General features: G+C 57.9%; 38 protein-coding genes (2 of these 38 running past the window's edge). 22 read left to right on the forward strand and 16 right to left on the reverse strand.

All coding sequences use genetic code 11. From position 1 onward, the window contains the following. Positions 1-720: the 3' end of a DUF3857 and transglutaminase domain-containing protein gene (locus tag LAO21_00925; GenBank protein ID MBZ5551251.1), read on the forward strand. It extends 1,257 nt beyond the left edge of the window; 720 of the gene's 1,977 nt are visible here — the last part of the coding sequence; the start codon falls outside the window, past its left edge; it ends in the stop codon at positions 718-720. Continuing rightward, positions 674-2,677, forward strand: a complete 2,004-nt coding sequence (locus LAO21_00930) for a DUF3857 and transglutaminase domain-containing protein (GenBank protein ID MBZ5551252.1) — start codon at positions 674-676, stop codon at positions 2,675-2,677. Before LAO21_00925 ends, LAO21_00930 begins: the two co-directional genes overlap by 47 nt. A gap of 87 nt (positions 2,678-2,764) precedes the next feature. Here the strand turns inward: LAO21_00930 and LAO21_00935 are convergent, their stop codons facing one another. Continuing rightward, entirely contained in the window at positions 2,765-3,304 is a 540-nt protein-coding gene (locus LAO21_00935; protein MBZ5551253.1) for a hypothetical protein, read from the reverse strand. Positions 3,305-3,678: 374 nt separating this feature from the next. On the opposite strand from LAO21_00935, the gene LAO21_00940 reads away from it, so the two are divergent. After that, complete coding sequence (locus tag LAO21_00940) at positions 3,679-6,105, forward strand: ABC transporter permease (GenBank protein MBZ5551254.1); 2,427 nt, start codon at positions 3,679-3,681, stop codon at positions 6,103-6,105. Positions 6,106-6,273: 168 nt separating this feature from the next. Here the strand turns inward: LAO21_00940 and LAO21_00945 are convergent, their stop codons facing one another. Together LAO21_00945 and pip are read right to left on the reverse strand one after the other, a co-directional pair. Continuing rightward, a complete protein-coding gene (locus LAO21_00945) occupies positions 6,274-6,735 on the reverse strand; it encodes a GNAT family N-acetyltransferase (GenBank protein ID MBZ5551255.1) in 462 nt (153 codons plus the stop codon). A 118-nt stretch (positions 6,736-6,853) separates the two neighbouring features. Further along, positions 6,854-7,876, reverse strand: a complete 1,023-nt coding sequence (gene pip / locus LAO21_00950; GenBank protein MBZ5551256.1) for a prolyl aminopeptidase — start codon at positions 7,874-7,876, stop codon at positions 6,854-6,856. A gap of 195 nt (positions 7,877-8,071) precedes the next feature. On the opposite strand from pip, the gene LAO21_00955 reads away from it, so the two are divergent. From LAO21_00955 to LAO21_01010, 12 genes are all read left to right on the forward strand, one after another. Then, a complete protein-coding gene (locus tag LAO21_00955) occupies positions 8,072-10,432 on the forward strand; it encodes a protein kinase (protein MBZ5551257.1) in 2,361 nt (786 codons plus the stop codon). Then, a complete protein-coding gene (locus LAO21_00960; GenBank protein MBZ5551258.1) occupies positions 10,422-11,369 on the forward strand; it encodes a chromate resistance protein in 948 nt (315 codons plus the stop codon). Before LAO21_00955 ends, LAO21_00960 begins: the two co-directional genes overlap by 11 nt. Positions 11,370-11,545: 176 nt before the next feature. Further along, positions 11,546-12,274 (forward strand): dipeptidase PepE, encoded by a 729-nt coding sequence (gene pepE, locus LAO21_00965; protein ID MBZ5551259.1) that lies wholly within the window; start codon positions 11,546-11,548, stop codon positions 12,272-12,274. After that, complete coding sequence (locus LAO21_00970; GenBank protein MBZ5551260.1) at positions 12,271-13,269, forward strand: ornithine cyclodeaminase family protein; 999 nt, start codon at positions 12,271-12,273, stop codon at positions 13,267-13,269. Before pepE ends, LAO21_00970 begins: the two co-directional genes overlap by 4 nt. 31 nt (positions 13,270-13,300) lie before the next feature. Next, positions 13,301-14,464, forward strand: coding sequence for a chromate transporter (locus LAO21_00975; GenBank protein MBZ5551261.1), 1,164 nt, complete (start codon positions 13,301-13,303; stop codon positions 14,462-14,464). A 494-nt stretch (positions 14,465-14,958) separates the two neighbouring features. Next, positions 14,959-16,371 carry an insulinase family protein gene (locus LAO21_00980; GenBank protein MBZ5551262.1) on the forward strand — a complete coding sequence of 471 codons (1,413 nt, stop codon included), beginning with the start codon at positions 14,959-14,961 and terminating at the stop codon, positions 16,369-16,371. A gap of 19 nt (positions 16,372-16,390) precedes the next feature. Beyond that, on the forward strand, positions 16,391-17,878 hold the full coding sequence (locus tag LAO21_00985) for an insulinase family protein (protein MBZ5551263.1): 1,488 nt from the start codon (positions 16,391-16,393) through the stop codon (positions 17,876-17,878). A 343-nt stretch (positions 17,879-18,221) separates the two neighbouring features. Then, the gene (locus LAO21_00990) at positions 18,222-18,842 is read left to right on the forward strand and encodes a porin family protein (GenBank protein MBZ5551264.1); all 621 of its coding nucleotides are present in this window, start codon (positions 18,222-18,224) and stop codon (positions 18,840-18,842) included. Between the two features lie 149 nt (positions 18,843-18,991). Next, on the forward strand, positions 18,992-19,876 hold the full coding sequence (locus LAO21_00995; GenBank protein MBZ5551265.1) for a pseudouridine synthase: 885 nt from the start codon (positions 18,992-18,994) through the stop codon (positions 19,874-19,876). Positions 19,877-20,342: 466 nt separating this feature from the next. Beyond that, positions 20,343-20,810 carry a sigma-70 family RNA polymerase sigma factor gene (locus tag LAO21_01000; protein ID MBZ5551266.1) on the forward strand — a complete coding sequence of 156 codons (468 nt, stop codon included), beginning with the start codon at positions 20,343-20,345 and terminating at the stop codon, positions 20,808-20,810. Further along, the gene (locus LAO21_01005) at positions 20,807-21,736 is read left to right on the forward strand and encodes a hypothetical protein (protein MBZ5551267.1); all 930 of its coding nucleotides are present in this window, start codon (positions 20,807-20,809) and stop codon (positions 21,734-21,736) included. The genes LAO21_01000 and LAO21_01005 overlap by 4 nt, the downstream gene beginning before the upstream one ends. A 35-nt stretch (positions 21,737-21,771) precedes the next feature. Further along, entirely contained in the window at positions 21,772-24,600 is a 2,829-nt protein-coding gene (locus LAO21_01010; protein ID MBZ5551268.1) for a CHAT domain-containing protein, read from the forward strand. 144 nt (positions 24,601-24,744) lie between these two features. Here the strand turns inward: LAO21_01010 and LAO21_01015 are convergent, their stop codons facing one another. The 8 genes from LAO21_01015 to LAO21_01050 all read right to left on the reverse strand — a co-directional run bounded on the left by LAO21_01015 (position 24,745) and on the right by LAO21_01050 (position 39,606). Beyond that, on the reverse strand, positions 24,745-30,012 hold the full coding sequence (locus LAO21_01015) for a DUF11 domain-containing protein (GenBank protein MBZ5551269.1): 5,268 nt from the start codon (positions 30,010-30,012) through the stop codon (positions 24,745-24,747). A gap of 157 nt (positions 30,013-30,169) precedes the next feature. Further along, positions 30,170-30,388: a hypothetical protein gene (locus LAO21_01020; protein ID MBZ5551270.1), complete on the reverse strand. Its 219-nt coding sequence runs from the start codon at positions 30,386-30,388 to the stop codon at positions 30,170-30,172. Between the two features lie 611 nt (positions 30,389-30,999). After that, positions 31,000-31,515 (reverse strand): hypothetical protein, encoded by a 516-nt coding sequence (locus tag LAO21_01025; protein ID MBZ5551271.1) that lies wholly within the window; start codon positions 31,513-31,515, stop codon positions 31,000-31,002. A gap of 23 nt (positions 31,516-31,538) precedes the next feature. Further along, positions 31,539-32,264, reverse strand: coding sequence for a hypothetical protein (locus tag LAO21_01030; protein ID MBZ5551272.1), 726 nt, complete (start codon positions 32,262-32,264; stop codon positions 31,539-31,541). An 86-nt stretch (positions 32,265-32,350) separates the two neighbouring features. Next, entirely contained in the window at positions 32,351-36,220 is a 3,870-nt protein-coding gene (locus tag LAO21_01035; protein MBZ5551273.1) for an ADOP family duplicated permease, read from the reverse strand. Between the two features lie 179 nt (positions 36,221-36,399). Further along, entirely contained in the window at positions 36,400-37,122 is a 723-nt protein-coding gene (locus LAO21_01040; GenBank protein MBZ5551274.1) for a hypothetical protein, read from the reverse strand. Positions 37,123-37,402: 280 nt separating this feature from the next. Continuing rightward, positions 37,403-38,539, reverse strand: coding sequence for a HAMP domain-containing histidine kinase (locus LAO21_01045; protein MBZ5551275.1), 1,137 nt, complete (start codon positions 38,537-38,539; stop codon positions 37,403-37,405). A gap of 434 nt (positions 38,540-38,973) precedes the next feature. Next, positions 38,974-39,606 carry a peroxiredoxin gene (locus LAO21_01050; GenBank protein ID MBZ5551276.1) on the reverse strand — a complete coding sequence of 211 codons (633 nt, stop codon included), beginning with the start codon at positions 39,604-39,606 and terminating at the stop codon, positions 38,974-38,976. 593 nt (positions 39,607-40,199) lie between these two features. Between LAO21_01050 and LAO21_01055 the strand changes: the two genes are divergently transcribed. After that, positions 40,200-41,477 (forward strand): MFS transporter, encoded by a 1,278-nt coding sequence (locus LAO21_01055; GenBank protein ID MBZ5551277.1) that lies wholly within the window; start codon positions 40,200-40,202, stop codon positions 41,475-41,477. Positions 41,478-41,666: 189 nt separating this feature from the next. On the opposite strand, the gene LAO21_01060 is transcribed toward LAO21_01055, so the two are convergent. Then, positions 41,667-43,751 carry a S9 family peptidase gene (locus tag LAO21_01060; protein MBZ5551278.1) on the reverse strand — a complete coding sequence of 695 codons (2,085 nt, stop codon included), beginning with the start codon at positions 43,749-43,751 and terminating at the stop codon, positions 41,667-41,669. Between the two features lie 263 nt (positions 43,752-44,014). Between LAO21_01060 and LAO21_01065 the strand changes: the two genes are divergently transcribed. Together LAO21_01065 and LAO21_01070 are read left to right on the forward strand one after the other, a co-directional pair. Beyond that, positions 44,015-45,574 (forward strand): peptidase S10, encoded by a 1,560-nt coding sequence (locus tag LAO21_01065; protein ID MBZ5551279.1) that lies wholly within the window; start codon positions 44,015-44,017, stop codon positions 45,572-45,574. Between the two features lie 336 nt (positions 45,575-45,910). Then, complete coding sequence (locus tag LAO21_01070; protein ID MBZ5551280.1) at positions 45,911-48,106, forward strand: patatin-like phospholipase family protein; 2,196 nt, start codon at positions 45,911-45,913, stop codon at positions 48,104-48,106. Here the strand turns inward: LAO21_01070 and LAO21_01075 are convergent. Further along, entirely contained in the window at positions 48,067-48,711 is a 645-nt protein-coding gene (locus LAO21_01075) for a hypothetical protein (protein ID MBZ5551281.1), read from the reverse strand. The genes LAO21_01070 and LAO21_01075 overlap by 40 nt on opposite strands. A 575-nt stretch (positions 48,712-49,286) precedes the next feature. Here LAO21_01075 and LAO21_01080 point away from each other — a divergent pair. The 4 genes from LAO21_01080 to LAO21_01095 all read left to right on the forward strand — a co-directional run bounded on the left by LAO21_01080 (position 49,287) and on the right by LAO21_01095 (position 53,756). Continuing rightward, positions 49,287-50,069 (forward strand): ABC transporter ATP-binding protein, encoded by a 783-nt coding sequence (locus LAO21_01080; GenBank protein ID MBZ5551282.1) that lies wholly within the window; start codon positions 49,287-49,289, stop codon positions 50,067-50,069. A 130-nt stretch (positions 50,070-50,199) separates the two neighbouring features. Beyond that, positions 50,200-51,969, forward strand: coding sequence for a hypothetical protein (locus tag LAO21_01085; protein MBZ5551283.1), 1,770 nt, complete (start codon positions 50,200-50,202; stop codon positions 51,967-51,969). Between the two features lie 72 nt (positions 51,970-52,041). Then, positions 52,042-52,815, forward strand: a complete 774-nt coding sequence (locus LAO21_01090; protein ID MBZ5551284.1) for a class I SAM-dependent methyltransferase — start codon at positions 52,042-52,044, stop codon at positions 52,813-52,815. Between the two features lie 356 nt (positions 52,816-53,171). Beyond that, positions 53,172-53,756, forward strand: a complete 585-nt coding sequence (locus LAO21_01095; GenBank protein MBZ5551285.1) for a hypothetical protein — start codon at positions 53,172-53,174, stop codon at positions 53,754-53,756. Between the two features lie 396 nt (positions 53,757-54,152). On the opposite strand, the gene LAO21_01100 is transcribed toward LAO21_01095, so the two are convergent. The 3 genes from LAO21_01100 to LAO21_01110 form a co-directional block, all read right to left on the reverse strand. Beyond that, complete coding sequence (locus LAO21_01100) at positions 54,153-55,559, reverse strand: phosphoglucomutase/phosphomannomutase family protein (GenBank protein ID MBZ5551286.1); 1,407 nt, start codon at positions 55,557-55,559, stop codon at positions 54,153-54,155. A 7-nt stretch (positions 55,560-55,566) separates the two neighbouring features. After that, positions 55,567-56,643, reverse strand: a complete 1,077-nt coding sequence (locus LAO21_01105) for a mannose-1-phosphate guanylyltransferase (GenBank protein MBZ5551287.1) — start codon at positions 56,641-56,643, stop codon at positions 55,567-55,569. 79 nt (positions 56,644-56,722) lie between these two features. Then, a protein-coding gene (locus LAO21_01110) for a pyridoxal phosphate-dependent aminotransferase (GenBank protein MBZ5551288.1) crosses the window boundary here: on the reverse strand, positions 56,723-57,671 show its 3' portion. 245 nt of this gene lie beyond the right edge of the window; 949 of the gene's 1,194 nt are visible here — the last part of the coding sequence; its start codon lies beyond the right edge, outside the window; its stop codon occupies positions 56,723-56,725.

Below are 57,671 nucleotides of genomic sequence, written 5' to 3' on the forward strand. Positions count from 1 at the left end.
GGCGTTCGCATCAACAAACAGGGAGGGGAGTTTGTCAACACAACCACGCCGAAAAGCTCGGATGCCCTGGTGGAACGCAAGCTGGATGTTCGCCTGGGGGCCGACGGGAAGCTGGAGGGAAAATGGACCGTGAACTTCCGCGGCCAATATGCCTTGGAACATCGTGAGGATGGTCGCACCCAGGACGAGACCGGTCGGCGCAAGGATCTCAGCGAGGAAATCAGGAAGTGGTTCCCCGCCAATGCCCTTCTCGAGATTACCAGCATGACAGGTTGGGAAGGGTCGGCTGAACCCCTCCATGTCGAAGGCACCTTGACCCTGCCCGAGTTTGGCATGTCCACCGGGCGGCGGCTGCTCCTGCCTCTCAGTATCATGGCCCCGAGTCATCCCGGACGATTCCAAACGACACAGCGGAAGCATCCCGTGTATTTCCGCTACCCCTTTCAAACCGTGGATGAGGTCACGGTGCAGATGCCGGAAGGATTCAAAGTCGAATCCCTGCCGAAGTCCGAATCCACCCCTGCCGCCAGCGCGGCCATTTTCCAGGTGTCGTGCAAGCAGGAGGGCAACCAGTTGCGCATCACGCGGCGCGAGGGCTTGGAGGGATTTTACTTCCCCCTGCAATACTACGAGGCGATTCGAAACTTCTTCGACATGATGAAGGGCAAAGATGATGAAAAAATTGTTTTGCAGTCGACTCCGTCGGCCCAGGGCCACTAGCCTTATTTTGTGGGGGCTGGTCCTCGCCTGGATCGGCACGGCGGGACCGGCCCGTGCCGCAGCACCGGAATGGCTTCGCACCGCGGCGCACGAGGCCCTGCCCGACTATCCCAAGGAAACAATTGCAGTCCTCCTGCTCTCGGAACAAATGACCATTGTTCGAGACAACGGCGAGATCGAAACGCAGTATCGACGCGCGTATAAGATCCTGCGGCCGGAGGGCCGGGAGAGGTACGGGACTTTTGCGGTGGATTTTGACAAAGACACGCGCCTGAGCAACCTGAAAGCATGGTGTCTTCCGGCCAGCGGAAATGAGTACGAGGTGAAAGAGAAGGACGCGGTGGAAACCGGTTTTTCCGAGGAACTTTACAACGACACCCACCACAAGGTGCTGACCATCCCCGCCGCCCTTCCTGGGAATGTGATCGGATACGAATACGTCCAGCGAAAACGCCCCTACATCCTTCAGGATGAGTGGTGGTTCCAACGGAACATCCCGGTGCGGCGCGCCCGTTTCTGGCTCAAGCTGCCCGCCGGCTGGGAGTTTGATTCATTCTGGGCTAACTACAAGGGCCCGGATCCGCGAGCGAACGGAGAGAACCAGTATGTGTGGGAGCTGGAAAACATTCCGGCCATTGAGAATGAACCGGAGATGCCGGCATGGCTTGCACTGGCGGGACGCCTGGCAGTGAAGTACCTGCCTCGGGACCCGTCGCTGCGGGAACAAAATCGAGCCTCATGGGAATCTGTTGGAAAATGGTATGCAGGACTCACCGCCTCGCGCCGCGACTCCACCCCGGAGATCAAACAAAAGGTCGCTGAACTGATTGCGGGCAAGACCCAAACCCTCGACAAGATGCGAGCGATCGCCTCGTTCCTCCAGCGCCAAATCCGCTACGTGGCCATCGAAATCGGCATCGGGGGTTACCAGCCTCACATGGCTGGAGAGGTTTTCACGCACCGATACGGCGACTGTAAGGACAAGGTGACCTTGCTCAGCACCATGCTGAAGGAGATTGGCATCGAATCGTACTATGTCCTCGTGGATACCGACCGGGGCATTGTGCTGCCAGGATTTCCTTCGGCCTTGAGCTTCGACCATGTGATCCTGGCGATTCGGCTTCCAGAGGAGGTGACCGGGGAGGGCTTGTTTGCCAAGCAGGACCATCCCAAGTTGGGGCGGTTGGCCTTTTTTGATCCGACCGACCCGTATACCCCGCTGGGGTATCTGCCTTCTTCCCTTCAGAAGAATTACGGCTTGTTGATCGGCCCGGCGGGCGGAGAACTGGTGGAGTTGCCGTTGCTTCCGCCGGCCAGCAATCGACTCCTGCGCACTGCAAAAATGACGTTAAATCTGGACGGAACCGTTTCCGGGGAGGTCGAAGAAATCCGATGGGGTGCTCCGGCCGCCGATCAGCGCGCCCTGTTCCTCAGGACGGCCCCGGCGGAGCGGGCCAAAGTCCTGGAGCGCTTGCTGGGCGCCTCGCTGGCAGGTTTCGCATTGACCAAGGCTTCGATCGTCGGCCTCGAAGAGTATGACCAGAACCTGGTCGTGCGCTACCAGTTTGTGGCACAAAGCTATGCCAAGACAGCCGGCAGCCTGTTGCTCATCCGGCCGCGCGTGCTGGGGAACAAGGGTTCCAGCGTCATGGAAAAACAGGAACGAAAGTATCCCGTGGAATTCTCCGAAGCCACCCTCCATTCGGACCTCTTTGAGTTCACGCTTCCGCCCGGCTTCGTCATCGACGAGCTGCCTGGACCTTTAAAAACCGAATTTGATTTTGGAAAGTACAGCAGCAAGGTCGAAGGCCACGGGAATACGCTCCGTTACGAGCGCCTGTATGAGATCAGGGACGTGATGGTTTCCAAGGAAAACTTCAGCCAGTTGAGGAAGTTCTTCCAGCAAATTGCCTCCGACGAGCGCTCCAATGCGATCCTGCGCCGGGAAATCCCTTAGCTACTGCTCCGCTCCCGGGCGGGCCAGGGTCCGCAGCCGGCGTCGCCCTATCGCCTTGGAGTCCTGTGTGAAGGCGGTCCGCCTCATTCAGGGCTGTTTCTCTTTAACATCAACCCGCTGTGCCTCCCACTCGAGGTATTTCGCAAATGTCTCTGGCTTCCCCGCAGGAGCGATTTCGAATTTTCCATGCAGCTTTCCGTCCGGCCGCCGATCGTAGGATAGCCGGTATCGTGGCGTGCCCGGTATTGCCTCGCTTACAAACGTCACCTTGGCATCAGGGCCCGTCTGAACCGTATAGTGAATGACGTGGTCTTCGACATCAAAGTAGATGGCATGGAAGACGGACGGCACACCCTCGCGATAAATGATCATGAGATCCTCATGCGTGGACGCCGGGCGGCCATTCGCTGCCGGGTATTCCGCGTGGTTCCGACGCACCAGGATGTTCTTTTGAAGATCGAATGAAAACGTAAATCGGCCCTTCGCTTCCCCCGGTTTTGCCACCGCTTCCCAGTCCCCCGCTAGAAACTGCAGGGAACCCCACACCTCTTGTTTTTCTGCCGAGATTACAGGCTGGGCCAGAAACATGAAGGCGTACAGGCACACCCAATAGCTGAAACGTTTCATATGGCACCTCGGGTTTGTAATCGCGGTCTGACCGCGTATTTCAGTTCCTGCGGCATGGTGCAAGAGCAGATTCTACCCCACAAACGGGGCTCAAACGAAGGTCTTGAGTCGGTGTGGTCGCCATCAACGTCCTCCCGCCGTCAGGTGAAATGTTCGGGGGTGAAACCCGACGCCGCCCTCAGCGTATAAGAGCAGTAGCTAAGCCTGGGTAAGCAAAGAAGCGGTGCTTGGCCGACTCGAATCGTCATCTGACCTCAAGAATCCCCGCTCCCCCATGACCTTGCCCATGGAGTTCGGAGCGGGGTCATGTTAACTTAGGCATCTGTCCACTCGGATCCAGCCAGATGGGCCTTGAGGCTCGACGGAGGAAAAACATGGAGAGTATATGGGGCGATCTTCGTTACGCATTCCGAATGCTGTGGAGGAGCCCGGGGTTCACCATGGTTGCGGTGTTGACATTGGCGCTCGGGATTGGTGCCAACTCCGCGATCTTCAGTGTCATCAATGCCGTGCTGTTGCGGCCGCTTTCATTCCGTGATCCGTCGAGGCTCGTTCTCATCACCGAGCACAGCAAGTTTCCCATCCTCACCACCTCCTATCAGAACTATGTGGACTGGCGTGACCAGAGCCATTCTTTTGACGGCATGGAAGCCACGCGCGCCACGAATCTGACCTTGACCGGCGGCGGCGAGCCGGAGCGTCTGACCGCCCGCATGGCGACGGCGGGTCTGTTTCCCTTGCTCGGCGTGGACGCGACGGTCGGCCGGACCTTTTTGAAGGAAGAAGACCGGGCGGGCGGGGCTCCGGTTGCTTTGGTCAGTTATGGTCTGTGGCAGCGCCGTTTCGGAGGGTCCCGTGATCTGATCGGCAAGACGATTGATCTCAATGCGCAACCCTATACCGTGGTCGGTATCCTCCCCTCGGGATTCCAGATCCTGCAGCCGGCCGACGTTTATGTTCCCTTTGAGCCGTGGGCCAAGACGCTGCCGGATGACCGTTCCTGGCATCCAGGGATCATGCCGGTCGCTCGATTGAAGCGGGGCGTCACCATGCTGCAAGCCCGCACCGAGATGCAAACCATCGCCAAGCGGCTGGAGCAGCAGTATCCCGTTTATGATACGGGGGTCAGCTCCGATGTGGTCGGGGTGCAGGAGCAAATGGTGCAGAACGCCCGCCCGGCCCTGCTGGTCCTTCTGGGCGCCGTGGGTTTTGTCCTGCTGATTTCTTGTGTGAACGTGGCCAATCTGCTGCTGGCCCGCGCCACATCGCGCGGCAAAGAAGTTGCGATCCGAACGGCACTGGGAGCCAGTCTCGGACGGGTCGTCCGACAACTGCTGACGGAGAGCGTCGTGCTGGCGCTTGCCGGCGGCGGATTGGGACTGCTCCTTGCCTCGGCCAGTATCGGGCCGTTGCTGAAGCTCTCAGCCGGAAGCGTTCCCAACATGGGTCCTGTCGGGATTGACCGGTGGGTCCTGGCGTTCACCATGGGGATTTCGGTCTTGACGGGAATCCTCTTCGGCCTAGTCCCGGCGCTTCGCACCGCAAAGTTGAATCTGAGGGAATCACTCAGCGAAGGTTGGCGCAGCTCGTCAGCGGGAGCTCGACATCATCGTCTCCGGGCGGCCCTGGTCGTTTCTGAGATCACCCTGGCCATGCTGCTGCTTGTCGGCGCGGGTCTGCTCCTGCGGAGTTTTCAGCGCTTGCAGGAGGTGCCGCCGGGCTTTCAGCCGGATCATCTCCTGGTGGCGGATCTTCCGATTTCGCCGACGACCTATGCCAAACCCGACCAGAGATTCCAGTTCTTCGACCGGCTCGTGGATCGTGCCAGAGGGCTCCCCGGAGTTCGCTCGGCGGGTGCTGCCTCGTTTTTGCCGGTGAGCGGGGGAGGCTCGATCATTCATTTCAACATTCATGGCCGCGCGCCGAAGAGCGCGCATGATTTTGTGGCTGCCGGCTACCGCACGATCACGCCGAACTATCTGGAGACCCTGGGCATCCCCCTGTTGCAGGGGCGGAGATTCACAGACGCGGATAATGACAAGGCGCCGGCCGTCGTCGTCATCAACGCCACCATGGCGCGAACCTTCTTCCCCGGAGAAAACCCTCTCGGCAAGCGCATGCAACTCGGGGCGCTGCCGGAGGAACAGGTCCCCTGGATGGAGATCGTGGGGGTGGTAGGCGATGTGCGGCCGGGATTGGGCCTGGATCCCCAGGCCGAAATGTACTTGCCGTATCGCCAGGCCGATGCCGTCCTGCCGGTCTTTCAGCTTTCCGTTGTTTTACGCACCTCGATGGATCCGATGACCGAGTCTTCATCGCTCCGGGCCGCACTCGCTGAAATTGACAGCAACCAGCCGCTGGTGAATGTCCGCACCATGGAAGAAAACATCTCCGGCTCGGTGGCGCAACCCCGGTTCCGAACCTGGCTGTTGGGGATCTTTGCGGTCGTCGCGCTCATCCTGGCCGCGGTCGGGATCTACGGGGTGATGTCGTACTCCGTCAATCAGCGGACGGGTGAAATCGGCGTCCGGATGGCGCTCGGCGCCGAAGCCATGGATGTCTTTCGACTCATCGTCGGCCAGGGGCTGTGGCTGGCGCTCATCGGGGTGTCGATCGGATTGCTTTTCGCTGCGGGGTTGACGCGTATCCTGCGCACTTTTCTGTTTGGTGTGAGCGCGCTCGATCCTGTCACGTTTCTGGGCGTGGCGTTGGCGCTTACGGCGGTCGGCCTCGCGGCTTCGTACCTTCCCGCGCGCAGGGCAACGAAGGTCGACCCGATGGTGGCTCTGAGAGAAGAATAAGGCTAAGCGAAAGATTTGATGCACGCTTTGCGAAAATGACAAGAGGGATCCTTGTTGAACGCAGCCTGGGGGTCTGTCTCTAAGCTGCCCCTCTGGTCAACCGGCGGGTAAAGGATCCGGAGCCGGACTCGCAGCCCTTTCATTGACGCACATCCGAGTCCCCTTCTCTTATCGGTCCGAAGACGCAGTCTCGCCACTGACAGGAGAAGGGTTGCGAAGATCCCGCGACATCATCCAAAGATCGTTGCGCTCAAACCACCCGATGCCCTTCCAAAAAGCCTTCGCCTGCGGATTTTCTCTTTCTATGAATAAGTGGCATCTCTCGATGCCGCAGGCCCGCAGTTTATCGAGGCATCGAAGCACCAGCGCGGAACCAATTCCACTCCGCCTTTCACGCCGCGCCACTGCCACATGGTGGAGGTAGCCGCGCCGTCCGTCATGCCCGCCCAAGGCCGCACCCACGAGGCGGTCTCCGTCATAGGCGACGAAGCTCATCCCGGGATTTCGGTCCAGAAAATGATTTATGCTTTCTGGCGAGTCAGATTCGCGTAATGCGATCCCTTCCGATTCCCTCCACAAAGCATGGGCCGCGGGATAATCCTGCATCGTAAATTCGCGGATTTCAACCATGGTGAACGATCGATGATTCTCCTGTTGGGGACACTCGTCGAGTTGGGCGCGCCGTGTGGGTCGCACAGTAGCTCTCACCTCGCCGGGCGCAGATCCTGAGGAGAGAGTCCCTCCGGATCTATTTTCCTTTGACCCTCTTTTTCACGGACGATGGGCGTGGACTGGGCCCCGGGGCGGCCGCAATTCCCTTCTCCTCCAAATTCCGGTATTTGTCGGTGGCTTCGACCAGTCCCGCGGCAATGCCCGGCTCCTTGGAGTTGTGCCCGGCATCGGGGACGATGATGAGTTCCGCCTCAGGCCACCGCCGGTGAAGATCCCAAGCGCTCCGGATGGGGCAGACCAGATCATATCGTCCCTGCACGATGGTCGCCGGAATGTGCCGAATGCGCTCGACATCCTCGAGGAGTTGATTCTCATTGCGGAACCAGGCGCCGTTCACGAAATAGTGACATTCGATCCGGGCGAAGGCCTCCGCAAACTCATCAGCCCCGTAGGAAGCGATAAAGTCGGCATCGGGAAGCAGCTTGCTGGTGGCCCCTTCCCAGATGCTCCACGCCTTGGCAGCAGCCTTTCGAATCCCGGTGTCGTCTGAGGTCAGACGCCGATGGTAAGCCGACATCATGTCGCCGCGTTCCACTTCGGGAATCGGCTTGAGATATTCCTCCCAAACATCCGGATAGATGTCCGACGCTCCCTGCTGATAAAACCAGAGCAGCTCCGAGCGCCGCAACAGGAAGATGCCACGCAAGACCATCGCGGTGACGCACTGGGGATGTGCCTCGGCGTATGCCAGGGCCAGGGTGCTGCCCCAGGAGCCGCCGAACACCATCCAGCGGTCAATGCCGAGATGTGTCCGCAGCTTCTCCATGTCATCCACAAGATGCCAGGTGGTGTTCTCTTGCAGGCTGGCGTAGGGCGTGCTCTTGCCCGATCCGCGCTGATCGAACATGATGATTCGCCAGGCGGCCGGGTCAAAAAACCGCCGATCCGGAGGGGTGAAACCCCCTCCCGGTCCCCCATGAACAAAAACCGCGGGCTTTCCTTGAGGATTGCCGCACTCTTCGTAATAAAGCGTATGGATCGGGGAGACCTTCAACGTTCCGGTTTTATAAGGTTCGATTTCCGGATACAGGGTTCGCATCATCTTCTCCTTCATAAATGGAATGAACACACAAAGCATTTTGGAGGCCGGAGCTTCGCTAGGAAGCACACAGGATGGGCAATTCGAAAAAGAAATTCAAGAGAAATCGACCACATTGGCGCTCCCTCCCTCACCCACCATGTACCGGACCTTGATTTCGCCGCCACCCAGCGCAATTAAAAATCAGGCTGTACGGTGTCGAGGGCCGAACGCGTGCTTGTCCTCGCCGTCCATAATCCCGGATTGGGGCGAGGTCTCCCCCCGTCCCCTCGGACGAAGCCCCGATTGACCCCCGTGGATTCCTGTGAGAGAATTTTCACAAAGCCTGTCGGACTGACCGAATGGTGGGGGGGACTGGGCGCCGACCACACCCTGCTCTTCGAGGAGGCTCACGTGGTCAGCACAATGCTGTCGCATTTCCAGGTTCTTTCCAAAATCGGAGAGGGTGGCATGGGAGAGGTCTACCGTGCGCTCGATACCAAGCTCGGGCGGGAGGTGGCCATCAAGATCCTTCCGCGAACCTTGCTCTCGGACCCTGAACGGCGGGATCGATTTGAAAAAGAGGCCCGAGCTGCGGCCGCACTCACTCACCCTAACATTGTCACGATCTACTCTATCGAAGAGGCCGAGGATCTTCGTTTTATTACCATGGAGCTGGTGCACGGCATCCTCCTCTCCAAATTAATCCCGGAACAGGGTCTCCCCCTGCGAGGGTTCTTCCGGCTGGCCATCCCGATGGCCGATGCGGTCAGCGCGGCCCACGAACGCAGCATCATTCATTGTGATCTGAAACCTGACAATATCATCGTCACGCATGAGGGCCGCGTGAAGATCCTGGACTTTGGGCTGGCCAGAACCACCTTGCGGGGACCCTTCCTGGAAGAAGGAGAGCTTCCGACACGACCGCTCGCCAATGGAATGGGGGTCTGGGGCACGCTGTCCTATATGTCCCCCGAGCAGATCGAGGGGAAGGAACTGGATCACCGCACCGACATTTTTTCACTTGGAGTCATTCTTTTCGAAATGGTCACCGGGAGGCGTCCCTTCCGGGCAAAGACCACCGCCGAGATGATTGCATCCATCCTCAAGGATACGCCTCCGTTGGTCAACGACATTAAGCCCGGACTCCCCCGGCAGCTGGGACGCATCATCCGGCATTGTCTGGAGAGGGATATCCGCAAGAGGCTGCAGATGGCGCTCGACCTGCGGAATGAACTCGAAGCCCTCGAAGCAGAAGTGGGTGCGGACAGCGAAGAGCTTCCCTCCATTGCCGTGGTCCCATTCACCGACATGAGCCAGGAGAAAGACCAGGATTACTTCTGCAAGGGCATTGCCGAAGAGATCATCAGCACCCTGAGCAAGATCAAAGATCTAAATGTCGTTTCCCGGATGTCCTCGTTCCAGTTCGATGCGAGCAGGGTGGATAGCCGCGAGATCGGCCGGCAGTTGGGCGTCAATACCCTGCTGGAGGGAAGCGTTCGCAAGGCAGGTGATCAGATCCGGATCACCGTCCAGCTAATTAATGTGTCCGACGGATACAACCTCTGGTCGGAGCGATTTGACCGTGAGTTTAAGGATATATTCGCCATCCAGGATGAGATTGCTTCCAGCATTGCACGGGTGCTGAAAATTACCCTGAGCCCGAAGGAGCGGCACATCCTGCGAAAGATACCCACGACCTGCCCCATGGCCTATGATTACTATCTCCGGGGAAGACATTTCTACTACGACTATAACAAGCGGACGGTTGAAACGGCCGTGCGGATGTTCTCCCGGGCAATCGAGATTGATCCCCAGTATGCCAACGCCTACGCCGGCCTCGCGGACTGCTGTGCGTACCTTTACATGTACGGGGGCCGGAAGGAAACCCACCGCACGGAAGCGGATGCCGCCAGTGAAAAGGCCCTGCAGTTGGATCCCGAGTCAGCCGAAGCCAACGCCTCCCGCGCGATCGCCCGCGCCCTGCTCGAGCAATACGAAGAAGCGGAAACGCTGTTTGAAAATGCCATCCGGCTGGACCCCCGGCTCTTTGAGGCGTACTACTTCTATGCCCGCACTTGCTTTGCCGAGGGAAAGGCGGAGAAGTCCCTGGGACTGTACGAAAAAGCCATGGAGGTTCGCCCGGAAGATTACCAGACGCCGCTCCTGGTGGCCCAGATCTATGATGATTTAGGCCGGCGGGGCGATGCCGAGCGAGCACGACGACGCGGGGTGGAGCTGGTGGAAAACAGACTGGGCCGGAATCCCGAAGACGTTCGCGCGCTTTACATGGGGGCCAACGGGCTCGTTGCTCTCGGCGAGAACGAAAAGGGCCTGGAATGGGCCCGCCAGGCCCTGGCGATGGATCCCAACGAACCGATGGTGCTTTATAACGTCGCGTGCATCCAGTCGCTCGCCGGAAAGATTGAGGAAGCGATCGACTCCATCGAGCGGTCAGTCGAAAACGGGTTGACTCAAAAGAGCTGGCTCGAACATGACAGCAACCTCGATCCTCTCCGCAACCATCCCCGCTTCCAGGCCGTGGTCGCGCTCCTGGGCAAGGGTTATGTCGTTTAAGGTGAGAAACAAACCGGAACCGCTCCCGCCAACCCCCTGGCTGCTGCTCATGTTCAGCCTGCCGGCGAAACAGGCGAGTCAGCGGGTCGAGATCTGGCGCAAACTGAAGCGCTTTGGCGCCGTCGCCCTGCGCAGTTCAGGACACCTTCTCCCCTCCACGCCCGAAAATCTCGAACACTTTGAATGGCTGGCCGCTGCGATACGAAAGTATCGAGGGCAGGCGTCCGTGGTCCTGGTCCATTCCATCGATGACCTCCCCTCTGAACAGCTGGCCCAATTCTTCATCGAAGCTCGATCGCGCGACTACGAAGGGTTGTGCCGCGACCTCAGGAAATCCGCCGCCGAGGGCAACCCTTCGCCCGCTCGCCGGGCCCGGCTCCGCCGACGCTTCCAGGAGATCCTGTCCATCGATTTCTTTCACAGTCCACTCCGCCACCGTGCGGAACGCCTTCTGGCACGCTTTGACCAGGAGGCCCCTTGGGCTCCTGTGCCTCCGCGGAAGGGCTTCCACGCGAAGAAAGGTTTTCAGGGCCGGACGTGGTTGACGCGCCCACGGCCCGGGATCGATCGCGCGGCGTCGGCCTGGCTGATCCGTCGATTCATCGATCCCCGGGCCCGCTTCAGGTTTGCAGGCAATGCTTCCTCCGTGAAGGAGGCCGTCCCGTTTGACATGTTCGGCGATTCTGGATTCGGACATCGTGGGGACGACTGCACCTTTGAGACCTTGTGCAAGGAGTTCGGAATCCGGGATCCGCGCGTCCGCTCGATCGCCCAGATTATTCATGATGCCGATCTTGAGGACGACAAGTTTGGTCGCCGCGAAGGTTGGGGAATCGATCGCATCCTGGCCGGCTGGGCGCGAACAACGATCTCCGACGAGGCACTCCTGCGGCGCGGGATGGACCTGATCGACGGGCTCTACCGATCCCTTTCCTGAGAGCCGGTCGCCCCCAGGACGCCGGGCGCGCGGGAGCCGCTTGCCCTGGATGGCCACGCCCCTCCGCCCGAAGCTGCCTTCCAACCCGCCATTTCCCTCTTTCCAATAATATGATATACATATAACAAGTAATGTGATATAGGTATAACTCATCTCCATGACTCCAGGAGCCGGCGATGTCACAAACAGCCAGGCGGTTGTTGCTGATTTCCAATTCGACGACCTATGGGCGGGATTTTCTGGACCATGTGGAGCCGGACCTCAAGGAGATGTTCGGGACCACCCGGCGCATCCTTTTCATCCCGTATGCCCTCTATGATCGCGCGGCCTATACGGCCAAAGCGAGAGCGCGTCTTGCGGCGATGGGATATCCTCTGGATTCCATTCATGAAGCCCCCTGTCCCGCCCGTGCCGTGGAAGGGGCTGAGGCCCTTTTCGTGGGCGGCGGCAACACGTTTCGACTCCTGAAGGCCCTCTATGAGGCCGAGGTGCTCGATCCCATCCGGCGACGCGTCGCACAGGGGATTCCCTTTGTCGGATCGAGCGCGGGTTCCATTGTGGCGGGCCCCAGCTTGAAAACGACCAAAGACATGCCGATCGTCCAACCTCCCTCCTTCGAAGCGCTCGGCCTGGTCCGGTTCCAGATCAGTCCTCACTACCTCGATCCCGACCCGCATTCGACGCACATGGGCGAGACTCAGGAGGAGAGAATTCTCCAGTTCCTCGAAGAGAACGATGCCCCGGTGGTGGGCTTGCGGGAGGGTTCATGGCTCGTCGTCGAGGAAAATTCGACGCGATTGAAAGGAAGGACGGGCGCGCGCGTTTTTCGCCGGGGATTCGATCCTGTGGAAGTCCAACCCGGAGCGACGCTCGACCCGTACATCCATTTGACGGGGCTTTCATGAGGACCCGGACCACAGTGCTGCTCAGCCGGCAGGAGACGGCCGATCTTCTCTCTTTGGAGGAGTGCATTGCCGCCGTCGAGCGGGCCTTCAAATGGCACGGCGAGGGGCGGGCCCGGCCTCCGGGAATTCTGAGCGTTCCTTCCGGGGAAGGCGCCTTCCATATCAAGGCCGGGCTGCTCGAGATTTCGGGGAAGAAGTATTTCGCGGCTAAAACGAATGGGAACTTCTTTCGAAATAGCCAACGCTTTGACTTGCCCAATATCGTTGGAACGATCGTCCTCTGCGACGGTGAAAACGGCCACCCGCTGGCGATCATGGATTCCATCGAAATCACCATTCAACGAACCGGGGCAGCCACGGCCGTCGCCGCAAAACATCTTTCCCGCCACCCATCCAGGGTCGCCGTCATTTGCGGTTGCGGAAATCAGGGACGGGTTCAACTTCGCGCCATCTCCAAGGTGCGGTCAATCGAAAGGGCTTTTGCCTATGATTCGGACAAAGCTACGGCAGACCGGTTTTGCACGGACATGTCCCGGGAGCTGGGGTTTGACGTCATGCCGACCCGAGATCTGGCAGAAGCCGTTCCCCAGAGCGATATCTGTGTCACCTGCACGCCGTCAACAGAGTACTTCTTGAAAAAGGAATATGTGTCGCCGGGCACTTTTGTCGCCGCCGTGGGCGCTGACAGCGAACACAAACAGGAACTTGATCCGGCGCTCATGAGCTCCGCAAAAATCGTGGCCGATGTTTTGGAACAGTCTGCCACGATTGGGGACCTCCATCATGCCATCGAAGGCGGATGGGTCACCCGGGCGAGCGTCCATGCGGAGTTGGGGGAGATTGTCGCCGGGAAGAAGCCAGGCCGCACTGCCGACGACGAGATCATCATTTTTGACAGCACGGGAATGGCGCTGCAGGATGTTGCGGCGGCCGCCGCAATTTATGATAAAGCTGTTGCCCGGGGCCGAGGAACGCGGTTCGACTTCTCGACCTAGAGGGGCTTCCCCTCCCTCTTCCCTCGATCCAATGACCGAATTGATCAATCCCAAGAATCGTGAGGCCTCCCAAGAAGCCCCGCTCCATTCCTTCCTGTTTTATTTTCTTCGCCTGGGCGCCCTGGGATTCGGCGGGCCCATTGCGCTGGTCGGCTACATGCAACGCGACCTGGTCGAAGGGCGGCGATGGATTTCCAGGGACGACTTTCTCGAAGGATTGGCCCTTGCCCAGCTGGCGCCCGGCCCTTTGGCCGCCCAGCTCGCAATCTATCTGGGATACCTCCGCGCCGGATTCTGGGGCGCGACGCTGGTTGGATTTGCGTTCATTCTGCCTTCATTCCTGATGGTGCTCGGGCTGTCGGCGGCCTACGTCCGCTATGGCGGTCTGCCCTGGATGCAGGCCTTGTTTTACGGGATCGGCGCCGCGGTGATTGGGATTATCACCCGGTCAGCAGCAAAGCTGATCAAGTCCAGCCTGGGAAGTGACCCGCTGTTGTGGATCATCTTCAGTGTCCTTGCGGTCTCGACGGCCGTCACGGGAAAGGAAATCATCTGGCTGTTCCTGTTGGGGGGATTGATTCCCCTGTTTATCCGAATATTCAGGGAACGCACCGCAGGACGGTCTCTTCCCAGACTCACCCTGGTGCTGACCGTTGGCGCGTTACCACTCACCAACCGGTTCTTCGAGATCTTTTTGTACTTTTCAAAAGCCGGGCTCTTTGTGTTTGGGAGCGGACTGGCAATTGTCCCGTTTCTTTATGGGGGGGTGGTTCAACAGCACCACTGGCTTAATGATCGACAATTTATTGATGCCGTGGCCGTGGCCATGATCACCCCTGGACCGGTTGTCATTACGGTCGCCTTTATCGGCTACCTGGTCGGCGGTCTGGCAGGCGCCACCGCGGCGGCGCTAGGCGTCTTCCTGCCAGTTTATCTCGTGGTGGTGATCCTGGGACCCTACTACAAGGCCATCTCCAAAGACCCCCGCGTCTCTGCCTTCGCAAAGGGGGTTACGGCCGCCGCGGTCGGGGCGATTGCCGGGGCGGTCGTTGTTCTCGCCCGCCGTTCCCTCCATGACCTCCCTACCGTCGCCATCGGTGTCGGGACCCTGATTCTTTTACTGCGTTGGAAAATCCCGGAACCGTTGATCATCCTCGCCGCTGCTCTGCTGGGCCTCGCACTTTATCGGGGATAAGAGCCGGCACTCGGGGCAAATTTTCCAATGCGGCCCTCCTCTTCTCTCTTCTTGTTGCAATATCGGCGAGAAGACTATAGACTTCGAACCGTTCTGTTCCATGTCAAGGGGGCAGGAACGCGTTCAGGAGAAAGGCGAGTCTCGCAAATTCTTCCTCTCAGCACTTATTCGAGCAGAGCGCTCATTTCACGCGCCGATGAACCCGGTCCATAATTCTCCGGAAACCCTAGCCCCCTTCCCCTCGTAGAGAGACTAGCCAAGGAGTCGCTGCGGTCGGGCCGGCCAGCATGAAATCCACCGGGAATCCATAAGCAAGGGAAGCTCGCTATTCCAACCACGCCACTTGATACAGACTCAATGAACTTTCAAGGGAGAAGACCGCTCCTGCTCTCAAGCCCTCCAGGACTCCCTTATGGAACACACCATTACCTTCCCGTCTCCGGGCTCTCGATTTGCCGTTCTTTCGGCTTAATTCATCTGAAAGGAGTAATTTCATGAGAAAAGCAGTCCGCTCCTTGTTCGTGCTGCTCACCCTGGCGCTGGTTGCGTCGAGCATTCCGTCACTGGCTCAAGCTCCGACAAAACCTCCAGCCAAGGCCGCACCCACGAGCAAAGGAGTCAAGGTTGATTTCAAAGACTTGAAACTCACTAATGGCTTGCGCGTCTTGATCGCGGAGGACCATACCGCCCCGGTCATTTCGTTGGCGGTGACCTACAACACGGGTTCGCGCAACGAGCGCCAGGGCCGCACCGGCTTTGCGCATCTTTTTGAGCACATGATGTTCAAAGGGTCCGAGAATGTCGGAACCGGCGAGCACATGCTTCTCGTGTTCAACAACGGCGGCAATCTGAACGGTTCCACCAATGAGGATCGCACCAATTATTTTGAGGAACTGCCGGCCAACCAGCTCGACCTGGCGCTCTTCCTCGAGGCCGACCGGATGCGTTCGCTCCCCACGGCCATCACCAAGGACAACCTCGACAACCAGCGCAATGCCGTGCAGGAAGAGCGCCGGCTGGGGGTCGACAACCAGCCCTACGGCAAGACCGAGGAAAAATTCCAGGAGACCATGTACGACAACTTCGCCTACAAGCACTCCGTCATCGGCTCCATGGAAGACCTCAACGCCGCGAGCGTGGATGATGTCATCGACTTCTTCCATGTCTATTATGCCCCCAATAACGCCGTCCTGGCGCTGGTGGGAGACTTCAAGACCGACGAGGCCCTGGCCAAGATCAAGAAGTATTTTGAAACCATCCCCTCCCATGCCGCTCCGCCCCCGGTCGATTCCACGGAGCCGGAACAGACGGCGGAACGCCGTTTCTCCATGGAGGATCAGCTGGCACGACTCCCGCAGCTCTCCATCGGCTACAAAGGGTTCGTCGGCAACACCCCGGATTTTTATGCTATGCAGGTGCTGAACCAGGCCCTCGCCAGTGGCCAGAGCTCACGGCTTTATCAAATTCTCGTCAAGGACAAAGAACTGGTCGCGAACATCTTCGGATTTGTGCGAGAGATGCGCGGACCCGGTTACTACCAACTCACCGCGACCCTGAAGCCCACCACGAAGTTCGAGGATGTGGAAGCCGTCATCAATGAACAGATCGTGAAGTTACAGCAGGAACCCATCGCGGATTGGGAGCTCCAGAAAGCCAAGAACTCGGCGCGTCGTTTCTCCGTCCAGGCGCTTCAAAGTACGCTCGGCGTCGCCATCCGTCTCAGCCAGTACGGGGTCTATTACAACGATCCGGGCCTGATCAATTCCCAGTTTGAAAAAGTCGATGCGGTGACCAAAGCGGACGTGCAGCGAGTGGCCAACAAGTATTTGAAGGTAACCAATCGAACCGTCGCCCAAACCGTACCCAAACCCAAAGCCGCCGGCTCGCCGGCCGGCATGGGACGCTAAGAGAGGAGATCATAAAATCATGAACCGAATCATCTCAATACTGCGTCGGGCAATGTGGGCGGCAGGCGTCGGAACAATGGCCTGCTCACTCGCTTTGGCTCAGCAGTCGATGCCCCCCCAATCGGTCAAGGGCGCCGTCGTCAAAGGCAAGGCACCGGTCAGCAGTGAAGTCTTAAAAGTCAAGCTCCCTAAGCCCATGGAGAAGAAGCTGAGCAATGGGCTTCAAGTGATTGTGCTTGAAAATCACAAGCTGCCGACCTTCAACATGCAGATGGTCATTTTGTCGGGCGGGTTCTCAGACCCCTCGGGCAAGCCCGGACTTGCGCAGGGCACCGCCACTATGCTGCGTGAAGGGACTAAAACCCGGACGAGCAAACAAATTGCCGAGCAGATCGACTCCCTGGGTGCAACTCTCACGGCCAACGCCAGTTTGTCTTCGATCACGAGCACGGTTTCAGCATCGGGCTTGACCGACAATCTGGACGGGGTGATGGAACTGTTTGCAGACGTCATTCTGAATCCCAATTTTCCGGCCGATGAATTCACCAAATTGAAGACCCGCATGATGGCCCAGCTCCGGCAGGCTCGTTCTCAGCCAGGCTTCCTGGCCGCCGAAATGTTCTCGAAAGCGATGTACGGCGAACATCCGGCCGGACGCATCTTCCCAACCCCGGAGGTCATTCAGAGCCTGACGCCCGAGATGCTGGCCCAGTTCCACGCCGCCTATTACCGGCCCAACAATGCGATTTTCGCGATTGTGGGCGATGTCAAGCCGGACGAGGTGGTTGCCAAGCTTGAAAAGGCTTTTGCTGCTTGGAAGCCTGCCGACGTGCCGAAGACTGTGATTCCCAAGGCCGGCGAACCCGGCGCGGCGAAGATCCGCCTGGTTGACCGGCCGGGCTCGGTCCAAACGAATCTTCTCGTCGGGGATCTGACCATCGAGCGAACCGATCCTGATTTCTGCCCCCTCGAAGTGATGAACCGGGTGATCGGCGGTGGACCCAGTGGTCGGCTGTTTATGAATCTGCGTGAGGACAAGGGGTATACCTACGGGGCGTACAGCAATGTCAGTGCGTTCAAGTATCGCGGAGTCTTCCAGGCCAACACCGAGGTCCGCACCAACGTGACCGACGGAGCCATGAAGGAGCTGATGTATGAAATCAAGCGCCTCCGTGATGAAAAGGTGCCGGCCACGGAGTTCGAAAATGCCAAGCGCGCCATCATCGGCGGTTTCGCGCTCGAACTGGAATCTCCTCAAAGGGTGCTTCAGAACATCATTACGCAGAAACTCTACAACCTCCCGGCCGATTACTGGGACACCTTCCCCCAGAAGATCGCGGCGGTGAGTGTGGAGGATGTCCAGCGCGTTGCCAAGAAGTACCTCGACTTCGATCATCAACAAGTAGTGGCCGTCGGCGACGCCAAGCAGATTGAAGAGCCGTTGAAGAAATACGGCGCCATCGAAGTTTACGACACTGAAGGCAAGCTGAAACCTGCAGGACAGTAACCCTTCCCAACTCCGCAGGGTCAGGGACAGACACCTAACTGTTCGTGTTCTCCGAAATTGTACAGCGAGCAGGTGTCTGTCCCTTTCCCCTTTTGCATTGGTAGCCCCCGGTCCGCCGCGGCGGATTTTTCTCGCCGGGGGCTTTTGCGTTCAGATATTTTCCAAGAGCCGCCCACCCTCCCTTCAACGTGATGTCTCATCGAATGTCTCTCAATTTTCCTTGAATTCGCTCTGGCCCGGTTCTACACTCAATTTCGGCCAGTTGTCCCCCTGCCGGCTTCTCATTTCAATCCAGCGTCCGGCGACTATGAAGAATCCCTAATTGTGAATCAAGGAGCATCCGATGCGAAGAATAACATGGTTCTTTTTTCTATTATCATTCGTACCCGCAACTCTAGCGGCTCAAGAGGTGCCCAAGGTTGAAATTTTCGGAGGCTATTCAAACTTTCGGATACCGACCGGAATTAACCTGTCCCGAATCGAGGATCTGCCCGGTGTGATTACCATTACTACCGACAAGGCAAGCTTGAATGGATGGAATTTGTCGGTCACGGGGAATATCAACCGATGGCTTGGGGTGGAAGGTGATTTCGGCGGATATCGCGGCACCGTCGAAACACAGACGGGGATTATCCATCTCCCTCCCAGCATTTCGAATGGCACACGGAGGGTCAGAATTCACTCTTACATGCTAGGTCCCCGCTTGTCGTATCGTGGTGATAAGAGGATTACTCCATTCGCCCACGCCTTATTTGGCATTGTGGGCATGGTCCTCGTCGAGACGCCACCCTTGGTTGGGGGCTCCCGATACCCCTTTGGTCTGGCGCTTGGCGGAGGTTTTGATATCAACGTCGCCAGGCACATGGCCATTCGCGCCATTCAAGCCGACTACGTGAGGAGTCGTTTCGGTTTCACAGCCGAAAACAATCTCCGGCTGTCGTTTGGGGCTGTCATTCGTTTCTGAAATGGCCTGTGGGCTCGGTACCTGAAATCAGGCAGGGATGGTTGTGTCCCGACCCCCTTTGTTTATATTCTTAGATTCCAGCGCGGGAGTTTCGGGAACATTGTGTAGATTGCAGAATTGACGAGGGCCCTTTGAAGGCGCCGCTTCCGATGATCGACGGGGTTAGCCCATGTTGCCAATGGCTTCCGCCAGGTCCCTGGAAAACTATTCTGGGTTTTCTGGAGGAACGGCACTGTCGCGTGGAAATCTCAACCTGGCTATCCCGGATGGCAAGGGGGCAGGTAGTGGATGAATCCGGGCATCCCCTGAATTCAGAAAGTCCTTATCGTGTTGGATCCTGTATTTATTACTACCGCGAGATTCAGTCGGAAAAAAGCATCCCCTTTCCTGAGACCATCCTTTATCAGGATGATCACCTTCTGGTCGTCGATAAACCCCATTTTGTGCCCGTGGTCCCCTCCGGACGATTTCTTCATGAGACGTTGCTCGTCCGCTTGAGGAAGAAAGGGGGGCTGGAATCCCTCGTTCCCATGCATCGCATCGACCGGGAGGCGGCCGGGGTTGTCCTTTTTTCTCTCAATCCAGCAACAAGAGGACAGTACGCGTCACTTTTTCAAACTCGGAACGTCAAGAAGGTGTACGAGGCTCTGGCGGGTACCCTTCCGTCGCTCAGCTTTCCTATGACGCGTCGCAGTCGAATCGCGGCGGGGGAACCATTCTTTCGCATGAAGGAAGTCGAGGGCGAACCAAACTCCGAGACTTACATTGAGGTGCTTGAGAAAATGAATGACGTGACTCGATATCAGATGACTCCCGTCACCGGCAGAAAACACCAGATCCGCCTGCATCTCTCGGGGTTAGGGATTCCGATCGTGAATGACAAACTCTATCCTGTCATGAAGCCCGCTGAGGATGATGATTTTTCCAGCCCACTTCAACTCTTGGCAAAATCGATTTCCTTTCACGATCCTTTGACCGGGCAAGAACGCTGCTATGAAAGCATGCGAGCACTTCATTGCGGCGAAGTGACATAACGGCGGAGGCAGATCTCAGCAGTCACCAGGTTTCGAACTTGCCTCATGGAGAATTTTGTTGAGCCTCGCGTCCTTTTCATCCCAGTCATGAAATCGACGGACCGGCAAACCTGGCTTCGCATAGTCCATACACCGACCAGGCCCCTCCTATCCATTGGGTTTCAAACCCAATGGTCACGCGCCAACGCCAGAACCGTCATACGACCTCAATCCTCAAGATGAACCCAAAAAGTGGATGAGGGAGATGCGATTCAATCACGTTTCCTTCATTTAAACCGCATGGACTGTGAGGGTCCGCGTTGACCCGGGTTTAACCCTTGGGATATGATTGGCCTCAACATAGACGAACGTCCCCCATGCGGGTGGGCGGTATTCGACCCTGGCACAAGAGATCATCGCGCATTGAACGAATTACACTCCTAACATTTAGGGATTGTTCCGAAACACGATCCCCAACGTATTCAGTATGGACAGGTTCGAGGAATTATATCGCCGGCATGTCCAAGCGGTATTCCGCTTCGCGCTCAGTTATGTGAGCCGGCGGGAAATTGCGGAAGAGATCACGAGCGAGGCGTTCCTCGCGCTCCTGCGTCACCTCGATGGGATTGACCCGGCGCAGCTCCCGGGATGGTTAATAACCGTCGCTCGTAACCGGGCGCTCGACTACTGGAGGCGCAGGGCAACCGAGCAGAAGTACGTTGACGGGTGGGAGGATCCTCCGCCCATTGAAGTGAGTTGGACAGACGCATTCATAATAGACAATCCGGATTTGAAACCGATTCATCGGCTGTGCCTCACCTTGCGTTACGTGGAAGGCATGAGCCGGGCAGAGATAGCCCAATCCCTCGGGCTCTCGGAAACGCAGGTCAAGGGCCATTTGCAGTACGGGCTTCAATTGCTTCGGAAGACGATGGCAGAAAAGGAAAGAAAATGAACAAGCTCCCTAACGACCTCGACGCCTTTGAGGCGGAGGGAATCAAGGAATCAGGCGATTTTTTGGAATCGCTCCGGAGGCAAAGATCCGCCTGCCCGCCCGTGCCGATGCTCCGTGCGGCCCACGCCGGAGTGCTTACAGAGGAACTGCAATCCGCGGTCACGGCCCATATCGGCAGCTGCCGGTTGTGCCGAGTTCTGCAAGCGGACTTTTCGGCTTTGGATTCGACCGAGGCCTCCCCGCAAGAGGTGGAGCAGATCCTGGTCCGGGTGCGTCATCAAGCCGGCAAATCGGATGGCTCCTCGTTTTGGAGATTCAATAACTTTTCATGGCGGACGGCGTTTGCAGCGGTCGCTTTGGCCCTCGGCGTTGTCCTCCTCGTGTGGGAGTTCAAGGCTCCGCAACAGCCAGGTCCGGTCTCCTCACCGGTGGCGGAAGTGAAGCCGGCCCCCCCCCCTCAGACCCCCGAAGCATTCCGGCTGGAAAAGCCGGCCGTGAAGATGACACTCGGCGCCCTCACCTGGAGAAGCAACAAGAACGGTCGTAACCAGTTCCTCAAAGACATTTCACCAGCGCTCGAAGCCTATCGCAATAATAACTTTAACGCCTCCGCCGACTCCCTCCAGAGGCTGTCGGCAAAATACAACAAATCGGTCGAGGTCTTCTTTTACCTCGGAGTCAGCCGTCTTTTCCTCGCAGAGTACCCAGCCGCCATCAAGGCGCTCGAACAGGCCGCACGCCTCGCAGATGATTCATTTTCCTCCGACGTTTTGTGGTATCTTTCTATCAGTTGCCAGCGCTCCGGGCAAACCGAAAGGGCCCGGGGTTATTTGCAGCAACTCTGCGGAGGATCGAGCGGGTATGCCGCGCGTGCCTGCGCGGCACTGAAAGAACTTAAAAGCTCTGCGAACGCCCCGCTTCGCTAGTCTTCCTCCTACCGACCAGCAGCACGATCACATCTATGAAGAAGTTTTTGAGGACAGCTCGTCTCCTGGGGGGCGTCGCGGTTGCCCTATCTTATCTCTCTGCGTTGACGCCACAAATTTTTGCCGTCGGCCGTTCAATAGAAAATCTCCAAGACGTCAAGGCACCGAGTACCCTCGAAGAAGAATTGAACGCCGCTGACCGGCTGGTCGCCGAGGGAAAGGGCGAAGCAGCGCGCAAGCTTTATGAAGCGGCAGCCGCGCGCGCCCACAACGAGAAGAACGGCGTCCTTGAATCGCGTGCCCTGGCTTCCATCGGACGGCTGCTTTCCCGTGCAACCAAATACGTTGAAGCCCAGAAGTATCTCATCCAAGCCCTGCCGCTGGCCGAGGATGCCGGCGACCCTGCCGCCGTCGCGCGCGTGTGCAATTCGCTCGGGATCGCGGCCCGATACATGGGTAAAGCCGACGAGGCCCGGACCTGGTACAAGAAAGCAGCGGAAGCCGCCGGACGAGCCGGGGACCTCCGACTCCAAACCGACAGTCTGATCAACCTCGCTGGCTTGATGGATTGGTCTGACCCGGACGCCGAGAGAATGATCCGCGATGCCATAGGAGTCGCAGACAAAATAGGCGCCAGGGATCTCGAGGCGCGGGCCTTTCATCGATGGGGAGACTTTCTTTTCACAGGCGGCGATTTTGCTGCGGCGATGGAAAAACTGGAGCGCGCTGCTGTACTCTTAGGGGAATTCCGGGATGACGAAGAGCTGGCCAGGGTCTACACCAGTATGGGCCGATTGAACCGCGCGCACGGCCGGCCGGCCGAAGCGATCCCGCTCTATGAAAAAGCCCTCCATCTTCAACAAGAGGTGAGCGACAAGGTCGGCGTGATCCAGAGCTTGAACGCCATAGGAGTGGCTTACCAAAGTCAAGACGATCACAAACGGGCCCGTGAATACTTCGAAAGGGCTTACGAGCTGGCCCTCAAGACCGATTCTCCCCGCATCATCGATTTCATGCGCGCCAATCTGGCCGGAAATCTTATCGATCTCCAGGAATACGCGCGAGCTGCACCCCTCCTGGAGGAAGTGCTGCGCCGCGGTGCAGACTCTAATCTGGCGTACCGCCACGCTCAGCTGTCGGCAGCATACGAAGGGATGGGACACCTTACCACCGCACGTGTGGAAGCTGACAAAGCGGTGGAATTGGCGTCCGCCAGAGTGGATTACCTGCCGGCGGCCATATCTCAAAGGGCTGAGGTTCGAGAACTGCAGGGTGATCTCCCTGGCGCGATGGAGGATGCGCTGGAAGTCATCCGCGTGACCGAGGGGATCCGGGAGAGGCTTGTTCCTCTGGATTTCATGAAACAGGGGTTCAGTTCATATTACCAATTGGGCTACTCCTTCCTGGTAGGGCTATACCACCGCCTTGGAAAACCGGAGAAAGCGCTCGAGGTGGCTGAACTGGCCCGAGCGCGGGCCTTCCTGGATTTACTCGCCACCAAGGAAGTCCGCTTGAAGGCAACTGACGAATCCAAGGTCGCCGCCCTTCGCCTTGTCCAAAAGGAACTCAAGGCGCAAGGCATCGATCCGGTGGAAGCCTCCAGCGATTTAACTAACAAGTCCAACCCGGCGAAGCGGGCCGGCGAAGCAGATTCCCTGCTCCAACAATGGAAATCGGCGAGTCCGGAACTACAGAGCTTCGTTGCGGGAACCCCGCAGACAGCCGCTGAGATCATCGCCACGGCGGCCCATCTGCAGTCTACGATCATCAGTTATTGGGCGGGAAAGGATGCGCTTTACATCTGGGTGGTCAAGCCTGACGGCCATGTGTCGTCACGGCGGGTGGAGGTAACCGAGAGACGTCTGACCGAACTCGTCAATGCGGCCTCAGCGGTCGGATCTTCGAACCGGCAGGGTTCAAGCCCAATTGTGCGAAGATCTGCTCAGATAGTATCCGCTGTTGCTTCGAAGGAGGATTGGCGGGAGCTATATAATCTGCTCATTTTGCCCTTGAGACAGTGGCTCCCGTCCCGGGGACATCGCCTGACCATCATCCCGCACGGTCCTTTGATGCGACTCTCGTTCGCGGCTCTGACAGACGAGAAAGGCCGATATCTGTTGGAGGAATACCCGTTGCACTATGCCCCGGCCGCAGCGCTCTTGGAATTTTTGGCGGCGAGAAGGCACGAAAAGGACGGTGTCCCCCATTTCCTGCTGGTGGCCGATCCGGCGTTCCCTCCCGCCTTGAAGAGCGAAGACCGGCTGTCACCGTTGCCGGGCGCGCGCGCGGAGGTTCGGGGAATTGCCCACCTTTTGCCGGCGGAGGCGGTCACCATGCTCCTAGGCCCGCAAGCCAACAAACAGGCGGTCACAGATTGGATGAGCCGCTCCTCGGTGATACATTTCGCGACCCATGGCGTGGGACAGGATTACCAACCGCTGGACTCCTATCTCGCCTTGAGCGGTGGCAACGAGGTGGCCGATGCCCGCCTGTCGGCCAGGGAAGTCTATGCCCTTGACCTGCATGCCGACCTCGTGGTTCTCAGTTCCTGTCGATCCGGCGGTGGCAAGTTGACGGGAGAAGGTATCGCTGCTCTTGCGCGGGCTTTTTTTTATGCGGGGGCTCCCTCACTCATCGTTTCGCTGTGGGATGTGCCCGACCAGCCGGCCAACCGCCTACTCCCGGGATTCTATGCCTCCTGGCTGCATGGGAGGGACAAGATCGATGCCCTGCGCGCGGCGCAGCTTCACCTGCTCGGTGACCTGCGCGCCGGCCGCGTGAAAGTCAGGACGCCGGCCGGCGAATTTGTCCTCTCCGAGCATCCGTCCCTGTGGGCCGGTTTCGTCCTTCTGGGCGAACCGTGAGCCTTTGCGGTGAACCTCGATCGCCCGGGATCGGAATTTCCAGTCGCCTCCAACCTGAAACCCTAAGTTCAGACTACTTGTCGTTCACTTGGCTGCCATTTGAAAGTATTACGCCGAGGGACCACTCGTCGTCCACTGTGCTTGTCAATCTCGTCCGAGCCCCGGGCGCCACAACACCTGTTTCCAGGCATGGAGGTAGTGATCCATGGCATCATCGTAGTTGCCCTTCGCCAGCGCTTTGTCTCCTTTCAGCACCTCCTCATTCGCTTTATTAAGACTCGCGGGATCAGCCTCCTGCTGCTGCTGAGCATCTGCAATCACCACCAAGGCCAGGAGCCGATTTGCGTTGATCAACCGGTTGATGAAGACCTGAAGAACGGCATCAGGGATGTTGCTTTTCTTATCTCTGATGAGTTCACCCAGTTTGTCGATGCTCTCCTTATCTTCATTGAAGACCCTCTCCCCAAGTTTCGTCTTCAGGTGGGTTGGATCATTCCAATAGCCACCATCGAGTGACTTCGTCAAGCGTCGGATGACTTCGTCGAGCTTCTGTCTGTCTTCTTTATCGGCGACCGTAGCGCGGAGCGCCGAGATGGCACTGAGGACACTTTGCTTGATACCGAGAGGCCCCAGCACGATGATAGATACCTCGGCGCTCGCTACTCCACCGTGTCCGTCATTCACGGTAAGCGTCATGTTGTTCACGCCAAGGGGACAGGTGAGCGTTGCCACTCCGTTGGATGCTGACCCGCACGATCCGTTCCAGGAGAATGCGAGCGTGCCTCCGTCAGGAGCGCTGCCGGAGCCGCTGAAATTGACGCTTGCGCCTGGGGGTGCCGTGGCATCGATTATTTGATTCGCCCCTGCAATGACTGTAGGTGGCAAGTTCTGGATTCCCGGTGCACCTGGATCAACGATCTCTCCATTGGCGATGCGGTCGGCATCGAACGGAGCGAAGCCGTCCGTCAGAGTCAGGATCACATTGTTTCCGGAGAACACCGCATTTTGGACCCTCATAAACTGCCCGGACGGGCCTAAGATCTTCCAATAACTATTGGCGGGGCCGGGCAGAGAGATCGTGACCGTAATCGTTCCGCCGGGTGACACTCCAGCTACTGAGAAGGCAATCATTCCATAGGGGAACTGTACCCCGGGCGGAAGTTGTCCCAAGGCGGGTGAGACGCTTACGGCATGCAGTGAAGTCCCGGGCGGAGACGTGATAGTGATGGGCCCGGCCGGACCAATGACGGTGGCGATATTTCGCGCTGAGACCGTGAGACTGGCGGTGGCGGTGTGCGTCGAAGACGCCGACGTGCCGGTCACTGTGATGGTGGCTGTTCCACCCGTGGTCAACGTGCTAACGACGAGGGTGAGAGTGGAGCTACCGCCCGCCGTGACCGAGGCGGGGCTGAACGAACCCGTCACGCCGGGGGGAAAACCTGAGACGGCAAGGCTAACATTCTCCGCAACGCCACTCGTGAGAGCGGTAGTGATCGTGAAGGTGGTCGTCGCGCCCTGAGTCAGCGATGCGACGAGCGGGCTCATGGCGATCGAGAAGTTATTCGCCGCTGTGACCGTGATGGTGGCGGTGGTCGTGTTGTCGGATAGATTGGGCTCCGCGAAGGCGACGCACCGCGGGTTCGGGGGGCAGGCGGTCACGGTAGCGGTGTTGGTCAGGGGAGCCGATGCCTGGCCGGCAGGCAGAGCGGCCGCATCGATGACGGCATCGTATTCAACGGTCCACTTTCCACCCGGGAGCAACATTTGCTGTAGAGTTGAAGCGGTGATCCAGGTGCACGTGAGTACCTGCGGTGTGCCACTCACCGTACAAGTGGGCAGGGGCTCTCCCGCAATGAGAGGAGTCCTCGGGTTCCCCGGGGTCGCGGAATTGATTGTCAGCCCCGCTGGCAACGTGTCCGTCAAAGTGAACACTCCGGACGCGGTGCCGCTCGTGGGTCCGTTGCTCACTTCAATAGTGTAGTGCACCGTTTCCCCAACGCCTGCCGTGGCCTTATCGGACAGCTTTCGCACGGCCAGGTCCGGAGCGCTCACGGTGATGGTGGCGGTGGCCGTGTTGTCGGCTAGATTGGGCTCCGCGAGGGCGGTGCAGGGGCTGGAGGTCGGGGTGCAGGCGGTCACAGTGGCGGTGTTGGTCAGTGTAGCTGATGACTGTCCGGTGGGCAGAACCGACGTGTCAACGACGGCATCGTATTCGAGGGTCCACGTTCCGCCAGGAGGCAGTTGATTCTGGACAGAACTGTAAGCCCATGTGCAAGTGAGTACCTGCGGAGAGACCGACACCGTGCAGAATGGCATGAGCTCTCCTGGCAGGAGTGGGACTCTCAGGTTCCCCAGGGTCGTGGAATCAATCGTCAGCCCCACCGGCAACGTGTCCGTCATCATGATTTCCCCATATGTGGCGTCGGCATTGGTTCCGTTGCTCACTTCAATGGTGTAGTGCACCGTTTCCCCGACGCCTGCCGTGGTCTTACCGGACAGTTTCCGCACGGACAAGTCCGGACCGGGTAGAGGGGCCGCCACAAACATGAAGGCATGGCCTTGCCCGTTGATTCTGCCATTCCCTGCGATCTGTCCATTGTCATTGACAGTCACTGCCGAATCCAAACTCTGCCAGGCCGGGGACGTGCTCGAAATAGCCTTCATCACACCGTTTCTATAGATGAATGCACGCTGTCCGTTCGCTGTCGTTGACGCACCCACCGTCGTGCCCGAGCCATTGACAGCGATCGCCCAGCTCCGTGCCCCCCCCAGCGTTCCGAGGTCAATCATCGCGCCTTGATTGTACAAAAAGGCATGATAGCCCCCGGTTCCCTTATCGACACGACCCACCACTTGGCCAGAACTGTTCATGGCAACAGCAAAACTCGACAGTCCCCCGGCGCCGATGTCATTCATCACTCCGCGGTCATAAAAAAAGGCATGCTGGGGGTTGGATGCCGCTGTCGACTGTCCCATCACCTGCCCCAGGTCATTGATGGCGTGGGCTTCGCTATGGCCAAAGAGCCCCCCTCCGAGTGTACCGAGATCCGTCATCCCGCTGGTGCCATAGAGGAAGGCATGAAATCCACCGGTACTTTTATTTGCCGCTCCCACCACCTGGCCGGAGTTGTTGATGGCGTAAGCCGTGCTATCCGGTCCACCAAGTGTGCCGAGGTCCGTCATTCCGACGCTGCTGCTATAGAGGAACGCATGCGTGCTTCCATCGGCAGTAAATGACCATCCGGTCACCTGGCCGGAGTTGTTGATGGCGGTGGCAAAGCTGTCTCTTCCACCGAACGTGCCAAGGTCGGCCATCACCCCGTTGCTGTAAAGGAAGGCGTGCGCGACGCCCGCGGCCGTCATGGAATACCCAACCACCTGGCCGGAATCGTTGATGGCGGAAGGTATGATGTATGTCCCTCCTGGAAGCGTGCCAAGATCGGTCATCACCCCGTTGCTGTAAATAAAGGCGTGTGTCGCGCCAGTGGCGGTGTAGGAGTAGCCGACTACCTGGCCCGAACCGTTCATGGCCGTGACAGCACTCGCTTGCCCACCGAGCGTACCGAGATCAATGATGTTGAATGCCTGCTCCGGCGGCGGCGTTATAAACGCATTAATGGTGATCAAAATGCTCGTTATGGCTGTCAGTCCGTTCGCGTCGGTGACGAATACGGTGAAGGTATAAATGCCTTCCAGCGGGGAGGGGTTGGATAAAATCCCGGTTGCCGCGTCAATCCTAAACCCGACAAGAAATCCTGGCGCGCTCCAGGTATACGGCCCTGTGCCACCGGAGGCCGACAACGCAAGGCCGTACGGGGCACCCTCCGCCCCCTCTGCAACTGCAGGGGTAATAATGGAAAAGTCGATGACGGTGGGTCCTGCGAGTTCTCCCGTTGCAGGAAGTCTCCCCCCGATGGCTCCGTCCGATGCTTCGAAGTGGTAGGTGTGCGACCCGACTGCGAGAGTTGTAGTGAACGTGTACTGCTCGCCATCCGTGAAATTGCCATTGCGTAACACGGGGTCCGTGGCCGCGGTGTCCTGCGACATCGCTGAACAGGCGCCGTCGATGCAGACGTTGACCGAGGTGGGCGTCAGATTCCCCGTGTGTGAATAGACGGTCTTGAAAGTAAACACGGTAGACGCGGTGCCGGTGTCGGGATTGACGCCATCGGTCCCATACCCGGTCTCACCAGAATAAGAAAGCATTGGGGCCGGAGGAGGAGGGGGGGTGTTTATCATGGCGATGGCATGGTTATATCCTGAAGCGACTGCCGCAACGTTTGCCAGTCCACTTACTTGAACGGGGAGATCGTTTTCAACGGTCGGCTGGTTGTCGGCCGGGTTTCCGGCCAGGTAAGTTCCCCACGCCCAGACCGTCCCGTCGCCCATGAGGGCCAGCGTGTGGTTCATCCCTGCCGTGACCGCGATGACGTTGTTCAATGCATTCACCTGAGCGGCGGGAGTATGGCTCCGGGAATTAGTCCGGCCGATGGGATCGTTGGTCCCGTTGCCGAGCTGACCGAACTGGTTATTGCCCCACGTCCAGACGGTGCCGTCGCTCTTGAGGGCCACGGTATGACTGCCGTGACTGGCCACGGCGGTCACACCACTCAGTCCGGCCACCTGAGAGGGAGTCGGGCCGGGGGAATAGACGCTCCCCACTAACACGGAATCTCCCCAGGCCCAGACCGTCCCGTCGTTTTTGACGGCAACGGAATGCCCTTCGCCTGCGGCTATGGCGACGGCGCCAGTGAACGCGACTACAGGCAGAGGTTCTATTCCGGCCGGTTCGAAAGCGAGTTGCAGGGAGGCATTGGATCCCCAAGCCAGGACCGTACCGTCGCCCTTGAGGGCGAGGGTATGAGCGGATCCTGCGGCCACTGCGGTTACACCAGTAAGCCCATTCACCTGGACGGGAGTAAAACTATCAGAGTTTGACCCGTCACCGAGTTGGCCATCGGTGTTACTGCCCCAGGCCCAGACGGTTCCATCGCCTTTGATGGCCACGGCATGCGATAAACCCGCAGCCACTGCGATCACCCCGCTAAGGCCCTGCACCTGAACGGGTGCTAAGCTATCAGTGGCTGTACCGTCGCCCAACTGACCTCGCTGGTTAGAGCCCCACGCCCAAACCGTGCCATCGCTCTTGAGCACATAAGTGGAGCCCCCGCCTGCGGCCACGGACAAAACATTGGTAAGAGGCTGGCCCAAACCGTCGATCACCACATCCACACCAGAAAATTTATCGGCGTTCGTTCCGTCGCCGAGCTGGCCGTAAAAGTTATTGCCCCAAGTGAAAACGTCCCCGCTCGTTATCCTAATGGCCGGACGGGATCTGGCCTCGTTGAAGGTGGGGTGGGTGCTGGCGCACAGCGTGAGGGCAGAGAGAGCAATGATATTCAGCAACTTCATGAGTAAGCCTCCTCCAAATGGAAATTGAAACGGCTTGACCCCCGTTCCAATTACAAAAACAAAAATATCAATGTGAAACCCAGGGAGCCGTTCCAATCAACGACTGAAAGGGATTTGGCCTCGGTTAGGCCAGCCACCCAAATAATCCGAACTGCATTTATGCCGTTCTGTTTTCAGGAACGCCTCTTTGGGTTTCTCGAAAAAAAGTAGATCCGTTTACGGCCGCGCGCCTCGAAGGCGTCATTGTTGCGCTCAATCCTTCAGCATTGAGCGTCTCCTGCCGTGCCTCCAAGGACGGTGATGTGGCTTCCGAAGACTCAGTGCCAAAGGCCGCAAATATGACGACGGAAATCATCATGAAGACAAGCTTTTTCATGTAGGATCGCCCCCTGGAGCGCTTGGGTTGCGCTGCTATCTGTTGGGAATACGCGCGGGGCGTGGAAACGGAACAAATCAATCTTTAGGAAAATCTACTGGCGTGACCCGTTGAATCGGGTGATCCCAATGGCTCCTCCGCCGAGGCAGGGCGGCCAGTGGCGCAGCCTCACCATCCCGTGGGTGCGATCATGGCCGCAGTCTGCGCATTGTCAGGGTCGTGCGCCAGCATCCGGAGGCCTGCGAGGAGTGGACGTTGGGTATCCGACAAGGGAACAGGTGAGTATTTAGTTGATATGACCCGGTAAGAAAATGACGCGAAGGTGAGAGGGGCGGTAAGAGATGACTCCAATCGGACGGATTGGAAAAGAGTGGAGACACCGCGGAAAAGAATCCGTCGCTACCAGATAGTGGCGGGGGCCTTTTTCGAATGAAAGAAGTTGAGGGGGACTCAAACTCAGGGATCTATTCGGATAGAGCTTTAATTTGTGACCTCCTTTTTCTGAACTTACCTCTGCTTCGTCCGTTTGCTGTCGGACGTTTTACATACTCTGACATTTTCCGCGCGTCCCGGACAAGTGGAGCCAGGAAAACCGTGGAGCACGGGATTACCTACTTGAAAAGCTTGCGGAGCGGATGCGGACCAACTGCGTCCGTAGAACCGCTTGACCCCCAACCACCAACATCCACGAGCGGTTTGCCATCCACGGAAATCTCATGAAATCCACGTAGCCCGCTGGAGGAATTGCCCCAAGCTTCGAACTCGACCACAACGACTCTCTTGCCAGAGCTCTTGAGCTGGTCGCAGAGACCTCGCCCCGAGGCGACCTCCTCATAATGCGGATCCTCGACATATCTGAATCGAACCGGCTGGGCTTCGGGGTTTTCAGGCATGTATTTGTCTGGCGCACATTCCCATGTCATCTCTTTCTTGACACGGACATACTGGTCACGACTGGGCGCAACGATGACTACACTCAAAACAGCAACCAATGCGGTGCAGATGCCAACCACAATACGCGCATTTCGCCTGACGCCTTGCGGAAACAACCACGAGGCGGCTGAGGACTTTCTAAAAGCGGCCGCCAAAGCGTAAGCCGTGACCAGCAATAGTAGTGGTACTGCCATGACTGTTATCATCGTTATTGCTCTCATCTTTTGAGTCCGGTCGTGTCTCGTTTGGGCTGGAAGTCGATTTCATACCCTTGTCTTGCACCGCTCGCCAGTTCAACCTTTAACATGCTTTGCCTCGGGTCCTCCCATATCGGTTCTAAGCGGATGGTTCTCTTGAGTGTTGCGGCGTTGAGAGGATACCTCTTCCATTCCTGTCCGTATTGGACATAAATGATGTTTGTTGCGTTTGGTTCAGGCAAATCAACTGGGTGTGGAACCGGGTGTGACATTATGATGATCGCCCGACTGCTCTTCCCCTTGCCAAAGAACGAGTACTGACAATTTTCAACACTTCCCCCAATACCGATTCCCTTCAGTTGCGCGATTTCGGCGTTAGAGAGGCGCGCACCGGAAATTCCTAGGATTTTGTCCAGCGAATCTGAGATCACAAGCGGTTCGTCGGAGGGGGACCATTTCATGATTCGGATGGTCAGTCGTTGGTCACTCAGCTTCGCGGCTGTCAGCCCGATGATCCCAGGCAGATAGAATGACCAAACCATAATGGCCCCCACCAACGCGAGCCGCGCCGCTGCATGTGCCCGCACCAAACTCACATAAGCGGAGAACACGAGAACAAGCGAACCGAGGAGCGATACGTACTTCCATGTACTAATTGGTGCTCCCCAAACAGCCCACCCGAGGGCATAGAGAACAGGGACTCCCGTGACCACACCCGCGGTGAGATATAGGAGGAATGGCAGCATGGTTAAGGGCCTCCCCTGGAGGATAGCCTCCCTGAGATGCTTTCGGGATCAAATCCTGGCTATGAGGCCTCAACTGGCATTGAGATTCACTGCACCTTTACAACGAGCAATGTCAGATCGTCTCCGAGCGGGGCATCGGCGGTGAACTGCGCGATGGTTTCCTTGACCTTATCGACCAGTTCTCGAGCCCCGAGATGTCTTTCCCGCAACAGCAAATCGATTAACCGCTCCGTGCCGAACTCCTCGCCCTTGCTATCGGAGGCTTCTGTGACTCCGTCGGTATAGGCCACGAGTAAGTCCCCTTTAAGGAGACTGATGGTCGACTGTTCATAATCCAGGTTGGAGAACATGCCGACAACCGGCCCTCCCGCGCTCAAGTATTCCACTTGAAATTCCGCACCCTGCCCCGACGCTGATGAAAAGGAGGTGTCAGGACCGGCCTGTTGACCCAGCTCTCCGGCCAAGGCTGAGCCGTTTCCGGCCTGCCCCGCGCGGATCAGGATGGGCGGGTTGTGGCCCGCGTTCACAAAAGTAAATCCGAGGTCCTTGAGGTCGAGTTGTCCGTAGAAAAGAGTCGCATAACTGGAAGGGCCCGTGGAAAGGACAAGGAGATGATTGATTGCGGCCACCACACCGGCCGGCGGGGGCGCTCCACGACTGGCCAGAGTCCTCATGGACGCTTGTATGGACGACATCAGAAGTGCCGCCGCCATTCCTTTCCCCGCGACGTCAGCCAGGACAATCCCCAGATGATCCGCATCCAGAATGACGTAGTCGAAATAGTCTCCAGCCACGCCGCGGGCCGGGGTGCAGGCGCCGGCGATCTCAACCATTTCGGTGGTCGGCGACACTTGCGGAAGCAGACGTCGCTGAACCTCAGAGGCCATCTGTAGTTCGCGCACCAGCCGCTCTTGCTCTGCGACGCGGCCTGCCAATTTGGAATTGGCCACAATAAATGCCAGATGGGTGGCCATGTCCCCCACGAATTCACGCTCCTTCAAGTCATAGCCCGATCCGTCTTCCCGCGGACCAAGAATGAGCAGGCCCACGGTTTCCCCTTTCAACCTCATCGGCGCCACCAGACCTGCTTGTGCGGCCCGGAGCGCAGAAATCTCTTCTCGCCGCTCTTCAATCCCCCTCTCCCGCAAATTAGGCGGCTCAGCTTGCTCCCACGCCTCGTAATCACCTGCTTCAATCCAAAGAGGTGTCGAAAGGCGGCTCAGCCTCCGGATCACAAAGGCATCCTTCTTGATTCGCAACGCCCCAGCAGAGTGGCCTGAAGGATCGATCTTGGGCATCGAGACGGCGCCAAGGAAATCACCCGTCGCATCGTCGCAAAAAAAAGCATGAGCATGCCGGCTGCCCATGGCCACCCGGACGGTCTCTACCGCATTGGAATAGAGTTCCTCAAGGCTGCTGGTGCCTCGAGCCGAAGCTGCCAGATCGGCAAGCACCTGCCGCTCGGTAGGATGTGGGGCGGTTTGTCGCTTGGCTGCGCCCAAGCGTGGCCGTGAGGTCCGCCGGGCAGACCGCCAGGAGAGCGGTTTATCCTGCTGAATCGTGATCAATGGATCGACTCGAGTGGCGCGGCGCGCCGGCACATAGCTTGCCAGCAGCGAAATCCCAAACAGTGGAAGTGAAACAGCCACCAGGGTCAAAGGGTCACGGGCACTCACCTCGAAGAGCAATGTGGAGAAGACGCGGCCAAGAGCCAGGGCGCCTAGGACGCCGATGATCAGGCCCGTGAGGATGAGTTTGGAACCGTCGCCGAGAAACAGCCCGATCACTTGCCCCGGCTCGGCCCCGAGCGCCATCCGAACGCCGATCTCCCGTGTCCGCTGGGCTACCGAATATGCCATCACTCCGTACAACCCCAGCGCGGCCAGAAGCAGGCCCGCACCTCCGAAGGCCGCCAGCACCGTCAGATTAAAACGCTGACCTGTCATGGATGACGAAAAAATCCCATCCAACGTTCGGAACCTTGCCGGTAATTCCGGATTCAATGCCCGGACCGCCTGTCGAATGCTGGGCACCAGTGGGATGGGGTCGCCTTGTGAATGAATCACCAGCGAGAAATCGTTGGTCCGCCGGGGGCGTTGCCGATAGTCCACATAAAGGTCGCCGTAGGCGGGTCTATCGGGGCCCCGGTCATGCACGTCTCCGACGATGCCCACGATGGTGGACCAGTGATCATCGCCGTCCATGTTGCCGGAGTTGACGCGCTTGCCGAGGACATCCTCGTGGGGCCAGAGACGCTGGGCAGCGCGCTGGCTGATGACCGCAACATGGGGAGTCCCCGGGCCCTCCGTGTCGGTGAACAGGCGCCCTCGAATAAGGGGGATACCCATGGCGCGAAAATACCCCTCACTCGCCACGCAAAAACCTGTCGAGGTTTCGATGGTGCGTTCACCCCGGCCCTCCAGCAACATTTCGCCACTGGGCAATCGGCTGCTGAGGGGGAGATTGCTGACTCCGCCTACCGCCAACACGCCAGGAAGCGCGCGCAGGCGTTCCAGCAAGCGCTGGAGGTCGGCAGCCAAGCGCAGCGCCTCCCGGTCATCGCGGGGTTCCGGGAAGGAAAGGTCCGCTACCAGACGGCTATCGGTCTGGAATCCCAGGTCCACCCGAAGCAGGCGCCCGAAGCTCCTCGCCAGGAGCCCGGCGCCCGTGAGCAGCACGAGCGTCATCGCCACCTGCAACACAACCAGAAGACTCTGGAGGTGGTGATGAGCCGGCCCACTGGAGCTGGATCGCCCTTCTTCTTTCAGTATGTCGGAGAGGTTCGGGTCAGAAATGCGCGTGGCAGAAACCAATCCGAGGATCAGAGTCGTGAACACGGCGACGGCCAATGCAAAGACCAGAACTCTTCCATCCACATGGATCTCTTGGAACCGGGGCAAGTCCTGCGCACTGAGGGCCAGCATGGCGCTTACGCCCCAGAGGGAAATCACAACGGCCAGAACTCCGCCCGCAAGACACCGGAGGAAATTCTCCACCAGAAACTGCCGAATCAATCGAGAACGGCTCGCACCGAGCGCCGCTCGAATCGCCAGTTCTTTCTGCCGGGCGACGGCTTGCGCCAGCAGGAGATTGGCGACGTTGGCGCACGCAATCAATAACAAGATGCCAACAGCCGCCAAAAGAACCCAAAGGGCTTTGCGGACACCCTGAACCATATGACTGCGGAGAGGGATGACTGCGACATCGACAGCGTCAACATCCTTTCCATACTGCACCTTGATCCGGTTTGCAATCGCCGTCATGTCGGCACGCGCCTGGTCGAGCGTCTCCCCGGGCCTCAGACGGGCAATCACGCCCCAGTTGTGGGCCGTGCGATAGGGGTTGACAGGTGCCTGGATCTCCTGAGGAATCCAGAGTTCAGATTGCTCGGGGAAATTGAAACTTGGCGGCATGATTCCGATGAGGGCGTAACTGCGGTTTTCGAATTTCAGAAACTTCCCTTCCAAGCCAAGGTCGCCCCCGAGCTGGCGTTTCCAGAAGCCATAACTGACTACGACAACTGGGATGGCGCCCGCCTGGGTGTCCGTAATCTGAAAGGTGCGCCCAATTGACGGCGCCACGCCAAAGACTCGGAAGTAGTCGCGGGAAACCTGGCAAGCGGAGGCCCGGACCGGCTCGCTCCCGCCAGAAACCGAAGTCTGGCCACAAGAATAGAGTGCCATGTATTCAATGCTGCGGCTGCTTTGTTGCCAGTCCAGGAAGTTCGCTTCGGAGGCATCGCTCTGTCCACCCCAGGCGGGAACCTCGCGGAGTTCCATGATGCGTTCCGGCGCCGCATACGGAAGGGGATGCAACAACACACCGTTCACGACCGTGAATATGGCCGTACAGGCGCCAATTCCCAGCGCCAGTGTGAGGACGGTGACACCTGTGAATCCGGGCTGGCTCAGCAGGATGCGAATTGAAGATCGGAAATCTTGCAGTAAGCCGTTCACAGAGGTTCCTACCTTGAATTGTGCCCTGGGGACCTTGATCAGGCTGCGTGCTCTTAATCCAACCAGCCTTATTGGGGGGAAGCGCTAACAACCGGCATCACAAAGCAGAGGAACAGACACCTGTACGACCAAGGTCGACGAACCTGTCCAAAATGCAGGTGCCTGTCCCGAATCTTTTCCTACTTGCTCGCAGCCTTGCCTCCTAGTGCACCTTTCATCTCAATATGAAACCCCTCGAAGGCCTTGGTTCCCGTATTCTGTACACTGTGCTGAACCGCCTGTCTCCAGTATGCCTCGCCGGCCTTCCCAGTAGTGGGAGTAGTTTTCCCGTCCGACGTGGTAACCTTAGCCATGGCGTCGGTCAGCATGACCTGGACGTTATCCGGGTGTCCATGCAGGGGGGACTTCTCTCCAGGCTCGAAGTGATAGCGGATGACACGCAATTGTTCGTTCTCAAACCCCACTTTGTTATGTTTCGGGTCCGCCGTGACGACATCCTGCGCACCGGCGGGCAATGCAGAGGCCGGCTTCTTGGGCTCAATCAGGATTCCCACGATGGGCTTGTCCCCGGTGTTCTCCACCACATGCGTCGCGGGTCCACGCCACGCTGCCGATCCAGCCTTCCCATGGAGCTCTGACGTCTTCCCATCCGGCGTGGTCACCTTGCCATTTACATCCGAGAGGAAGATATTCACATTGTTGGGGTGACTGTGGTTGGCCGTCTTGTCGCCCGGCGCAATCGTGTACCTCACGACACGCACCTGGTCGTTTTCAAACACCACCTTGTGATGGGCCGCATCGGCCTTGACGGCATCCAACTCCTGTGCCACGGCGAGTGATCCACCCGGACAAACGAACGCGAGAACGCAAGTCAAGGCGGCGATCCCTTTTAGTAAACGCATCCCATACCTCCTAATGTTGTGTAATGAAAACTACTTGATTGTTGATTCCTCAGACCGGCCCCTGTCTTGCGCCCCCCATCCGGCAATTGTCTGCCGGCGGGAGCCCGACCGGAGGGTTGGCTGAAGGTCTGAACAAAACAAAATTCCAGAATCTAATTCCACTCTCAGACAAAGGCCGAAATTCTGCAAAACTCCCGATTCATGATATTCGTCGGAGCAGTTCCTGTATCCAGCCGTCTCGGTCTGCGGGTCAAGATCGCATCAATTCCCCGCACGTCTATCATGAGGAGACAGGGATACACGCCCGGAAGGTGGTTCCTTCGCCCAGGGTGCTGGTGAAGGAGACTTTTCCCCCGAGGTACCGCTCGCACAGCAACTTCATGCTGTATGTTCCCAGCCCGCGACTGCTCCCTTTGGTGGAGAAGGAGCGCTGGAAAATCTGAAGCTGGATGTCGCGCGGGATGCATTGAGGATTGTGCACCCAGAATTCGATGGCGTGATCCATCGCATCGCACCCCAGGGTGACGGTCTCGTTCTGCGCGCTCGCCTCGAGGGCATTCTTGGCCATATTGCCAACGATGCGGCGCAACAGAACCGGATCGGACTCGAATTCGGTGTTCACCGCCTTCGAATCAATCCTCAAGTGCCGGCCCCGGGCCACCTCGTGATTCATGTACAACTCGAGGGTTTCATTCAACAACTGCATGGAAGTGACTCGGTCCAGATTCAGTCTGAGCTCGTCGTTCTCGGCAGCCGACAGATCCCGCTGCGCGGTGATTTCCTCAATCATCGAAGAAGACAGCGCATCCAGACTTTCGGAGAACCTCCTGGCCTCCTCGGGGTCCGACTCCTTGAGAAGTTCAATGAATCCCCGCAGACCGCTGGCCGTGTTGAGCAGGTCATGAAAGAAAATACGCTCCAGGACCCTCCTTCTCTTCTCGTGGCTGATGTCCATGAGGGTGAACACGGTAAACGGCTCCCCCTTCATGCGAAGGGGGCTCGCGAAGACCCTGAGATCGAGCGCTTCGATACCGCCGATTCTCACGATACGGCACTCCTCAACAGAGAAGCGGCCCTCCTGGCTCGCGAGAATTGCCCTGACCGCCCCACAGGTCGAGCAAGATTCCGTGGTCCCGCATCCCCCCTCACCCTCGTAGGCGTGCCCGCAGTGGAAGGCCTCTCCGTGCCGGAGACCGATAATACTGTCGGATTTTTGAAGGTTGAGGAAACTGAGCAGGCTTTGATTGGCCAGGACGATCTGACGTTCTTTGTTGAGGACCACCACCATGTCGAAGACGTGATCCAGAAATGTCCTGACCATGGATTCGCGTGAAAACTGGTGAACTTGATCCAAGAGCTTTTCAGGGGTCGCTCGTTCCGCGGGAGCGAATAAACTCGGTACTTTTGGTTTGTCCATGTCGCCATCCACCGATTCCGGGAGAATTCCAGGCCCACTCCGTCTGCTCCACAAGACTGAGGCTCCGCTTTCTGCGCTCCCCAATTGTCACTCAACCGGCGCAAAAGCCAGGGGCAAACGAGAGAAGAAATTCGAATTCCAGATGTAAAGCAAATTTCAGGATGCCGAACCAGGTGGCGGCAGAGCTCCGAATTCACGGAAGGACTGCTCCCTGGTCACAATACTGCTCTCCACCGCAATAACAAGCGTCACGGGAAGGGCAGATCCTACGAACACAAGCAAGCGCGGAAGCTGGGAAGAATCTTCAGTCGCCTCTCGGCCCGCGGGCCGGTCCCGATCCGTCCTTGATCGCTTTGGAAATGGTCCGGTAAATCAAGTGTACAACGGAGCGCCCACAGGACAATCGCCTCTCATGGGCGCTCCGAGCCGGTTCATTACGAAGGCTGTTTGGTGATCCGCAAATAAGGCTTCAACGTTCTAAACCCTGCCGGAAATTTCTTTTTTGCATCTTCGTCGGAGATGGCGGGCGCGATGATGACGTCCTGACCCTGTCTCCAATTGACCGGCGTCGCAACGCTGTGCTTGGCCGTAAGCTGCAAAGAATCAATCACGCGCAAGATTTCATCAAAATTGCGGCCCGTGCTGGCGGGATAGGTGATGGTCAACTTGACTTTCTTGTCCGGCCCGATCACGAAAACCGAACGGACCGTGAAGGTGTCGTTCGCTGCCGGGTGAATCATGTCATAAAGATTTGAGACCTTGCGGTCTCCATCGGCAATGACTGGAAAGTTCAGCACGTGACCCTGGGTTTCCTTAATGTCGTTGGCCCATCTCTTGTGATCATCCAGCGGATCAACACTCAATCCGATGACCTTCACGTGGCGTTTATCGAACTCCGATTTCAGGCGCGCCACTTCGCCGAGTTCCGTGGTGCACACTGGAGTGAAATCCCGGGGATGTGAAAATAAAACCCCCCAGCTGTCTCCCAACCATTGATGAAAACTAATCGACCCCTCTGTCGTCTGCGCCGTAAAGTCCGGCGCCACATCTCCTAACCGAATCGCCATACCTCATTCTCCTCTCTATGGAAACCTCACCGTAAAACCTTCGACCTCTTACGAAGAAGGGAGGTCTTCCGAGTATCAGTTCCGCCGCCTCCTGCTCTCGAAGCAGGAAACCTGCGGTTGGAATACTCGAGGACTCCTGCCCTCGGTTCCGTACCTTTTCAGATAACAACACTCTATCCATCAATCAACCACTTGTCAATATTGGGACTGTGGTCGTGGCGGATAAGGATCGACGGGGAGAGGCTGGAGGGGAGATCATTGAAAAAATCCAAAATCCAAATTCCCAATAAAACCCAAATTCCAAATTCCAGACGACAGTGCCTTGTTTTGCCGGCCCAATCGACTCCGACGGACGGTTCGGGCCATCAAATACCACCCGACCGAGATTCCTTGCCTTATTTAAGCAACTGGGTCTCGGACCTTATTCCGATTCCCGCGACCCGGGCCCTATCCATTCCAAAAACCATCTAGGAAATCGCGGTGCAAACCGATAAAATCTGTGCTTTTTATCGGCTTCTTTTCGGGGACGAGCCTGCTCTCTGCCGGGAATGTTTCACCTGCTGAGAAAATCTTATTGGGCTCGAGGGTGACAGGTGAACAGTCGGTCTCATTTTCTCGCTTTGAAGCATCGCAACTTCCGGCTGATTTGGGCGGGACAGCTGATTTCGTTTTCCGGGTCGGCGATGCAAATGGCTGCAATCTTATGGCATGTCTCGCTGCTGGTTCCGGAAGACCGTAAAGGTCTTGCGCTTGGGATGGTTGGGCTGGTTCGGGTGCTGCCCATCATCTTCTTCTCGCTCGTCAGTGGTGTGGCCGCCGATGTCTTTGATCGTCGGAGGCTGATGCTGATCACTCAAAGCACGTTGGCTGTTCTGGCGGCCCTGCTGGCCCTGTTGACTTTTCGCGGGCTCACGACCGTCTGGCCGATTTATCTTTTGGCGGCCTTGACCTCGGCGGCCGGCGCCTTCGACAGCCCGGCCCGCCAGTCGCTTATTCCAAACCTGGTCCCGCGCGAACACCTGCCTAACGCCATCAGTTTGAACGCCATCATGTTCCAGGTGGCTGCCGTGGTGGGACCCTCTCTGGCGGGAGTGGTGATCGCCTCCCTGGGAGTGGGCTGGGCATACATCTTCAATTCGGTCTCGTTCGTCATGGTTATCCTTGCACTGATCCTGATGCGCGACGTTCCGGTGGTGCAAGGCAGGGAAAAGGGCACGATGAGCCGCCGTGCCGTCGGAGAGGGGCTTCGCTTTGTCTTTGCTTCGCCGATCATCCGTTCCACGATGCTGTTGGATTTCTTTGCCACATTCTTCTCTTCAGCCACTGCCCTGCTCCCCATCTTTGCCCAGGATATCTTGCGGGTCGGGCCACGGGGCTATGGCTGGCTTTATGCCGGGCCCTCAATTGGCGCCTTGTTGGCCAGTCTCTTCATGGTCCGCGCCGTCGACCAGATCAACCGGCGGGGGGCGGTCCTGTTGTGGGCCGTTACAGGGTATGGGCTGGCCACCGTGCTCTTCGGCGTGTCGCACTACTTCTGGCTGACCCTTGTTTCCCTCGCTCTCACCGGCGCGACCGATACCGTCAGCATGGTGTTGAGGAACCTCATCCGTCAGCTCGAAACTCCTGACCACCTGCGGGGCCGGATGACGAGTGTGAATATGGTGTTTTTCATGGGAGGGCCGCAGTTGGGTGAGATGGAGGCGGGGCTGGTGGCCAACTGGTGGGGGGCCCCGCTTTCTGTGATCAGTGGAGGCATCGGCTGCTTGATCGCAACCACTTGGATCGCGCGGACAACACCGGTCCTTCCCAGATATCGACGGGAAGTGCACCTGGCAGAGGTCACCGGCCTCAAACTCGATGCCAAGACCTGAGGCCATGCATCCGAATGGATTCGAAACAGAACTCAAATACCCGTGGCACGGCGGAGGCCCCTTGCCCTCCGGAGCTTTCTCCAGGCCTCAGTGAGGGGTTTCCTCCTCCCAGGAAACATGTCCCAAGAGACTCCGGCGCCATACCGCCAAGAGAGTAACGGGGGCGTCACCCGGACGCAGGTCGTCGCACTACTTCAAATACTGATCCAGCCAGTCCAGCCATCGCTTGAAGACGTCGTTCTGTCGAACGGGATCGCCGGGAAAATGGCCGCGCACGGGGTAGGCATAAAATTTCACCGGGATGCCATTGTCTTTCAATGCGTGGTACATCTTGTAGGACTGAGTAATCGGAACGCGGAAGTCGCCGGTGTCGCACAGGATGAGCGTTGGAGTCTTCACTTGGGCGGCGTATGTGATGGGCGACTGTTCTCGATACAACTTCATGTTGTCACCCAGCCAGGGAGAGCCGCCGAACGAAAGCCCATCAATCACGTTGAAGTCGCTCAAGTTGTACTCATCGACCACGTCGTTCACCGCAGCCCCCGACACAGCCACCTTCCAGTTGTGATAATGGCCGATGAGCCACGAGGTCATATATCCCCCATACGACCAGCCGGAAACACCGATCCGGGCGGAGTCGATGAATCCCTGCTTCTCGAGCTCAGCCATTCCGGCCATCACATCCCGGCCCGGCCCATCCCCCGCATCCTTTTCGATGGCGCGCTGATAGGCGTTGCCGAGGTTGTCGCTGCCCCGGTAGTTCGGTTCGAAGACCACGTATCCGTGAGATGCAATCAACTGGTCGAAGAAACTGAAGTTGAGGACAGAGGCGGCTTGCGGGCCCCCGTGAAGGTGAAGGACCAAGGGATATTTTTTGTCCCTCTGGAATCCGGGCGGGAGCACCAGCACTCCATCCTCCTTAAACCCAGTCGGGCCCTGCCATTCAAATGCTTCTTCACCCCCGAGGTCCAGCGCAGCGACCTCCTGATTAAAATCGGTCAGTCGCTGGGGTTTTGAATCGGCCGAGGACAAGTAGTAGAGTTCGGTGGGATGATGTGAAGAGCTTCCCGCGAAGGCAATGGCTCCGCTTTTCCCCACATTCGCATCGATCCAAAACAACCAAGAGGGATTGACATCTCCCAGGTTGACTGGCTTCGCCGGCCCTTCCAAAGGCTGGATCCACATTGAGACATGTGGGCCACTGTGCCCGCCCACGAGGAGGGATTTGCTGTCGGGCATCCAGATGGCGCGGACCAGGTTGCGATCGATGGACCGAGTGGTGTCCGCACCCTCCCCGCCGGTGGAAGAGGTGACATAGATTTCATTCTCATTGTTGATGTTCCCGTCACGAGAATAGAGATAGGCGATGTGGGCGCCATCGGGTGAGTACACCCCCAAGCCCTCCAAGTCCGCGTGCGGGGTCAGTTTCTGGATTTTTCCGGTGGCGACATCGAGGAGCTCAACTACGGACTGATTGGCGTCCCCGAGAAATGGCGTGGCCTGCTTTGTAAAGGCGAGAAACTTCCCGTCCGGCGACCAGGAAAGGGGGGATGCGGGAGGTGAGGGAGGCAGCGTCTTGGCAAGACTCCAGGAACCGGAGGTGAGCCGGCGAGCCTTCCCGCCGTCCGCAGGGATCATCCAGATATGGGAAGGAGTCGGCGCTGACGTCGCCAAAAAATCGATGTTCCCCACCTCAAACGCGTCGTTGTGGTTCTTGATGTCCTCTTTGTTCGCCGGCTCGTCCGGAGTCACGTAGGCAATCTCCTTCCCGTCCGGGCTCCAGGCAAACTGCTCCACACCCTCTGGCGCGTCAGTTATCTTGCGGGGTTCCCCGCCGTTCATTGGAAGGATAAGGATTTGTTCATGCGCCTCTTTTCCCGTTCCCACCGCGGCAACAAACGCCAGTCGATCACCGTCTGGCGACCAGCGGGGCGAGCCCAAACCTTTCCGATCAAAGGTCAGGACACGCTCAGACCCGGTCGCGATATCAACAAGCACCAGTTCACTGTCCTGCCGATCCTCTTTCCAGTTCACCCGCGAGACGAGGACGACAATCGATTTCCCATCAGGGGAGATCTGCGGATCGGATACCCCGACAAGTTTCTGTGCGTCGGCAAGTTCAATGTGCCTTGCGGCGAAAAGGGTTCTCTCGATAGGAATCAGAGCTAAAAGCAGCAGGAAGCCCGCCTGAAGCCATCGTCCTGCTGGAAGGACCCGGAAGGATAAATTCGCACCCGTTCCTGCGGCCCTTGGGGGAGGCTGGAGTGTTGTCATGGATGTCCTCGCTTGGTTCAAGATTTGATTTCAGAGGTCGAGCCGTCCTGCACCCGGCAGGACGTCTCCTGGAGCTTTTGATGGGGCACGCGAAGTATAACGATTCTGTGGCGAGCGGTAAAGCGGCTGGCTCCAAATGTCCAGGCTCCGGTCGTGGCCCTTGGCTTGCCGTTGACTTGTCGTTTCCTTACCAGATAGAATCCCTTCCACTCAGTTGACTTGAATTCATGCAATTCGCACTTTTATTCGGGAGGGCGGCAACAATGCGAAGCATTTGGGGTCCTGGTGTGCTGGCTATACTTTTGATTTCGGGGCAGGCGACAAAAGGTGTTGCGCAGACGCCGGAGCGAGATTCGAAGGCTGCAGGAGCCAAGGCTGCCAGCGAGGTTCCGCCCCCCAAAGAGGAATCCTCCGTAACCGAACACTCCCTTCGCATCGACGGGCAAGCAATCCCCTACAAGGCAACGGCGGGGACGATTTTGATCAAGGATACGCATGGCGAGCCGACCGCCGCCATCTTTTACATCGCCTACACGCGGGCCGACGTGAAGGATTTGAACCAGCGGCCCCTTGCATTTCTATACAACGGGGGACCGGGATCCTCCTCGGCCTGGTGTCACATGGGCGCCTTTGGTCCCCGCCGCGTGGTAACCGCGGATGCTCAGGCGACGCCGCCTGCCCCTTATAAGATCGAAGACAACACGAACTCCCCGCTCGACAAGGCGGATCTGGTGTTCATCGACCCCGTCGGCACCGGCTTCAGCCGGGCCGTCGGAAAAGCCAAAGATAAGGACTTCTGGGGAGTCGACGAGGATGTCGAGTCGCTGGCGCAGTTCATCCTCACTTACGTCAACCGCAACGACCGGTGGAACTCACCGAAATTCCTGATCGGCGAGAGCTACGGAACATTCCGTTCGGTCGCGCTGGCCAATTACCTGCAGTCCCGCGATGGGATGTATTTCAACGGAATCGACCTGATCTCAACGGTCCTCGACCTGGGCACTCTCTCGTTCCATCCGGGCGAGGACATGCCTTACGTTTTTTATCTTCCCAGTTACGCCGCCACGGCCTCCTACCATAAAATCCTGAAGAACCGGCCCGAAGATTTCAGCGCATTTTTGGAGCAAGCGCGCCATTTCGCGGCAACCGAGTACGCTGACGCCCTGATGAAAGGGGCAAAGCTCAGCGGGGCTGAAAAAGGCGCTGTAGCGAAGAAGCTCGCGGGCTATACCGGCCTCGGTGAAGATTACCTCTTGAAGGCCAATCTCCGGGTCACGCTGGGCCAATTCAGGGAAGAGTTGCAGCGCAGTGGCGGCCGCACCACCGGCCGCCTGGATGCACGGTTCTCAGGACCCATCGAAGATCTGCTCGCGGAAAACGCCACCTACGATCCTCAGAGTGCCGCCGTTTCGGGGGCATTTACAGCCGCCTTCAACTATTATGTCCGGGATGAATTAAAATTCGGCGGGGACAAGCACTATGTTCTCGGAAATCGCGACGCGGGACGGAACTGGAACTGGAAACGCGGCGAGGCCCGGGGAGGAGGTTTCCCCGGTTCTCCGAATGTCATGGGAGATCTGGTACAGGCCATGATAACCAATGCTCACCTCCAGATTCAGGTTGAAAACGGGCTATACGATCTGGCGACCCCCTTTTTCGCCACCGAGTACACTATGGATCACCTCGGCCTGCCTGAAATGCTCCAGGGCCATATCCGCATGGATTACTACGATGCGGGCCATATGATGTATTTGAATGAGGAGTCCCTCGCCAAACTCAAGAAGAACGTTGCTCGGTTCATTGAGGCTGCAACCAGGCCGTAAGGGGAACGAACCGGATGGATATCTGGGGCAGCGCGGAATGATCCCGCCATCCGAGCAAGAGAATCCAAATCCCAAATTTCAAACAAAACCCAAATTCCAGTAACACCTGATTAAAGTCCGGGCAAAACGCTCCCGTGGGCAGTTGTGTCCGAAGCTCATGCTGATCGCCATTCAATACTCGTCCCTTTCCAAGGCATCCCGAGAACAGAAGTTCCCGGAAGGATGAACTCAAGAATCCTCTCGATTTTAGCCTTCGCTCCACACATAATTCGACCCGAAGCAGCCTATCGCTGGACCGGAGTGTCCACTGCATTGATGATTTCCATGGAGGATCTTGTGAGATCACGCCTTCCCCTGATTTTGACCTTGCTTCTCTTGTTCTTGAATGACGTCACCTCGGGACAGCAGTCCTCGCCGTCACGTGCACGTCCGAAGATCGGCATCGCTCTGGAGGGTGGAGGAGCCAAGGGCCTGGCCCACATCGGTGTATTGGAATGGCTTGAGGAACACCGGATCCCTATCGACTACATCGCGGGGACCAGTATGGGAGGTCTGGTCGGGGGCCTCTATGCCACCGGCAAACGACCGGATGAGATTCGAGAACTAATCAAGGAAATCGACTGGGACAAGGTGTTGGCAGGGAGGACGCCCTACCTGGATCTCGACTTCCGTCGCAAGGAAGATCTCCGTGCCAATCCGAATGGGCTGATTGTGGGCCTGCGCCACGGCCCCCAACTGCCGAGCGGATTGAACTCCGGCCACGAGGTGTCCCTCATTTTGGACCGCTTAGTCCTCTCTTACTCCGGGACGAATAATTTTGATGATTTGCCGATTCCATTTCGGTGCGTGGGAACCGATCTGGTTTCCGGAAAGCCAGTCGTCTTCAAAGAGGGCTCGCTGGCAGAAGCTCTGCGCTCCACCATGTCTTTGCCGGGAATCTTTTCACCGGTCAAACACGCTGGAACAGTCTTGGCGGACGGCGGGCTGTTGAACAACTTGCCCACGGATGTGGTGAAGCAGATGGGGGCAGACATCGTCATCGCCGTCCACTTAAGTTCAGCTCCTGTTAATCCGAGGGATTTAGGGTCTCTATTAGGGGTGGCCCAGCGATCCATCGAGGTCATGATTGGCGCCAACGAACTTCGTGGGATGGAGTTGGCCGACATTTTGATTACCGTCGATGCCGGGAATTACTCCGTCCTGGACTTCAAGAAAGCGGGTGAGATTGTGCCCCGGGGATACGCCGCGGCCCAAGGGAAAACGAAGATTCTTTCTGAGTTCTCTGTCGATGAGGAGGCCTGGCAGCAGGTCCTCGCGCGGCGCGAGTCGCGGCGCATCCATTCTCAACGCACGCCGCAGTTCGTGGAGGTAAGAGGAACCAGCACAGAGATGGCTCGCGACATCCAGAAGGAGCTCTCGGGATATATGGGTCGACCGATGGAACCGGCACAGCTGGAGCGGGATCTCACCCGGCTGACCGGCGTAGGTCGCTTTAACCGGCTCAGTTATTCGATCACCGAGCGGAACGGACAACCTGGGCTCCTGATCCTCGCCGACGAAAAGGACTATGCACCACCCGTGTTCAAGCCGGGATTCGTTGTCAACGGGTCCGACCCCAAGAGTGTCCAGTTTTCTTTTGGCGGACGGCTGACCTTTCAGGATGCAGGGGGATATCGATCGGAACTGCGCTCCGATCTCTCGCTCGGCACTGTGTATGCCATTCGCTCCGAGTACTATCATCCCCTGACCTCGTCGAGCCGTTGGTTTATTGCCCCACGAGCCGGGGCAAGCAGTTCCTCCTTCAATATCTATTCTCGAAATACACTCCTCTCCGAATACCGGATGAACCGGACTGAGGTGGGCGCCGATTTCGGGTACTCCTTCGACCGGTTCAGTGAACTTCGTCTCGGCTATGAGGTGGGTTATCTCAATGCCAGCCGGCGTATTGGCAACCCTTTGCTTCCCTCGCAAAGTGCGCGAACGGGTGCGAGCTCGCTCCGTCTGATCATGGATCGATTGGACAGCCCGGTGATTCCTCGCCGGGGAATTGGACTCGAATGGAAGGCACAATGGGTCGATGCTAATCTCGGCGCCCACTCGGGGTTCCCGCTCTCGGAGGCGACCTTTCAAGTTTTCCATCCGATCAGCGATCCCGCTTCGATCTATCTGCTGGCGGCCGGGGGAACCACCTTCGGACACAATCAAACGGGCTTGCCGCCCTTCTCGCTGGGCGGGCCATCGCGGCTGGCCGCCTATGGCATCAATGAATTTCTCACGAACCAGTACTTCTATTTTCGGGCGGGCTATCTCCACCGGTTGGCCCAGTTGCCTCCCTTCCTGGGTAATGCCATTTACATCTCAGGCCTGTATGAAGTCGGGAAGGCCTACAACCTGTCGAACGTCACGGGTCTGCCCAACGACGGGGCAGTTGGGCTGGTCGTCGAAACGGTCCTCGGTCCGGCTTTCATCGGCGGCAGTTTGGGAGACAGTGCTCACCGAAAATGGTTCTTCCAGTTGGGAAAGGTGTTCTGACCGATCGTGGGCACTTGAAGCCGGGCGATCCCATGAGCCATGCAGGCGCATGCAAGCAAAGAACGCCGGGTGCCGCAGACATGCGCTTTTTGCATGTCTGCGAACCCCACCCCGCCGGATTGCCTCACCAGATCATCCTGGCGCTCCCATGAGCCATGCAGGCGCATGCATGCAAAGAACGCATGCGTGCGGCACCCCAAGCCAATCTTTCCCATGAGGCCCAGGACCACAGACCATCCGGGTGCCGCAGATATGCGCTTTTTGCATGTCTGCGAACCCCACCCCGCCGGATTGCCTCGCCAGATCATCCTGGCGCTCCCATGAGCCATGCAGGCGCATGCATGCAAGGAACGCATGCGTGCGGCACCCCAAGCCAACCTTTCCCATGAGGTCCAGGACCACAGACCATCCGGGTGCCGCAGATATGTGACCGCCGCGGTGCGCATGTCTGCGAACCCCACCCCGCCGGATTGCCTCGCCGGATCATCCTGGTGCTCCCGTGACCCATGCAGGCGCATGCATGCAAAGAACGCATGCGTGCGGCACCCCAAGCCAACCTTTCCCATGAGGTCCAGGACCACAGACCATCCGGGTGCCGCAGACATGCGCTTTTTGCATGTCTGCGAACCCCACCCCGCCGGATTGCCTCGCCGGATCATCCTGGCGCTCCCGTGACCCATGCAGGCGCATGCATGCAAAGAACGCATGCGTGCGGCACCCCAAGCCAATCTTTCCCATGAGGCCCAGGACCACAGACCATCCGGGTGCCGCAGACATGCGCTTTTTGCATGTCTGCGAACCCCACTCCGCCGGATTGCCTCACCAGATCATCCTGGCGCTCCCGTGACCCATGCAGGCGCATGCATGCAAAGAACGCATGCGTGCGGCACCCCAAGCCGATCTTTCCCGTGAGGCCGAGGAGCGCTGACCATCCGGGTCCCGCACCGGATTGTATTGCAACCCCTGATTCCTCCCCCGAATTGCCGTTTCTGATTTACCTCTTTGGAATCCCTGACGTATACTCTCTTCGACCGGACCTTTCACGGGAGAAGACCTCGTGGTCCCCTGAAGTTCCCAATTTGTTCGGCTGTCATCTCGTTTTCCTTCGGCCTCAATGCAGAGGGACCCAGGCCAATCCATCGAATTCGGGGAGACCACAGACGGGCTTGATCCATCGAAGATGATCACTCCTACCCCTCAAACAACCCATGCCATCGAAACGAGCGGACTGACGCGGCGCTTTGGAAATCTCTATGCCGTGGATGGCCTCGACCTGCGAGTCGAGGTGGGGACGTTTTACGGCTTCTTAGGTCCCAACGGGGCAGGAAAATCGACCACCATGAAAATGTTGACCGGCCTGCTGGCACCGACGAGCGGATCGATCCGGATATTCGACCAGCCGATGGCGGACACGGACGAGACCCGATGGATGAAGCGCCGAATGGGAGTGGTTCCCGAAGATTTTGCGCTCTTTGACAATCTAACGGCACGCGAATACCTCACCTTTATCGGACGGATGTACTTGCTGCCGCTTCCGACCGTGCGCGAGCGTTGCCAGCAATTGTTGGAAATGATGAGCCTCGAGAACGAAGAAACGAAGCTCACCCTCGAATTCTCACACGGCATGAAGAAGAAGCTGGCTCTCGCGGCAGCGCTGATCGCGGACCCGGATCTCCTGTTTCTGGATGAGCCGTTTGAAGGCATCGATGCGGTCTCGTCTCGCGTCCTGCGCGACATCCTCAAGCGCGCGGTCGAGCGCGGCGCCACCGTGTTTCTCACCTCGCACATTCTCGAGATTGTCGAGAAACTCTGCACCGATGTCGGCATCATTGCCAAAGGGAAACTGGTGCATCAGGCTTCGATGGACGAGATCCGTCAAAAGGGCTCGCTTGAGGATGTCTTTCTGAAAACGGTTGGGAGCGAACAGGCGGAGGCCCGCAAGTTGAGCTGGCTGGAAGAATAAGCTCAGGCCTCTGATCCTCCGGGGGGGGAATGGTCTCCCCGCTTTCAAGAGACGGTCCAGTGAGACCGAGAGCCGGATCACCGGCCTTTAATATCGCCTCGTGTATACGGCGGATTCACAGGGAATGAACATGAACTGGAATCAGTTAAAAACCGTCCTGTGGTTGCGCTGGCGCCTGATGAGAAACCAGTTTTCCCGCCGCGGCAAGTTGAACGCCGTCCTCACCGTCGTCCTCACTGCTTTGGGATTGACTGTTTCAGTAGGCGGCTTCTTTGGCGGGGTGATATTTGGCGCGTGGCCGCTCAGGAACGCCCCTCCCCTGGTCCTGATGCTGGTGTGGGACTTCATCATCGGCATTTTCCTCTTCTTCTGGATTCTTGGAATCGTCCGTGAAATCCAGCGGGCGGAATCCCTCGACATCAAGAAGTTATTGCACCTGCCGGTTTCCCTCCAACAGGTCTTCCTGGTGAATTACATCGCCTCCCATTTCACCTTTGAAATCGTCCTGTTCATGCCGGGGATGATCGGGCTCTGTTTGGGGTTGGTGTGGAGCAAGGGGTGGCCGATGATCGGGCTGGTTCCTCTGATTCTCGGCTTCCTCTTTATGATGACGGCGTGGACGTACTATCTCCGGGGCTGGCTGGTCGCACTGATGGCCAACCCGCGCCGTCGGCGCGCCCTCATTGTTGGAGCAACGGCAGCCATCATCGTGCTCGCCCAATTGCCCAACCTGTTCAATATCGTCTCCCATCCCGGGCGCCGCGGGACCCTTGAGAACCGCTCCTCGTCGGAACGCCGCCTCAGGGCGCCGCGAAGGAGCCTTGAAGACCGGTTAGCGCTTTCGCCCACGTTCCTGTCTGCGCACAGATATGTTCCGCCATTGTGGGTGGGCGGGGGCGCCTCAGCCCTGGCTTCCGGGCGCGCGTGGCCGGCGGTAGCAGGCTCACTGGCAGCCCTCTTGATTGGTTCTTTGGGCCTGGCACGAGCTTACCGCTCAACTCGACGATTTTATTTTGGGGAACAGACCGGTGACAGACCTCCGACCAGAAAGGACCTGCCTCCCGCCGAAACCACTTTGGCCCCCTCCCTCCGACACGCCGGAAAGAATTTTCTGGAGAAGGACCTTCCGATCGTTCCCCGGGAGACTGCGCCCTTATCGCTGGCATTTTTCAGGGGCCTCACACGGGCCCCTGAGGTGAAAATGTCGTTGGCCACGAATTTTATTATGATCGTGGTTTTCTCAGCCCTCTTCCTCTCCAAGACCTGGGCCCTTCCTTCAGAGAAACTGAAACCCTTTGTGGCCAGTGCCGCCGTGGCTCTTTCGTCTTTTGGATTGACTCAACTCATGTTCAACCAGTTCGGTTTTGAGCGTAACGGATTTCGCACCCTCGTGCTTCTGCCAACTCAACGCAAACACTACCTGCTTGCAAAGAATCTCACCCTCTTCCCCATCGCAATTGGATTGGGACTGATCTTTTTGGGGGTATTCACGGTTCTTCTACACATTGGAGTCGTTCCTTTCGTTGCAAGCTGTTTCCAATTGCTTGGGGCTTTCTTGTTGTTGAGTATCCTGGGGAATTTCGCCTCGATCATGGTCCCGTACCGCATCGCGGTCGGATCGCTAAAACCCACCAAGGTTTCGGCGAAGACCACCTTCTTCATTTTCCTATCACAAATGCTCTCTCCCATCGCTTTGATTCCGATTCTGATCTCTCCGGCTCTAGGATTCGTGTTTGATTATCTGGGGTGGTTCTCTGCGGGTCTGGTGAACCTGCTCATGTCGCTGGTCATGACGGGCCTCCTTGTGTTCCTCTACTGGATCAGCCTGGATCGGCTCGGCCGGTTGCTCCAATGGCGAGAAAAGGAGATCCTGGAAGCCGTCATCACGGAGGTCGAGTAGGCCCCCCCGAAGGCGAATGGTGATTCTCATTTTCCATGGTTTTAATTATGTTCCGCTTTCACCGGAGATGGAATGAACGCTTACAGGGACGACCTTTCCTATATTCACGATGTCGGCTTTGGCGGTTTCCCGAAGTCCGCTGCGGAGGGATTGCTGAAAATCCTGGGCCAGGCGGGGATAACGAAGGGGGTCATCGTCGACCTCGGCTGCGGGAGTGGAATATGGGCACAGAAGCTCTCCGATGCAGGCTACGAGGTTTGGGGGTTCGACCTTTCGCCCGCCATGATCAGGATCGCAAGAAAGCGAGTTCCCGGCGGGAAATTTCAAACCGGATCGTATCTAAAGGTCACTTTGCCGCCTTGTGATGCCGTTACGTCGCTGGGCGAATGTTTTAACTATCGGTTTGACGAGAAGAACAACCTCCGTGGGCTTTTCCGGCTGTTCCGTCGCGTGTACACAGCCCTGAGGCCGGGGGGGCTATTTCTTTTCGACATGGCCGGGCCCGGGAGAGGGAATGTCCCGCCCTCAAGGTACTGGGAGGGGAAGGGCTGGGCAATCCTCGTTAGCGTCGTGGAAGACGCCAGAAAGAAACAGTTGACGCGTCGGATCACGACATTTCGGAAGAGTGGAAGACTCTACCGCCGCGATCAAGAAACCCACAGACTGCAGTTATTTGAACGATCCGAAATCAAGAAACAACTTCGCCAGGCAGGATTCTCGGTACGCTCTCTGCCCAGTTACGGAAGATTACCCCTCCCCAAGAGCTGTTTTGCTTTCATGGCGTGCAAACCCTGCCCCGCGACAAGCCTGAGTCGACGACGAGCGGTTGAAGTGAGTTCTTCTTAACGGTCCCCACTCACACCGAGATTTGAAATCTCCTCCAAAATCTCATTGTCTTTTTTCGTCCGGTTCCTTCTCATTTTCTCCTACAGTTCAATCTAACCTCAGCCGATAAGACCATACGAGGGTGGCGCCGGCCACGGACGAGGAACTTGCCGATCCTGCCGTTACGTTCCGTGCCAAGCAATCCATCGCCGATTCTAGAATGAGGACGGCGAGAGTTGAGCAAGAGCGCCGTATTCCGGATCGGAAGAGGACAGTCACCTGACCTGATGGATGGAGTCCATTCGGCACGTACCTTCCAGTCATTCCATTCCCTTCATCAGACCGGCCGGGATCCACCTCGAAAGGAATCTAATCCCATGCTCAGAAGGTCATTATTCCTCCTTTTCATCCTCTTCTCCGGAACCTTGAATTGCCTTGGCCAGACCACCGTGGCCCGGTATGTTGAACCTGAAGGCGGTTTTTCGTTTAGTGTTCCATCGGACTGGAGCATTGAGGAAGTGGCCAACCAGAAGTACCGGATGGTCTTTGCTCCGGCCGTCGACGGTTTTGCTCCCAATATCAGTGTCGTGGACGAACCTGCCCTGGGTTCCATTGATGGCTTCGTCGCCGCAAGGCTCAGGGGACTCCCCAAACTGTTTGAGGGTGTCAGTGGCAATGAGTTCAGAACCCCGAATCAATCCGACTTCATTACCAAGTTTGGGCAGAGGGGGATCCGTGTGGTCACCCAGATGGAATTCAACGGGAGAGTGCTCCGGCAAGCGGAGTATTTTTTCCATGGCAGGGAGGGCAGAGTGATTGTCGTCACTTGCACCGTCCCCACCCATGGGGGTGAGGCCTATGACAGGATGTTTGACGAGAGCATGAAGAGCTTCAGTTCGGAAACCAGTGCCCCCCGATTCCCTGCCGCCTTATTCGGGGAGGAAGACTACGTAGCCGGGTAGGCCATGGCGATTGTCCTGCGGATGGTCTGATTGAAATAAACTGCTTCGCGATTTCCTTCCACGCATCCCTTCCGGGGTGGAAGACCAATCGGCAGTGAGGGATCATCGCCCAGAGCATCTTAATTTGGGCGAGGAGGAAGCGGGGGTCCAGGATTCACCCCTTGTACCGCCCGGCATCAACTGCATCGAGTCGCCCTCCGCCCAATCTTACCTCCACCGACCTCCTCCCCCAACCCAATCAAGCATGGGAAACTGCGCCCCCCGGAGTTGGCCCGTCAAACGAGAGTCATTAGTCGGAGGAGGACATCTCTCCCCTTGTCGTGAAAACGGAGCTCCCCCTCATTACCCTGATTCATGAGAGAAGAAATCTGATTCCACGCACTTCAGCCATTCCTTCTATCCATAAACCAGGTTTTTGGCCGCCGTAAGGATGCGTTTGACCTTTTGGGGGGAACGCGCTTCACAGTAGAGGCGAAGCATCGGCTCGGTGCCGGAGGGACGGATCAAGACCCATTCGTCGTCATTAAAGAGCAGCTTGAACCCATCCAGGTTCTCGCGCCGGGCCACCAGGTAATTGGATATCTTGTGTGGCGGATGCCGGGTAAGCCCCCCAATGGCGGCGCGTTTCACAGCGTCGTTCACATGCAGGTCCAGCCGGTCAAAATAAAACGCCCCATAGTTCTTCATCAACTCGCTGACCACCTCGCGGAGGGACTTCTCCTGGTGGACCATGATTTCCAGAAGCAGGAGCGCGCACAGAAAACTGTCGCGTTCCGGAAGATGGCGGGTGATCCCGATCCCCCCGCTTTCCTCGCCGCCTACTAGAATTCTACGACTCAGCATGAGGTCGCAAATATATTTGAACCCGATGGGGGTCTGATGCATAACCAGCGAATGGCGTTTGCAGATACGGTCGATCATCTTGGTTGTGGAAAAGGTCTTTGCCACTTCGCCGTGCATCTTCCGGACGCCGACCAGATGTTCGAGGATCATTGAAAAAATCTTATGCGAATCGATGAAGAGGCCCGTGCGATCCATGGCCCCGATGCGGTCGGCGTCCCCGTCACTCGCAAACCCGACGTCGAATCGGCCCCGTTGCAGTGCCGTCCGCAATTCCGCCAGGTTTGAATCGATGGGCTCCGGGTTGATCCCTCCAAAGGCGGGATTAATCTCGCCGCGCATCTCGTGGCAGGAAATCCCCAGATCGGTGAGAATGCCCTTCAAGGTCCCCCGGCCTGCGCCATACATCACATCCACCAGCACCCGGACGCGCGCGTTGCGCAGCCTGCGAAAGTCCACGGTCCGCTTCAGGTACTCACGGTAGTGACCTTTGAAATCGAGCACCCGGATCTTTCCGGATCGAAACCGCGGAGGCCTCTCTTGCTCCTTTATCGCTGCCGGCAATCGCTTTTCGATCTCATGAATGATGGACGGGCTGGCCGAGCCTCCGTAGGTTCCCTTGAATTTGACGCCGTTCCACCGCGCCGGATTGTGACTGGCCGTGATCATGACGCCGCCGGAGGTCCGGTAGTGTCTCACGGCAAAAGAAAGGATGGGACTGGCCACGCAATCATTCGAGAGCAACACCTCAATCCCGTGCGCTGAGAGTACCTCGGCAGCCACCTGGGCAAACTCCGGAGAGGCAAACCGCGTGTCATAGCCGACCGCAACCACCTTCCGCCCCGTAGCGGTCTCGTTAACGTATCGGGCGATGGCGGTGACCACAAGCCGGACATTGTCAAAAGTGAAATCGTCGGCGATGACCCCACGCCATCCATCGGTTCCAAAGACTATGGAGGACATATCTCCTCTAAAGTAATCCCTTCAATCCTCTTAGCTCCAACTCCTTGACCATGCTTGAAACGTCCTGCGACCGCTTCCGATCGCAGATCAACAGCGCATCCTCGGTTTCCACGATGACCAGATCCGCCACGCCGATCAGGGCGACCTGCTTTCCGGACACATCGACCAGGTTGCGCATCGCATCGAGGGTGAGGCAATTGCCTTTGAGGATGTTCCCTGACGCGTCTTTCTCCAACGCCTCATAAAGCGCTTCCCAGCTTCCCAGATCGCTCCAACCAATGTCGCCGGCCACGCAAAAAATGTTGTCGGCCTTCTCCATAATGCCATAATCCACCGAGATGGAATCGGTCCGGGGATACCATTCTTCCAAGGCCTGATCGAAGGCGCCGGCCTCCGCGCAGGCGACAATTTCGATGAGGGCCCGATGAGTCTGCGGAAGGTATCGCTCGGTTGCCGCAACCACCGTGCTCGCTTTCCAGACAAAGATGCCCCCATTCCAGTAGTAATTCCCGTCAGACAAATAGCGCTCGGCCGTCGGCCGGTCCGGCTTCTCAACGAACTGGCGCACTGCATGAACTTCGACACCGAAGAGGCGCTGCACTCGATTGTCTTCCACCTGGACATAGCCAAATCCCGTCTCCGGCCGGGTGGGCTTCAATCCCAGCACGACAATGTTTGAGTCCTTCTGCGCAACCGCTTCCGCAGCACGAAGACAATCCAGAAAGACCTCGCGCCGGGTAATGATGTGGTCAGACGGGAGGACAACCAGGACGGCCTCGGGGTCGCGCCCTACGATGAGGTGTGCCGCCAGGGCGATACAGGGCGCTGTATTGCGCCCCACCGGTTCCGCAATGATTTGCTCGGAAGGGACCTCGGGCAACTGTTCCCGGATGGAATCGCGGAGGATCTTGTTTCCCAGGACAAAAATATTGCCCGGAGGGATCACGGTCGCAATCCGATCCACACTCTGCTGCAACAGCGATCGCTGGGTCAGAATCTTGAGGAGTTGTTTGGGTTTGGCAGCCCGGCTCTGTGGCCAGAACCGCGTGCCACGTCCACCTGCCAAGATGACGGCATAGATCATATAACGGTCTCACCCCGGCAGGAGGGTCCTGCCGAGGGGTCCTGCCCGCACGCCTGAATTAGAAATTTCCGCAGACCTCTTATCCCAGGGAGAGCACGAAATCACGAAATACCGTCATTCCACGTTCAATGGTGTCCATCGACGTGGCATAGGAGAATCGGAGGTGCTCCGGCGTGCCAAAGGCCTCTCCAGGAACGACGGCGATGCGAGCGCGATCCAGCAAGGCCTTGGCAAGATCCATTGAATTGTGAATCCCGCCCTTGCCATAAAGCGCCGAAACATTGGGATAAACATAAAACGCGCCATAGGGCCGGGCACACCGGATCCCGGGGATTGCTCTCATCGCGTCGAGAATGTATTGCCGGCGCCGCGTGTACTCGATAAGCATTTGCCGGACGGAATCCTGGGGCCCATCGAGTGCTTCGAGCGCGGCGCGTTGAGAGATGGATGTGGGATTCGAGGTCGAGTGGCTCTGAATCTTGAGCATCTGCTGAATCAATTTTTCAGGCGCCAGGGCGTAACCCAGCCGCCAACCCGTCATGGCATAGGTTTTGGAAAGGGTCCCGATCACCACCAGGTGCGACTTGATCGCATCGCCCAGGCGGGAGATCGAGAAGGGCTCGCGGCCTTCATAGATGAAATGGCTGTAAGCCTCATCCGTTATTAAGAACAGGTTCCGGCTGATGACGAGCTGAGCGATCTTCTTGAATTCATCATCGGCCACCACGCCGCCACTCGGGTTGTTGGGGGAGTTGACGATGATCAGTTTGGTCCGGGCGGTGAGGGCGCGCTCGACGTCGACCGCTTTCAAACAGAAATCATTCTCCTCCTTTGCCGCAACGTAGACCGGGACGCCCCCATGATAGGTGATCAGATCCTGGAACGTCACCCAAAACGGGGTCGGCAGAATGACCTCATCCCCGTGATCCACCAGGGCGGCCATGGCATTGAAGAGTGCCTGCTTGCCGCCCACCGTCACAATGGTCTCTTTGGCCGAATAGCTGGAGCCAAATTCCCGCGCGTGGTGA

The sequence above is a fragment of the Terriglobia bacterium genome (genome assembly GCA_020073085.1).
In the GTDB taxonomy this organism is placed as follows: Bacteria; Acidobacteriota; Terriglobia; order JAIQFV01; family JAIQFV01; genus JAIQFV01.

Coding starts and splice junctions, on each gene's coding strand:
- LAO21_01040 (MBZ5551274.1), bottom strand. CDS start 37,122: ATGCGTTTACTAAAAGGGATCGCCGCCTTGACTTGCGTTCTCGCGTTC.
- LAO21_01030 (MBZ5551272.1), bottom strand. CDS start 32,264: ATGCTGCCATTCCTCCTATATCTCACCGCGGGTGTGGTCACGGGAGTC.
- pepE (MBZ5551259.1), top strand. CDS start 11,546: ATGTCACAAACAGCCAGGCGGTTGTTGCTGATTTCCAATTCGACGACC.
- LAO21_01050 (MBZ5551276.1), bottom strand. CDS start 39,606: ATGGCGATTCGGTTAGGAGATGTGGCGCCGGACTTTACGGCGCAGACG.
- LAO21_00985 (MBZ5551263.1), top strand. CDS start 16,391: ATGAACCGAATCATCTCAATACTGCGTCGGGCAATGTGGGCGGCAGGC.
- LAO21_01015 (MBZ5551269.1), bottom strand. CDS start 30,012: ATGAAGTTGCTGAATATCATTGCTCTCTCTGCCCTCACGCTGTGCGCC.
- LAO21_00960 (MBZ5551258.1), top strand. CDS start 10,422: ATGTCGTTTAAGGTGAGAAACAAACCGGAACCGCTCCCGCCAACCCCC.
- LAO21_01065 (MBZ5551279.1), top strand. CDS start 44,015: ATGCGAAGCATTTGGGGTCCTGGTGTGCTGGCTATACTTTTGATTTCG.
- LAO21_01090 (MBZ5551284.1), top strand. CDS start 52,042: ATGAACGCTTACAGGGACGACCTTTCCTATATTCACGATGTCGGCTTT.
- LAO21_01025 (MBZ5551271.1), bottom strand. CDS start 31,515: ATGGCAGTACCACTACTATTGCTGGTCACGGCTTACGCTTTGGCGGCC.
- LAO21_00995 (MBZ5551265.1), top strand. CDS start 18,992: ATGATCGACGGGGTTAGCCCATGTTGCCAATGGCTTCCGCCAGGTCCC.
- LAO21_00935 (MBZ5551253.1), bottom strand. CDS start 3,304: ATGAAACGTTTCAGCTATTGGGTGTGCCTGTACGCCTTCATGTTTCTG.
- LAO21_00980 (MBZ5551262.1), top strand. CDS start 14,959: ATGAGAAAAGCAGTCCGCTCCTTGTTCGTGCTGCTCACCCTGGCGCTG.
- LAO21_00945 (MBZ5551255.1), bottom strand. CDS start 6,735: ATGGTTGAAATCCGCGAATTTACGATGCAGGATTATCCCGCGGCCCAT.
- LAO21_01060 (MBZ5551278.1), bottom strand. CDS start 43,751: ATGACAACACTCCAGCCTCCCCCAAGGGCCGCAGGAACGGGTGCGAAT.
- LAO21_01085 (MBZ5551283.1), top strand. CDS start 50,200: ATGAACTGGAATCAGTTAAAAACCGTCCTGTGGTTGCGCTGGCGCCTG.
- LAO21_01005 (MBZ5551267.1), top strand. CDS start 20,807: ATGAACAAGCTCCCTAACGACCTCGACGCCTTTGAGGCGGAGGGAATC.
- LAO21_01095 (MBZ5551285.1), top strand. CDS start 53,172: ATGCTCAGAAGGTCATTATTCCTCCTTTTCATCCTCTTCTCCGGAACC.
- LAO21_01100 (MBZ5551286.1), bottom strand. CDS start 55,559: ATGTCCTCCATAGTCTTTGGAACCGATGGATGGCGTGGGGTCATCGCC.
- LAO21_01045 (MBZ5551275.1), bottom strand. CDS start 38,539: ATGGACAAACCAAAAGTACCGAGTTTATTCGCTCCCGCGGAACGAGCG.
- LAO21_00940 (MBZ5551254.1), top strand. CDS start 3,679: ATGGAGAGTATATGGGGCGATCTTCGTTACGCATTCCGAATGCTGTGG.
- LAO21_01080 (MBZ5551282.1), top strand. CDS start 49,287: ATGATCACTCCTACCCCTCAAACAACCCATGCCATCGAAACGAGCGGA.
- LAO21_00930 (MBZ5551252.1), top strand. CDS start 674: ATGAAAAAATTGTTTTGCAGTCGACTCCGTCGGCCCAGGGCCACTAGC.
- LAO21_01010 (MBZ5551268.1), top strand. CDS start 21,772: ATGAAGAAGTTTTTGAGGACAGCTCGTCTCCTGGGGGGCGTCGCGGTT.
- LAO21_01000 (MBZ5551266.1), top strand. CDS start 20,343: ATGGACAGGTTCGAGGAATTATATCGCCGGCATGTCCAAGCGGTATTC.
- pip (MBZ5551256.1), bottom strand. CDS start 7,876: ATGCGAACCCTGTATCCGGAAATCGAACCTTATAAAACCGGAACGTTG.
- LAO21_01020 (MBZ5551270.1), bottom strand. CDS start 30,388: ATGAAAAAGCTTGTCTTCATGATGATTTCCGTCGTCATATTTGCGGCC.
- LAO21_00990 (MBZ5551264.1), top strand. CDS start 18,222: ATGCGAAGAATAACATGGTTCTTTTTTCTATTATCATTCGTACCCGCA.
- LAO21_01075 (MBZ5551281.1), bottom strand. CDS start 48,711: ATGTCTGCGGCACCCGGATGGTCTGTGGTCCTGGACCTCATGGGAAAG.
- LAO21_01105 (MBZ5551287.1), bottom strand. CDS start 56,643: ATGATCTATGCCGTCATCTTGGCAGGTGGACGTGGCACGCGGTTCTGG.
- LAO21_00970 (MBZ5551260.1), top strand. CDS start 12,271: ATGAGGACCCGGACCACAGTGCTGCTCAGCCGGCAGGAGACGGCCGAT.
- LAO21_00975 (MBZ5551261.1), top strand. CDS start 13,301: ATGACCGAATTGATCAATCCCAAGAATCGTGAGGCCTCCCAAGAAGCC.